The following is a 57,671-nucleotide window of genomic DNA, read 5'->3' on the forward strand; positions in this document are numbered from 1 at the left end:
GTTGGCATATTATTAAATTAGAAGATCGTCGTTTGAAACAACCGCCTGCATTTGATGATGTTAAAGAGATGTTGCGGACACAACTGATAAAAAAGCGCTATCAAGAACTGATTGTTGATTTGCGTAGCAAGATAGATGTGAAATACCCTGATCCTAATGTTACAAAAATCATGGAATCGCTTCATCAAAATGGGACGCTACTTCCCGATGAGACATCGGATGAAGAGGATACGGAATAGCTAGGAAAAATAACTAGATAGCCTCTTTAATAGATAATTTGCTAGGTTAGTTTTGTTCAAAAAACCTAGCAGTTTTCTATGAGAGCTTATTGATCTGCAATCATTTCATTTTTTTACAGAAAGCATATTGTGGTGTTGAAAATTTCTCCTTTGTCGCCTCAAAAGATCCAGGAGCTTTCTCCCTTATCTGGGGTACGGATAGCAACAGCTGAAGCTGGGATTAAATATAAAGATCGTACAGATCTTCTTTTCATCATATTCGATAAGCCAGTGAGTGTGGCCGGTGTTTTTACTCGTTCAAAATGTCTATCTGCCCCTGTAGAGCATTGTCGTGCATCACTTCCTCATGGGGTTGCGAGGGGTGTTGTCGTGAATTCTGGAAATGCAAATGCTTTTACAGGAAGCAAAGGAAAGCACACAACCAATGAAATCATCTGTGCAGCAGCGAATGCTTTAAAGGTTAGAGAAGATGAAATTTTTATAGCTTCTACGGGTGTTATTGGTGAGCCAATGGAAGCATCGGGTATTGTCAATCTTTTACCAAGTATGGCAGAGACAGCAGAAGAGGGAAATTGGTTGGAAGCTGCAAAAGCCATAATGACAACAGACACATTTCCAAAACTTGCGACGCGCACTTTTGACTGTGGGGGAGAGAGTGTTACCATTAATGGAATTGCAAAAGGTGCTGGTATGATCGCACCCGATATGGCGACAATGCTGTCGTTTGTGGTTAGTGACGCTACTATTTCTTCGGATGCACTCCAATCCATGTTATCAGAGGCAGTTGAAGGTTCTTTCAATTCAATTACTGTTGATAGCGATACCTCAACTTCAGATACGCTTATGTTGTTTGCGACAGGAAAAGAACATTTTCCATGTCTTACAAGTAAATCTGATCCGCGTTATGGAGTTTTTGTGAAACAATTGAGTGCGCTTCTGCATGAACTTGCACTACAAGTTGTTTGTGATGGCGAAGGTGCTCGTCATTTAATTGAAGTTAATGTGATGGGTGCTACAACAAACAATGCAGCTAAAACTATTGCTTTATCAATTGCAAATTCACCGCTCGTAAAAACAGCTATTGCCGGTGAAGATGCGAATTGGGGGCGGGTCGTTATGGCAGTTGGGAAGGCCGGTGTTGAAGTTGATCGTGATCTATTGACGATTTGGTTTGGTGAGCATCGTGTGGCTGTGAATGGCGTACGAGATCCTGAGTATTGTGAAGAGACAATAGCTACTTATATGCAAGGTAAACACATTACAATTTGTGTTGATATCGGTTTGGGTAAGAGCACGGCGACGGTTTGGTCTTGCGATTTAACAAAAGAGTACGTTATGATCAATAGCCATTACAGAAGTTAATGGGTGCACTCTCTATATTTAACTGTCTATTATTTTTTTTAAGAGAATGAGATATGTGAGTTTTTTTTTGAGGTAAGGGAATATACTAGAAAGAGACAGTTATCTTTATATTCTCATTGGAGAGTGATATGTGTATAAAAAGTTCCCTTTTTCTTGTTGTTGCATGTGCACTGTTAGATCAAAATAATTGTGTTTTGCTTACCAAGCGTCCTGAGGGAAAATCGCTGGCTGGTTTATGGGAGTTTCCTGGTGGAAAGGTTGAGCAAGGTGAAACTCCAGAAATTTCATTAATTCGTGAACTAGAAGAAGAGCTTGGTATATATGTTCAGGCAAATAATTTATTACCTTTAACGTTTGCGAGCCATAGCTATGCAACATTTCATCTCTTGATGCCGTTGTATCTTTGTTATCATTATGAGGGAGTTGCGCAAGGAAGAGAGGGGCAAAGTTTAGAATGGGTTTTTATTAATGATCTTGATAAATACCCTATGCCTGATGCTGATAAACCATTGATTCAGGTATTGAAAAAACATCTTCTTTAATGTGTTATAAGAAGGAAATATTGTTTAAATATAATTCAATATATTGATTTAAAATGATAATTTATAAATTTTATGTTGAATGGTAAAGTCCAGAGTCGTAAAAAAAATTTTCATTCCAAACTTGTTTATGTTGAATCAATCAAAATCATTTGCTTGCACGTTCCAAGCGGGGAAAGTCATGTGGATAAAATTATTTAAGAAAGAAATAAAATACGTGCTGAAAGAACACTACTCCAGTAGCCAAGGGTCATCGCAACATTAAGAATTGGCAAAGTGTATAATGATGCCTTTTCACACGTCTCATTGTGAAATGAGTTTGGGTGGACTGAGGGATATCAGGAGTATTTATTTCATGAGATATCGATAATAGGAAAAATTTTAAAAAATGCTTAAAAAAACGTTTTGTGTTTGTTGTTAGAGATTGTTTACATGACCAAAAGCTTAATTATTATTGCAATACATGATTATATAATAACATATTTTTTTATAAGGATAAATTCCCCTTTATTTTTCTTGATGTTATACGATTTCTCAATCAAAAAATGTTCAATAACGTACGAATAAAAAGAGTGGTATGTAATTTGAAAAACAATTTTAAAACAAATAAAACATATGGTTAATGAATTATTAAATATAAAAGAAAAACATGAAAAGAATACTTCTTAGGGAATTATATCATGGTACCTTATATAGTATGAGAGATAGAGATATAGTATGAGATGTAAAGAAAAAATCTACTTAAGTAATTATATAAATGAGAAATATACATAACATGAGAAAGATATTATTTTTGTATATTTAAAAACCATAAAACTGAATGGAAAAAGAAATGATAAAGCTGCGTAATAAGTTCTATTGTCATTTTTTTGAAAAGAAAAAGCTTATTTCTCTATTGGTTTGTAATAAAGGTATTTGAAACAGCGAAATATGATAATATCAAGAATTATGATTCAAGTTATGTAATACGATTTATGATTGACTATATGATATTTTAATGAGTGTTATTCAATAAGCCGGTTTATGAGTTTTCTCAGTATTTAAATATAGACGAATATTAATGAAGATTTTTAAATGAATTATGAACTTTAAGAAAAGATCAAAAAATGTTGCTTTTGATTAAGAGGGGCACGTTCTTTACGTAATACAGAACGGCATTGTGTTGCATATTCACGCGTTTGTTTAAAAGAGGTATCTCGCAACGCTCCAAAGCCTATTTCGTGCGGGCACTAGTGAATAGTATAATGTTAAAGCCCCCATGTAAATAATGTAAAATCTATAGAGCGCCACTATCTTTACGCTTATGAAGGAGTAAGCTGGTCCCAATGTTATTACGCTAGTTCTTGGCATTTGAGAGCATTCAGAAGGGATATTTTTTCTTTTCGTAATCATTTCCACTTATACATTAATTCCGTTTGTGATGAACAAGCAAGCGATTTTGATTGCTTCAACATAAAAACAGATTTGAAATAAGAGAATTTTACGATATTTAAAATTTTTGACACAGAATGAATGATGGATAATTATCTTTATAAATCAATTTATTATATAACAAAACATTCAATTAATTATTTTTTATAGGAGGCATGTATTAAGTTTCTTGCATTGGACGACGTTTTGCGATGGGATATTGATTTTTTTTAGCAATACGCGTAATTGCCTCTTCCAATGGCTCGATCATAACGTCCATGGAAAAACCATTTGCATGAATAATATTTTCATGATCAACCATAATAGCAACATGATTTTTCCAAAAAATTAAATCGCCTCGTTGAAGTTTATCAGTATCTGTAAGAGGACTGCCTATAGTTTCTTGCTGCATATCGGTGTCACGTAAAACTATTTGACCGGTCATCATCATAGAGAGCTGAATGAGTCCCGAACAATCAATTCCAAAACCGCTGACACCACCCCAAAGATAAGGTGTACGGATAAAGGTTTCTGCAACTGTGACATAATCTTCGTATACACGTCCAATAGGGCTGAGATGGCTCGTAATGATTGCTGTTCCATTTTCAAGAATAGAATACATTGTGTCACGGACTTCAATTTCATCAACAACACTGACTTTGCTTCCCATAGATAACGGAGATATTCTTGGTCCACGTAAGTCAGCGTGTAAATATTTAAATGTACGTGGTACTGAAACTACATGCGTTTGTTTTATAGTTGATGTACAAAGGGCTGTTGTATCAATATAACCAACATAACCATCTTTGAGTGATTGCCCCCACGACATCGTCTCCCCTTGTTCAAAAATGAGAAGTTCTTCTCCCAATAAGCATTCTGTTTGTCTTTCACTTTTTTTACTATTTTCTTTAAAAAGTCCAGCGACCGCTGTATTAACACGTCTTTTTTCACCTTGAACAAAGCGCTGGGCTGTAATTTCTGTTTCAAGACGTTGATCTGCTAGATCATCTCTGAATGCATAAAGCCTTGGGTCTTTAGAGATCATCTTTTTGCTTCCATTTTGTTACTTCTTACCTTTAAACAAACTCATGAAAACTCTATTGGTAAGGTTTTTATCCTCAAACAAAACTAAGAACACAGTTTAAAACGATCGCAATTATTCTTTAAGATGCAAAATTGTCTATCTTTGTGGGTATTGTGTGTCAAACTTCATTTTTAAATATATTATAAAGGGCACGAATAGTTTGTGCTGATCCACCAATAGGATATCCTGGTTTTTCTTTTGGAACCCATCCATAAAGGTCAAAATGCGCAAAATGTTCAGCTTTTTCAACAAAAGAATTAAGAAATAAAGCAGCCGTTATAGAGCCAGCAAAGCTATTTCCAGTGACATTGTTAAGATCAGCAATTGGTGATGATAACATCTCTTGGTAAGGTTTCCAAAGGGGCATTTGCCAAAGAGGATCAAAAACAGCGTGAGCAGATTCAGAGATTTGTTGTGCCCATATTGAATCATTACAATAAAATGCGGGAAGATCTGGTCCTAATGCTATACGCGCTGCCCCTGTTAAAGTAGCCATACAAAGCATGAATTGTGGACTTTCTTCATCACCATAGGCGAGCGCATCGGCAAGGACAAGTCGCCCTTCAGCATCTGTATTACCAATTTCAACACTTAAGCCTTTACGACTTTTGAGAATATCACCTGGTCGGTAAGCATTCGCAGAAATTGCATTTTCTACAGCTGGAATCAAAACACGTAGACGGAAAGGCAATTTCGCATCCATAATAAGTTTAGCCAATCCCAAAACGTTTGCTCCGCCCCCCATGTCTTTTTTCATAAGCAACATGTTATTGGCTGATTTAATATCGAGTCCTCCCGTATCAAAAGTTACCCCTTTGCCTACCAACGTTATTTTAGGATGATGTGCTTGCCCCCAGTGTAACTCAATCAGTCGCGGTGCAGTACTGCCTGCTCGTCCTACAGCATGAATCATCGGAAAGTTATGGGTTAAGAGATCATCTCCACAAATACTTTGGACATGAGCACCGTAGGTTTTTCCTAATTTTCGTGCTTCTTTTTCGAGAGTATCAGGGGTCATATCATTGGCTGGAATATTGATGAGATCACGGACGAAAAAGACAGCTTCATAAATTCGTTGGAGTTCATTAAGATCAACGGCCTCATTGACATGGATGGACAATGATTTGAAAGAAGAGTTTTGACGATAGCGATTAAATTGATAGCTACCGAATGCTAATCCAAGATAGGTATTTATTTCATCAGAGGTTGTACCTTCTAAATGCCATTGACCAGCAGGAAGTTTTTGAGCAAGCCGTCCTGTGATAAAGGGATCGTTCCCATTGCCAATTCCAAATAAAACTTTTTTTAAATGCCCCGTTTCGTGAGGAACAAAGAGTATTTGTCCTGCTTTACCAGTAAAGTCATTAACTTTTATCCATGCTGTTGTTGACGCATCAAGTGATAAGTTGGCAAGAGTTCTTTGGTTTACCAAGATGATAGGGCAACTGTTATCGATACGCGTTGAGGTAAAATGAATGTGATAGTGCTGCATAGTTATGAGATCCTTATAGTCTTCTAAGTGCGACATACTCGACCAAATGATTTTTTCCTTTTCGTAGAATGAGGTTGGATCGTGGTCGTGTTGGCAATATATTTTCTTGTAAATTTTTTAAATTAATTGTTTGCCAAAGATTCTCAGCGACTTTTGAAGCTTCTTCTTCACTCAACAATGCATAACGATGAAAATAGGATTCAGGATTTTTAAAAGCTGTTTTACGCAAACGTTTAAAGCGCTCTAAATACCAGTGACGAATGACTTCTGTTTCGGCATCGACATAGATTGAAAAATCAAAAAAATCTGATACGAAAGGAATAGCTTTTCCATCTTTAGGAAGATCACTGACCTGTAATACATTAATACCTTCAACAATTAAAATATCAGGACGGTCAATGGTAATTGTCTGATTTTCTAGAACATCATAAGTCATATGTGAGTAAAGCGGGGCACGGACATTTCCGATACCTGCTTTTATAGCCGAAAGAAAGCACAGCAATTTTTTAATGTCATAGGAATCAGGAAATCCTTTACGATTCATACGATTTTTTTGCTGTAAGATTGCATTAGGATAGAGAAAACCATCCGTTGTGATCAGATCAACTTTAAGACTAGATGTCCATCGTTTCAACAGTTCTTGAAGAATGCGAGCCGTGGTTGATTTTCCTACTGCTACAGAACCAGCAATTCCAATAATAAAGGGCGTTTTTCTACTCTCTTCTTGATGGAGAAACTGCTGACGTTTGTGAAAAAGTTCCTGTACTGCTTCAACATGGCATGATAACAGACGCGATAAAGAAAGATAAATGCGTTGGACTTCTTTAAGATCGATAGGATCATCAATAGAGCGCAAACGCTTAATTTCATCAAAAGTCAAAGTAAGAGGTGTGTCTGCACGAAACTCTGACCATTCTTGTGCAGTAAAAACACGATAGGGTGAATATCGGTCAGAAACGCATTTGACCAGATTATCTTCCTGATTAATTTTTTGTATAATCGTATCAATCATTTGTATTGGTCGAGAATTTTTTGCCGCAGCAATCGATTAAAAGTGGACAGATGAGCGGCTTGATTTTCAAATAAATTTTGTTTTGCATGCTCTCTTCTTTAAGATAATAGATCATTTTTCATTAACTTATAGTCCAGTCATTCCAGTTTGCACGAATTTGTGCTAATGAGCGCCCTTGCGCTAAAAAAGCCCATAAAAGTAGACGCGCTTTTACGGCTGATAAATAACCAGACATGAGAGCACCAGAAGCAATCATATCGATTTCTGAGCCTTTATAGCCATAAGTTATACGAGTTGTTGAGCCATTACAACAACGACTAGCAATAATGATTGGTATTTTTTGTGCATATTGTTGTACAAGGTCTGCTTCTTGAAAACTACAGTGTCCTGCACCAAAACCAGCAATAACAACTCCAGCATAATACCCACTTTCAAGGCATAGTTTCATTAATTGTGCATCAGATGATAAAGAGGAATAGAGGAGTGCAATTTGATGATCGTGGTTTTTGGGAAGATCAAACGTTGTCGAAAAAAGTTTTTGATTATTGAAATAAATAAGTTTTCCCTCTAAAATAGTTCCTAAAATACCTGCAAGACCTGATTGAAATGTTTCGACTTTGACGGTATGGCTTTTATAGAGCCAATAAGGTGAATGGATTGTATCATTTATAACAACAAGAACGCCTCTGTTACGACTTTGTGGGGCTGCTGCGACACGAGTGGCTGCTAAAATATTGGCGGGGCCGTCCGCACCTGCTTCATGAGGCATGCGCATAGCGCCAGTTATGATAAGTGGTTCAGCTTCCTTCCAATAAAGAGAAAGAAAAAAGGCTGTTTCTTCCAGAGTATCAGTTCCTTGTGTTAAAACAATACCTTCTGCACCGGCATTTATTTGTTGTTTTGCCCACTCGATTATTTCAAAAAGAATTTGAAACGATAAAGATCCACTTGGTATTTGCATTAATGTTTGTGCATGAATATCAGCAACGTTATTTAAATCAGGAACACTTTTTATGAGGTTATCTGAAGTTAAAGTCGGTTGCATGTGACCAAAATTATCAGCAGTCATTGCAATTGTTCCACCTAAAGTCCCTATGGCTATTTTTTTCATAATTTTCCTCTAAAAGGCACAAACTGTTTATATAAAGCTATTTAGCAGTAATTTACATTGACAACAATGATATCATTTTTCCATTTTAACAAATTGAGTTATGCTGAATCATTGTGTTTTGCTGTATATGTTCTTAAATAGGACAATAGTGATTGAGTTTTACATTGTATGAAAAGAAATCAATATTAAAAAGTAAAGTTAATATTAAGGAGTCTCCTTATGACAGAACATAAGCCAGACATAATGTATGGTACAACAATTATTACGGTACGAAAAGGTGGAAAAGTCGTGATGGCCGGTGATGGTCAGGTCTCTCTTGGGCAGACAATTATGAAAGGTAATGCACGTAAAGTGCGTCGTCTTGGAAAGAACGGAGTGGTTATTGCTGGTTTTGCAGGTGCTACAGCAGATGCTTTCACATTACTGGAAAGATTGGAAACAAAGCTTGAGCAATATCCTGATCAGCTTATGCGTGCATGTGTAGAACTTGCAAAAGATTGGCGAACAGACCGCTATTTGCGTCGTCTCGAAGCAATGATGCTCGTGGCTGATAAGAAAGTAACTTTGGCTCTTACAGGGCTTGGTGATGTTTTAGAACCAGAAGATGGGGTTATGGCAATTGGCTCTGGAGGAAACTTTGCTCTTTCAGCAGCGCGTGCACTCATGGACTTGGATTTGGATGCAGAAACTATTGCTCGTAAAGCTATGGCTATTGCTGCTAAAATTTGTGTTTACACCAATGATCATTTTACGATTGAAACATTGGATGCAGAATTATCTTCTTTAGAGAAAGCTATTTAAATGTGTGTTGTATTTTCCCCTCGTGAGACTGTTTCTGAACTTGATCGTTTTATTATTGGCCAAAATGATGCCAAACGCTCTGTAGCTATCGCATTGCGCAATCGGTGGCGTAGACAACAGCTTGATGAGCCGATGCGTGAAGAAGTTATGCCAAAAAATATTTTAATGATAGGGCCAACAGGTGTTGGTAAAACTGGTATTGCGCGTCGATTAGCAAAACTTTCTGGAGCACCCTTTGTTAAAGTAGAAGCGACTAAATTTACTGAAGTTGGTTATGTGGGACGTGATGTTGAGCAAATTATTCGAGATCTTGTTGAAATTTCGATTTCTCTTGTGCGTGAAAAGAAACGAGATGAAATAAAAGAAAAGGCTCACGTGAATGCTGAAGAGCGCGTTTTAGATGCCCTTGTTGGTAAAACAGCCAGCCCCGCTACCCGTGATAGTTTTCGCAAAAAATTGCGTGAAGGTGAATTAGATGAGAAAGAGATTGAAATTGAAGTAGCCGATAATAATAGCAATAGTGCTTCAACCTTTGATATTCCTGGTATGCCTGGAGCACAAATGGGTATTATGAATTTATCAGATATTTTGGGCAAAATGGGCAGTCGTACAAAAGTCCGTAAGACGACAGTAAGGGATGCTTTTAAGCCGCTTATTGATGATGAATCTGAAAAGCTCCTTGATCAAGATCAAATTATTCAAGAAGCACTTCGTGTTGCTGAAAATGACGGGATTGTTTTTATTGATGAGATTGATAAAATTGCAACTAGGGATGGTGGAGCCAGTGCTGCCGTTTCGCGTGAGGGCGTTCAACGTGATCTTTTGCCTTTGGTTGAAGGAACAACGGTTAGTACAAAATATGGGCAAATCAAAACAGATCATATTCTTTTTATTGCCTCAGGTGCATTTCATGTTTCTAAGCCATCTGATTTATTACCGGAACTTCAAGGACGTTTACCCATCCGTGTGGAGCTCAACCCTTTAACAAGAGAAGATTTACGGCGCATTCTAACGGAACCAGAAGCTAGTTTGATTAAACAATATATTGCTCTTATGGCAACAGAAGAGGTTCATTTGGAAATTACTGATGATGCAATTGATGCTTTAGCAGATATTGCTGTAGATTTAAATGCAAGGATTGAAAATATAGGGGCACGTCGTTTGCAAACAGTGATGGAGCGCGTTTTGGATGAAATTTCTTTCACGGCACCTGATAAAGCTGGAACATCGTTTACAATTGATGCCGCTTATGTGAGAAAATCTATTGGCGAGCTTGCTGCTGATATCGATCTTTCACGTTTTATTCTTTAGAGTTATCACTTGTTTTCTTTATCTGCGCGCTTCGATAATTTTGAAACCATGGGCTTCTTCATGTATCAACACTGTGCGGAAAATATTTTTTAATAATGTTTCATAAGGCAGGTGGCGGTTTGCAACAAAAAGCAGACTGCCGCCTGGTTTTAGGCACTTTGCAGCATTTATAATAAAATTTTTTCCTAATGAAATATCTGTCGTTTGTTGCGTGTGAAACGGTGGGTTTGAAATGATTGTGTCATACAGATTTGTGATAGGTTCATGCACAAGGTCGTGCCAATAAAAATGAATTGAAAAAGGAGCTGTTATGGATTTAAGGTGCTGTTTTGCTGCTCTCAAAGCGTTGTAGTCTGCTTCATAAAGGTCGAGAGCGGTGAGTTTTTCACTTCTTTCAAGCGCAACGTGAGAAAGATAGCCCCATCCAGCACCAAAATCAGCCGTTTTTCCAGAAATAACTTTGAGCATATAAGAAGCAAGTGCAGCAGATCCTGGATCAATACGTCCGTGTGAGAACATACCAGAAGTGGTTTGAAATTTACCAAAATTGAGCGGTGGTGAGCGCAATTGTGCAATGTTATGTCCCCCAATTTGTTGAGGAACTTGTAACCAAAATACAAGACCATGATTTTTAGACAGTTTGTTGGTGATGGGAACAATTGTTTTGACCCACTTCATCATTGAAGCAGCACCAGCAGTTTTATTCCCACTGATTACAATCCATCCATTGGGTTTAACGCATTCTAATAAATCAAGAAAACAATTTTGGTTAAAACCACGATATTTGCTCAAATGTAAAAATGCACCATCATAGCTGAAGGTTTTATCTATTTGAGGAGAGCAGTGAAATTGAGTATCGATAAATTTTAAAAAATCTGGTCGCCAAGGCGTAATAACTTTTAAATTCTGTGCCCATTCTGGAGCTGGGATTTCTGTTAAACCGAAACTTAACCAACATTGGTTTGGATCAGGATACGGGAGTTCATAATTTTCAAAAGGCAAAAATAATAACACATATGACTCTTTCAAAGAAAAATGCCACTCCAATGTTGGGATGGCATTTCATGATACGATAAGAGGAAAAACTTACTCTTCTTTTTTCTTACGGCGGCGCTTATTTTCAGGTTGTTTTTTTTCATCCACGCACTTTTCTTCATTCATCACTTTATCAGCGGTGATTTCCTTTCCGGTTTTTTGATCAACTACCTTCATTGATAACCGAACTTTTCCACGTTCATCAAAGCCCATTAATTTAACCCAAACTTTGTCACCTTCCTTCACAATATCGGTTGTTTTGGTGACGCGTTCTGATGCAAGCTGAGAGATATGAACGAGTCCATCACGAGAACCAAAGAAGTTTATAAATGCACCAAATTCTGCAGTTTTTACAACTGTTCCTTGGTAGATAGCACCAATTTCAGGCTCATCGACAATAGAATGGATCCAGCGTTTTGCTGCTTCAATGGTTTTAGCATCAGCAGAAGCAATTTTAATGGTACCATCATCTTCAATATTAATTTTTGCTCCAGTTTGTTCCACGATTTCCCGAATAACTTTACCACCAGAGCCGATAACATCACGGATTTTATCGACAGAAATATTCATAACTTCGATTCGTGGAGAAAATTCACTCAGCTCAGCACGTGCACTGGTTAAAGCTTTTGCCATCTCATTGAGGATATGGATTCGTCCACCTTTGGCTTGTTCAAGCGCGATTTTCATAATCTCTTCGGTAATACCATCAATTTTGATATCCATTTGTAAGGCAGTAATACCATTTTCTGTTCCTGCGACTTTAAAATCCATATCTCCAAGATGATCTTCATCCCCTAAAATATCAGACAGAACAACAAAGCGTTCTCCTTCTTTAATCAAGCCCATAGCAATACCAGCAACAGGGCGTGCTAGAGGAACGCCGGCATCCATGAGAGCAAGTGAGGTCCCACAAACCGTTGCCATAGAAGAAGATCCATTGGATTCAGTGATTTCTGAGACAGCACGAATAGTATAAGGAAAAGATTCTTTCGTTGGCAACATGGGGTGAATTGCTCGCCATGCCAATTTGCCATGTCCAATTTCACGACGACCAGGAGAACCAAGGCGTCCCGTTTCACCCACTGAAAATGGTGGGAAATTGTAATGGAGAAGGAATGTTTCCTTATACATTCCCGTTAAGGAATCAACATATTGTTCATCTTCACCAGTTCCTAGTGTTGCAACGACAATAGCTTGTGTTTCTCCGCGGGTAAAGAGTGCTGATCCATGTGTGCGGGGTAAAATACTTACTTCTGATTGGATAGGGCGCACGGTAGAAAGATTGCGTCCATCAATCCGCTTTTGGGTATCAAGAATATTCCCGCGAACAACTTTTGCTTGCAACTGTTTAAATACGGTTGCAATTTGATCTGCACTAAACTTACAGTCTTCTTCTGTTTCGGGCATAAATTTATTGAGGATTTCTGTCTTTAGTGCATCAATTGCAGCATAACGTTCTTGCTTATCAGTAATTGTGTAAGCCTTTCGTATATCCTGTTCTGCCATTTTCTGCATTGCTTCTTCAAGTTCAGAAAGATCTTCAGGAACAAAATCACGAGGATCTTTTGCAGCAACTTCAGCAAGCTTTATAATGGCATCAAGGACAGGTTGAAGGCCTTTGTGACCAAACATCACGGCACCCAACATGATATCTTCCGGTAATTCTTGCGCTTCTGATTCAACCATCAAAACAGCACTTTCTGTTCCAGCAACAACAAGATCAAGTTTTGATTCAGGCATTTCATCAATATGAGGATTGAGAACATATTGTCCATTACAATAGCCAACGCGGGCACCAGCTATAGGCCCCATGAAAGGAACACCTGACAGGGTCAATGCAGCAGAAGATGCAATCATCGCAAGGATATCGGGATTATTTTCGAGATCATGCTGTATAACGGAAACAATAACTTGTGTATCATTTTTATATCCCTCAACGAAAAGGGGACGAATTGGGCGATCAATCAAACGTGAAACTAAAGTTTCATTTTCACTTGGTCGACTTTCACGTTTTAAATAGCCCCCAGGTATTCTACCAACAGCATAGGATTTTTCTTGATAATTAACAGTGAGTGGAAAAAAATCCTGGTCTGGTTTTGGACTTTTGGCTGATACAACGGTTGCTAAGACAATAGTTTCTCCATAGGTAGCAATCACTGCACCATCAGCTTGACGTGCTATTTTCCCTGTTTCAAGGGTGAGAGGACGCCCAGCCCATTCAATTTCTATCTTGTGCGTTTTGAACATTTTTTATCCTTAATGACCAGTGTTTAAATCTTTGATTGCTCACATTCTGGTTTTGCGTAGCATATTTCCAAGCTCTGGGGTGGACAACATACTTTTTATCTTTGTTACGAGAAGAGAGAAGTAAACTGCCTTAAATGCGAAACGATGAGCAGTCCTATCCCATAATAACTTGTCAGTTTTTAAATTTTTTAATTAAAAGCAACACGTTGAAAAAATGGGTGGTTTTTTTAACACCACCATCATTTTTCTTTTAGCGACGCAAACCTAACTTCTTGATAAGTGTCTGATAACGATTTTGGTCAACTCCTTTAAGATAATCAAGAAGGCGCCGGCGTTGAGACACCATCTTCAAAAGACCACGACGAGAATGATTATCTTTTTTGTGAGATTTAAAGTGGTTTGTTAAATTAGAAATACGTTCAGAAAGTACAGCAATCTGCACTTCCGGTGATCCTGTATCACCAACTTTATTTGCGTATTCTGCGACAAGAGCTTGTTTACGTTCAGCTGTAATCGACATCGTATTATCCTTTCCAAAAACGAAGAAACATAAAGTCACCCATAGCCGAGATGTCGTTCAGCAAGGGTCTGTGAGGAAACAAGAAGAGTCGAAGACTCTTACCCATTTTCGTCCTTATATAGGAAAGAAGGTTAAAATACTAGTCCTTGACAGCATTTTGAAGTCTTTCTTTAAATAAAAGCTTTTGTTTTGAAAGATTGATTTAAATAGAGTTTTATGAGAAGTCTTTTAAAGAATTATGCATCCTTTTGATACAAAGATTATGAGCGTGTGTGTGGTAACAAAGATGATAAATACCGATTTGGAGGAAAAAGATGCAGAGCATTTCAACATTAAAACTTTTTCGTAATTCGGTATTTCGAAATTTATGGTTATCTACTCTTATTTCTAATTTAGGGGGGCTGATACAGGCTGTTGGAGCAGGGTGGTTAATGGCGTTGATTAGTTCTTCGCATTCCATGGTTGGGCTTGTTCAAAGTGCCACAACATTACCACTTGTTATGTTTTCTTTGATGGCAGGGGCATTAGCGGATAATTTTAATCGGCGTCAAATTATGTTGTGTGCGCAGATTATGATGATGGTCATATCCATGAGTTTATCTGTTTTAGCCTATATGGGATTTCTAACACCTTGGCTTTTGTTATGTTTTACGTTTTTGATTGGATGTGGCACAGCTTTTTATAATCCTTCTTGGCAAGCAACGATAGGAGATATTGTGAGCAGGGAAAATATTCCTGCTGCTGTTAGTTTGAATAGTGTAGGCTTTAATTTGATGCGGAGTGTTGGTCCTGCTATTGGCGGTGCCATCATTGCAACTTTGGGGGCATCTGCTGCTTTTTTGTTTAATGCTATAAGCTATATTCCTCTTATCGGTGCGTTATTTTTCTGGAAGTCGAATTATAAAAAAAACTCATTGCCACGAGAAAGGCTGTTAGGAGCTGTCTCAGATGGTTTGCGTTATGTTGCGATGTCACCTAATCTCCTGAGTATTATGGTTCGAGCGTTCCTTTTTGGTATAGGAGCTATTTCTATTTTAGCACTTTTGCCAATTGTTGCGCATAAAGTTCTTGGAGGAAGTGCCCTTCTTTATGGTACATTGCTGGGTTGTTTTGGGTTAGGAGCCATGACAGCAGGTATTATTAATGCAGTTGTACGGCATCATTTTCGTTCAGAAACAATTATTGCAAGTGCATTTATTGGTTTCGCCTTTTCTTGCTTTTTATTGGGAATCAGCCGTTCACTAATTATAAGCCATATTGCTTTATTTCCTGCAGGTTTATGTTGGGTTTTGGCATTATCATTGTTTAATACATCTGTACAACTCTCTACACCACGCTGGGTTGTTGCACGTTCTTTAGCACTTTATCAAACGGCGTCTTATGGGGGGATGGCTATTGGAAGTGCAATCTGGGGAGGCTTAGCTGATGGTTATTCTCCAACAATTGCTTTGAGTATTTGTTCTCTATTTTTGATTTTTGGTGCTCTTGCGGGGGTAAAATTTAGAATTCAAGAAATTCCTCAGATAGATTTAAATCCTCTTGATCATTTTAGAGAGCCGGAACTATTACTCGACCTCAAAGCAAGAAGTGGCCCGATCATGATAATGATTGATTATCAAATTCATGAAAATGATCTCGAAGAGTTTCTCAAAGTGATGACGCGTCGACGCCATATCCGGTTACGTGATGGTGCGCGTCAGTGGGTCCTTTTACGAGATCTTGAAAGACCTGAATATTGGACAGAGGCTTATCATATGCCAACATGGGTAGATTATTTACGCCATAATCATCGTCGTACAAAAGCGGATGCAGAAGTCAATAAGCGTTTGCGTCATTTAAATTGCGCTCCTAACGGCATAAGAGTGCACCGTATGATTGAACGCCAAACAATACCCCAAGCCAATGAAATGCTTTTAAAAGTCTCCTCTGATCATCTCCCTTAGGGTTAAAACAGTTTTTGTAAAATATTAAATATGGTTAATATTATTTCGATCGATTTGTTAGCATAATCATAACAAAAAATTGCTATTTTAATAGTTAATAAATTGATTTACAATAATTGTTTGTCGTTTTCCATGTTGAGTTATAGTCCTAAAAATCTTAAGCTTTTCTCGTTTCAAATCTATTTAGAGTAAATCAGTCCAAATCTTCGCTTGCACATTACAAATGAGGGTTAAAGTGTGAGTAAAAGACGATAGAATGAGAAATAAAAAGCCTCTTATGAATCCTTTTAAATGCAAGGATTGTTGCGACATTAAGAGGAAAAAGTGTGTGATGGTGTTAGCTTATAGCACTGACTTAAATTTTGATATGAATATGGTAAATATAGACAATGAAAAGTACCATATTTTCCTTAATTGATAGAGAAAAATATCTTTTCGCAAAAGGTAGGTGTGGAAAAGAATCGATTAAATTGTGAAAATCCGCTTCGGTTTAAATAAACCCTTGTCAAGGGTGCCAATGGCAAGAAGTTGTTCTTTATAGAGGACAAAAATCTCATCTTGGTCAAGAGGTACTTTGTGATGACTTAAGAGGATAGAATGACCCTTTATAATTCTCTGTGCTTGAGTTTCATTAAGGATATAGTGAGGGAGGCAATCCAATGCAGCGCTTGTTTCAATTAAGAGCTCATCGAGTGTTGTGAAGTTTTTTTCAAAAGAACGATTATTTTCATCTGTAGTGTTTTTATTTTGCGGAACGGCTGCTTTTAGTTCGTCCCATGTAATGAGATCTTCTTCATCAAAAGGTGCGACAGAAATACGCCTTAAATCAGCAATATGCCCATAGCAACCTAGATCACGTCCCATATCGCGCGCTAAAGAGCGCACATAAGTTCCTTTTCCGCAGGTTATTTCAAAGACAGAGTGCTCTTTGGTAGGCATTTCTAATAATTTGAAAGTTTCTATTTCCACTTCACGGGGCGGAATTTCAACAACTTCCCCTTCACGCGCTAAATCATAGGCACGATTTCCAGCAATTTTTATTGCTGAAAATTGCGGAGGCGTTTGCAAAATAATACCTGTATATTGAGGAAGAAGAGCAAGTATTTCTTCTTGTGTTGGACGTTTGAGAGAAGTTTTCGTTATTTCGCCCTCTAGATCATCTGTTGAACGCTCTTCTCCCCAAGCGATATGAAAACGGTAAGTTTTTTTGCCTTGCATCACGTAAGGGACGGTTTTGGTTGCTTCGCCCAATGCAATGGGAAGGAGACCAGAAGCAAGAGGATCAAGTGTTCCTGCATGCCCTGCCTTTTGTGCATGAAAGAGCCATTTGATTTGTGAGACAGCTTCTGTTGATTTCATTCCTTTTGGTTTATCAAATATGACCCAGCCAGAAACAGGACGCCCTTTTTTTTTGTGTTGCCGCGCCATATCTTTAATCCTCATCTTTATCACTATAGTGAAGATCGCGAGCAACTTCAGGCGAGCGAAGGAGGGCATCAATTTTTGAAAAATTATCAAAACTATTATCAAGTCGGAAACGCAGTTCAGGCATATATTTCATTTGTCGCAACGCATGACTGATTTCTCCACGGAGAAAACGACTATGTTTATTGAGGGTATCAACAACATCGGTATGAGAAGCATTTTTAAGAGTGCTGAGAGGTGATACAAAGCAAGTAGCAATTTTTAAATCTGGTGACATGCGTACTTCAGAGATAGAAATAACAATATCTTTCAAGATATCATCAAGCAAAATATCACGCTGTAATATATGCGCTATTGCATGACGTACTTGCTCTGCTACTCTAAGCTGCCGTTGTGATGGCCTTGCATTTTTCATCAAAGTTTTATCCTTGCTACAATATCTCTTTTTTTGACCATTTAGATAAGGAAAAAGAGATATTGTGTATAAAACCTAATAACTTTCTTCATTTTACAACAGAGTAAAGTTACTGGATTATTTTATAATGTACGATTAATATGTTCGATACGGAAGATCTCAATGATGTCTCCTGCGCGCATGTCTTCATAATTTTCAAAGGCTATTCCACATTCTTGACCACTTTGCACTTCATTGACTTCATCCTTAAAGCGCTTGAGTGTTTTCAGCTTTCCTTCGTGAATAACGATATTATCGCGGATGAGGCGAACACCGGCTCCTCGTTCTATTTTACCTTCTGTAACACGACATCCTGCAACTTTTCCAATTTTTGTAATGTTAAAGACTTCTAGAATTTCAGCATTACCAAGGAAAGTTTCACGCTGTTCTGGTGAGAGTAATCCAGACATGGCAGACTTGATATCGTCAACAAGATCATAAATGATGTTGTAATAACGAATTTCAATTCCTTGTGTTTTAGCAAAATCACGTGCTTGCTTATTGGCTCGAACATTAAAGCCAATTACAGCAGAGTTAGAAGCTTCCGCAAGAGAAATATCACTTTCGGTGATCCCTCCAGCACCAGAATGTACAATACGCGCACGAACCTCATCATTTCCGAGTTTTTCCAATGCTGAAGCGATTGCTTCAATTGATCCTTGCACATCCCCTTTTATAATAAGAGAAAATTCCTTAACACCAGTCGTTTGCAATTTTGTCATCATCTGCTCAAGAGAACCACGCGAACCAGTTTGCCGCGCAACAGCTTTATCACGTGCTAATCGCTGACGGTATTCAGAAATTTCACGTGCTTTTGCTTCATGTGTGACAACAGCAAAACGATCTCCGGCTTGTGGCGTTCCTTGCATGCCTAAAATTTCAATCGGTGTAGAGGGAACGGCTTCTTTGACATGGCGGCCATGGTCATCAATCAAAGCACGCACACGACCCCATTCATTTCCGGCAACTATAATATCAGAAGGGTGTAATGTACCTTTTTGAACAAGAACTGTTGCAACAGATCCACGTCCGCGATCCAATTTGGCTTCAATGATAACGCCCTCTGCAGTTCGTTGAGAATCTGCTTTCAGATCAAGCATTTCAGCCTGAAGAAGGATAGCTTCCAGAAGTTTATCAAGATTTTGACCGGTTTTAGCAGAAACTTCAACGTCCAAAGTTTCTCCGCCCATAGTTTCGACAAACACTTCATGTTGTAAAAGTTCTGTACGCACTTTTTGTGCATTCGCAGCTGGTTTATCAATTTTGTTGATCGCAACAATGATAGGTACACCAGCGGCTTTCGCATGATTGATTGATTCAATTGTTTGGGGCATAACACTATCATCAGCGGCTACAACGAGAACAGCAATATCGGTAACACGAGCTCCACGTGCACGCATAGCCGTAAATGCAGCATGTCCTGGTGTATCAATAAAGGTAATTTTTTGACCGTTTTGTTCTACTTGATAGGCACCAATATGCTGTGTAATACCTCCTGCTTCGCCAGAAACAACATTTGCTTTACGAATAGCATCCAAAAGAGAAGTTTTTCCGTGGTCAACATGGCCCATAATGGTTACAACAGGGGGGCGCTGCTGCATATTTTGAGGATTATCTGTTATATTAAAGATACCTTCCTCTACGTCAGATTCTAAAACACGTTTAACAGTATGGCCAAATTCAACAGCGATGAGTTCGGCAACATCTGCATCAATAACATCGCCAGGTTTCATCATTTGTCCTTGTTTCATCAAGAATTTAATCACATCAACAGAACGCTCAGTCATACGTTGTGCGAGCTCTTGAATGGTAATCGTTTCAGGAAGAACAACTTCGCGAGAAATTTTTTCTCTTGGTTCTTGATTTTGTGCACGCTTAAACTTTTCCTGTCTACGCCGCATTGCAGCCATTGAGCGTCCACGTGCGCTTCCTTCTTCATCCAGTGCACTATTCAGAGTTAGCTTTCCACGTCGCCGCTCATCAGCCCCTTTGACAATTTTTGGTACACGTATTTCTGATTTAGCAGGATTAGCACGTCGACTATGCCGTTCTTCCTCTTTATTTTCATCTATTTTGCGTTTTTCACCCACGATCGCGTTTTTAGGCGCAATAGGAATATCGGTCTGTTCAATGAGAGGGGGAACAGGTAGAGCCTGTACAGGCGATATTTCTTCTTCTTGTTGGAGATGTATTTCTTTTTCTTTAATTTCTTGCTGCAAAATTTCTTCACGCTCTTTAGCGCGTCTTGCTTCTTCTTCGGCTTGTTCTTGCGTTATTCTTTCTTGGATATGTGCTTCTTCTAATGCGCGAAGTCTCGCTTCCATTTCAGTCGATGAAAGATTGCTTTTGGTTACAGATTCTTGAGGCTTCTTTCCTTCAAAACGCGGTTTAGAGCGCTGGGGGGCCACATGCGGCTTTGTAATGGGCTGTGGGGTTTCAGCTTTTTCATCAGGTCGCGTAATTTTACGCCGTTTGGTTTCGACAACGACAGCCTTCGTACGGCCATGGCTAAAATTTTGCTTGACCGTGCTCGTTTCCAAGACAGACCGCTTGAGAGTTAGTGTCTTCTTGACTGTTGTTTTGTCGTTGTTATTTTCACTCATTGTATTTCCTTCACGGCTTGTGCCGTCATCTCACTAGGCTTACTATGCTTGTCGTCACGATAGCTGATCAATTTATATGTCGTTTTGAGAAATCCTTCAGCAGCTTTTGTGTCCAATAAAGCCGCGTGCATTACAGGATTAGAGCCAAAAGCCACTCGCATTTCATCACTTGTAAATAAAGATATGGTTTTTATAGTCCGATGTGTTTGTTGTTGTATTGAATGAATGGCCTGTGCAATTTTTCGTTTCCCATCTTCTGTTGTTTCTTTAGCATGAAGTACAAGAATAACTTTACCAGAGCGGATAGCAGCATCAACCTTTGTTGCTCCCATAACAATTGCTCCCGCTTTTCGTGCCATGGAAAGGCTTGAAAGAGCAGCTTTTAGTAAAAGCGTATCAACAACATGCACAAGATTTGGTGCAACCTCAACATCTGTTTTAAAATTTCTATGAAAAGCTTTCTGTTTGATTGCTTTCTCAATAACAGCATGATGGGCAGAAATCCAAACGCCACGCCCTGGTAAATTTGCTTTAAGATCAGGAACAATTTGGTTATTGGGACCAATAACAAAACGGATCAGCGTTTGTGCTGAAGCATTTTTTCTGGTCACAATGCAAGTCCGTTCATTCATTTAAAATGTATCCACATCCAAATCATCTGTTTTTTCATTTTCTGCAGAATTTTCATCTTCTACAGGATTTTCTGTAACAAGATCAGCTTGGTCTATCCAGCCTGCTTGTACACGTGCGGCTAAAACCATAGCTTCTGCATCCGCGCGTGTAATGTCAAAAGGGGTTAAAATACCAGAAAAATTCTGTGTTTGACCTTCTTTGCGTTCTCTCCAACCAGCTAAATCATCAACGGCATAGCCAGCAAAGTCTTCTATTGTTTTTACACCATCCTCACCCACAGCAACCAACATAGCACTTGTCATTCCAGGAAGTGTTCGCAATTCGTCAGAAACTCCGAGTTTTTTGCGTTTTTCATCAAGTTCTTTTTCTTGATGATCAAGATACTCGCGGGCACGACTTTGGATTTCAGCGGCAGTATCATGGTCAAAACCATCAATAGAAGCGATTTCTTCAAGATCAATATAGGCAATTTCTTCAATAGAAGAAAAACCCTCTGATGCCATAACCTGTCCGATCATTTCGTCAACCTCTAAGGCTTCCATAAACAATTTACTCCGTTCAGTAAATTCTTTTTGACGATTTTCAGATTCTTCCTTTTCCGTTAAAATATCAATGTTCCATCCTGTTAGTTGCGAAGCTAAGCGAACATTTTGTCCACGTCGTCCAATAGCAAGGCTAAGTTGATCATCTGGCACAATAACTTCAATCCGTTCAGCATCTTCATCAAGGATGATTTTAGAAACTTCAGCAGGTTGCAGTGCATTAACGACAAATGTTGCCGCATCAGGCGACCAAGGAATAATATCGATTTTTTCGCCTTGTAATTCAGCAACAACAGCTTGTACACGACTTCCTCGCATTCCAACGCATGCTCCAACAGGATCAATGGAACCATCGCGTGAAACAACGGCGATTTTAGCCCGTGAACCTGGATCACGAGCAACAGATTTTATTTCTATAATACCATCATAAATTTCTGGCACTTCCATAGTGAAAAGTTTTACCATAAATTGGGGATGTGTGCGTGAAAGGAAAATTTGCGGACCACGCGTTTCACGGTGTACATCATTAACAAAAGCACGAATACGATCCCCATAGCGGAATGATTCACGAGGAATTAATTCATCACGGCGTACAATAGCTTCACCGCGCCCGAGATCAACGATAACGTTACCATATTCCACACGCTTAACTGTACCAGAAATAATTTCACCAACTTTATTTTTGAATTCTTCATATTGCTGATCACGCTCTGCTTCACGTACTTTTTGTACAATAACCTGTTTAGCAGATTGTGCTGCGATACGTCCAAAATCCATAGGAGGTAAAAGGTCAGCAAAAAAATCACCAATTTTTGCTTCTGCTTGATGTTTAAGAGCATCAGACAAAGTTATTTCCGTTGTATAGTCTTCAACGACATCAACGATTTTAAGCAGGCGCTGTAATTTAATTTCACCTGTTTTAGAATTGATTTCAGCACGGATATTGGTTTCTTGACCATAACGAGAACGTGCTGCTTTTTGAATAGCATCAGCCATTGCAGAAATGACAATTTCACGGTCGATTGACTTTTCACGTGCAACAGCATCTGCAATTTGCAGAATCTCAAGCCTGTTAGCGCTTGTAGCCATCAATTTTCTCCTTCTTTGTGCCACACGATGGGTATTTCCCAGTGATATTATTTTTTGAAATTGAGCGTCTATATAGAGTCGTTAGCTTTCTCTTCAGCAATGAATTGTTGACTTAAATCTTTATTTTTTTTCAATGCATCGCGAATAAGCTCATCGGTAAGCACTAAATGCGCATTTATGATATCACAAAAGGAAATAGGGGTATACATGGCTTCTCCATAAGCAGCTTTATCAGTATTTAAAATAAATCCATCTTGCGTGATAGTTGTAAGTGTCCCGCGAAATTTTCGGCGCCCATCGATTGTTATTTTGGTTTCAATTTTTGCAAGATGTCCTTGCCAAAGAAAAAAATCAGATTTTCTTACCAATGGACGATCAATTCCAGGTGATGAGATTTCTAAATGATATTTGCGTTCAATAACATTTTGCACATCAAGGAGGGGAGAAACAGTGCGACTAACAGTTTCACAATCTTCTACGGTCATAGAACCATTGGCACGTTCAACCATAATTTGAAGTGTTAAACCATTTTGACCAAGAAGTTTCACACGAACCAAACGAAAACCTAAAGGTTTAAGTAGTGGTATGACAAGAGCAGCAACCTGTGCTTCGATACCATCTTCTTCAAACAGGCGTGGTTCGTCAAGATTGCTTATTTTTTCAGCTTCGTTCATACATTTTATCCAAGTTGTTTTCATCAGTTTTATGATATTAAAAAAGAGCGGGTCCAACGGCCCACCCTTCATCATAAGACCAAGAATTTAACTATTGATACTCTTAAATTCAAAATTTTTCAAGTTGTTTATGAGAAAAGCGCTTGATCATTTATTTCTTGATAAAGGTAAGATAGGCAGGCGTTCGTCCTTCGCGTAAAGCTTTTGCTTCATAGCGGGTTCCTTTCCATAGTGGATAAGGGAGCTTCCAGTCTTGAGGGCTTTCTGCTTTCCATTCAAAGTGATCATGTTGTGTACAATGGTACAAAGTCCAGTTTACATAACTGTCTATATCGCTAGCAAAGCGAAAAATTTTCCCTATTTTAAGAACACGAGCAAAACGGTTAAGATTTTTTGTGTTGATGAAACGTCGTTTCCAGTGTTTCTTTTTCGGCCAAGGATCAGGATAGAAGAGGTCTATTCCATCAAGCGAGTTATCAGGGAGCCAATCAAGGAGGCGTGTAGCATCATCATTATAGAGGCGAAGATGATTTTGATAGTTTTGATGCTGTTCAAGAGACAACAATATTTTTGCCATGCCATTGATAAAGGGCTCGACGCCGATAAAACCGGTTTTTGGAAAATATTCCATTTCATGAAGTAAATGTTCACCTCCACCAAAGCCGATTTCAAGTCGAATTTCTCTTACTTTGCTTGAAAATAAGGATTTCAGGTTTGAGGGAGGAGGGACATTTAAATCAATATTAAAATTGGGGAGAAACATTTTTATACGTGTAAGCTGACTGTTTCGAAGTTGTTTTCCTTGGCGGCGTCCAAAAAATGCTTCACTCTTGCGTGTATGATATTTAATCATGGGGTTTGGATCATTGTTTGAAGCGTTTTCACGAGATCAGTTTTTTCCCATGAAAACGAACCATCGTGTTTTGGTTTTCGCCCAAAATGACCATAGGCAGCTGTTTTTGCATAAATAGGTTTATTGAGGTCAAGATGTTTTCGAATGCCGGTAGGTGAAAGGTCCATTATTTTGCGAATGGCTGCTTCAATAACTTTTTCATCAACTTTTCCTGTTCCATGAAGATTAAGATAAATAGATAAAGGTTGTGCAATACCAATTGCATAAGAGAGTTGAATGGTGCATCGCTCTGCTAAACGAGCCGCAACAATATTTTTAGCCAGATAGCGTGCCGCATAGGCAGCAGAACGATCAACTTTTGTTGTATCTTTTCCTGAAAAAGCACCGCCTCCATGGGGTGCTGCGCCTCCATAAGTATCCACAATAATTTTGCGTCCTGTTAATCCGGCATCGCTTTGAGGACCACCAATGACAAATTTTCCTGTTGGGTTAATATACCAACTGCATTGAGCTGCAATGGGAATGTCATGTAAAGCTTGATGAATGTAAGGTTCAACCACTGTACGTACCTTGTTGGAATCCCAGCTTTCATCGAGGTGCTGCGTTGAAAGAACAATGGATGTGACCTCTATCGGTTTTCCATTTTTATAGCGTATGGTTATTTGGCTTTTAGCATCTGGTCCTAATTTTCCAGCTTCTCCCTCTCCTTTATGACGGGCTGCGGCAAGAAGTTTGAGAATTTTATGCGCATAATAAATTGGTGCAGGCATGAAGTCAGGTGTTTCACGGCAAGCATATCCAAACATGATGCCTTGATCACCTGCTCCTTCTTCACCATGCCGATCCGTAGCATTATCAACCCCTCTTGCTATGTCAGCTGATTGAGGGCGCAAAAGAACATCAATTTTAACAGTTTTCCAATGGAATCCTGCTTGTTCATAGCCAATGGTACGAATAGCACGGCGCGCTGCTATACGAAAACGCGTAGGATTAATGAGTGGAAAGCCAGTTTCATCATAGATAAATTCTTTATTTTTATCTTTTTTTAATAGCGTATCGGGAACACGCACTTCACCAGCGATAACAACACGGTTGACACTGACGAGAGTTTCACAGGCAACGCGTATTAACCATGGATCAGTACCAGTCTTTTCAGCTTCTTTATAGATCATATCAACGATTTCATCGGAAATACGATCACAAATTTTATCAGGATGTCCTTCCGATACTGATTCGCTCGTAAAAAGATAATCTTGATGCGGCATAGGAACTCCTTCAAAAAAGAAAATCAACGATTTAATTAATTGCTTACTAAAGTTGTTACGATTTGCTAATTCTACAGCAAATCGTCAATGAAAATTTATATGAATAAAAGAGAAAAGATATAATTTTAATTTATAGCTTATTTGTCAAATCTTCCTCAGAAAGTGCTTTTGCCAAATCAATAATTTTTCGACGCACTTTAGCATCAGATATATTTGTAAAAGCGCGCATGAGCTGAATCCCTTCGCTGCTAGAACAAAAGTCTATAAAATTGTGATCACTTTCAGCAAAACCCTCTACTTGTTGGGAGGTAATACCTTTATCAAAAAAGTAAGAAACAGGAACATCCATAATTTCTGCTATCGCTTGAAGACGACTGGCACCAATACGGTTTGTTCCTTTTTCATATTTTTGGATTTGCTGAAAAGTAATTCCTAATTTTTCACCGAGTTTCTCTTGAGTGAGTCCTAAAATATTACGACGTAAACGGATACGAGTTCCAACATAGATATCTATAGGGTCAGGTTTTTTTCTAGTTTCGGTCATAATGCAACTCTTTATTTCCAGCACTTTTCTTCTAAACCAACATCATATTTATGCGCAGCTGATTTATCATATAATTAAAATAATATGTAATATTTTTTCCCAATATTACTGGTAAACGCAACATAATACCGTACAAAGGGCACTTGAATCATCTAAGCTGTTTTGTAGAACCAAAACCAACACGACACAATAGCATAAGGATGAATAAGATAAAAGTAGAGAAAGTTCTGTATTCATTGCTTCCTATAGGTGTAATGGATGATGGAACTTGTGAATCAATAATGCCCACAGCATTTTGTTGAAGAGCTACAACGATTCGTCCATAAGAATCAATAACAGCTGATATTCCATTATTGGCTGCTCGTATGAGGGGGATTCCCAGTTCAACGGCACGAAGTTGTGCTTGTTGAAGATGTTGATAGGGTCCAGGTGTTACACCAAACCATGCATCATTTGTAATATTAATAATTGCTTGAGGCGAGGAGCCTTTAAAAGTCATTTCATGGGGAAATATTGCTTCATAACAAATCAAGGGTAGATAAGAAAATCCGTTTGGCATTGTAACAATTTTGCGCACACTTGCAGCACTATATCCACCAATATTATCGGCAAGGGTACGCAATCCAATTTTTTTCAATAAATTCTGAAAAGGAAGATATTCACCAAAAGGAACCAAATGAAGTTTATCGGAAGTATTTAAAATATTACCTTGAGCATTAATGACTGCAATTGTATTAAAATATTGTGTTTGGGAATGAGGTAGATCATTGCTGGCTCGTATTGCTCCGATAATAGCCCATTGTTTAGGTTTTAAAAGAGAGGCAATGCGCATTGTGATAGATGAGTTATCATAGAGAAGGTAAGGAACGGAAGCTTCGGGCCATACGATAAAATCGGGTTCTGAATTTTGGTCGATTGTTGGCATTGCACTTAGATTCATATGCGCTTCCAACATAGCTTCTCGTGTATTATCACGCAATTTTATATTTTGTTGGATGGAAGGTTGAACAATGCGCACCCAATAAGAACTTTTTTGATTTTCAGCTGTGTTTTCTATAGTATGAAGACGATAAAACCCAAAACCACTGTGAATGAATATAAGTGATAAACAAAGAGAAAGTGCCACTTTCTTTTTTTCATCTGTTAATAAAACAGTTGGCAAACTGTAGGCTAAGACAGCAAGAATATTCATTCCATAAAGTCCCACGATTGCATCAGATTGCATGAACATTGGGGTTGGCATGGCTGTATAGCCAAGAGCATTCCATGGAAATCCTGTGAATAAAAACGCACGCAACCACTCGGACAATCCTAATGCAAAGGCTAAAACAAAAAAGCGTGCTATTCCTTTTGTCCATAATAAACCGACAATGAAACCAGAAAAAAACCAATAAAGAGAAAGGTAGAATGGAGGAACTAAAATGGCTAATGGGACTGCCCAACCAAAAGAATCTGGATCTGTTAACAAAGCATTGCATAGCCACCAAAGTCCGCAAATAAAATAACTAAAACCAAAGGTTCCACAGCTTAAAGCATAGGTAAAAAAATGTTTTTTATTGTTTTTTTCGGCCCGTATTGAGTCAAGTAAAACAATAAAAAGAGGGAAAGTTAAAAAGCAAAGAGGTGTCAAATAAAAGGGTGGAAGTGCAAAAGAAGTAAAAGCACCACACAGAAATATCCATGCTTGGCGCTTCCAACCGGTAACAGAGGATAAAAAAACGATGAAATTGTTTAAAAACGCTGGACTATTCTTTAGGAATGGCATTGTTCTCAAGGTTCTCATTTTTTGGAATGCGAAAAATACGCAATCGCTTAATCCGGCGTTTATCAGCTTCTAAAATACGAAATCTATAACCAGGTACAGCTTCGACAATTTCACCTTTGGCAGGAATGCGATCAAGAATGGAGACGATCAAACCACCAATCGTATCAACATCATCACCATATTCCCCTACGATAAAATCAGGACCAAGAGCTTTCTCCACATCTTCTAGTTCAGTTCTTGCATCAACGAGCCATTTATTGTTTGGTTCACGTACGATAGCATTGTCGACATTATCATGTTCATCTTCGATATCACCAACGACCAATTCAACAATATCCTCCATTGAAACGAGACCATCTGTTCCCCCATGTTCATCAATAACTAAAGCCATTTGAGTTCGTGTAGTTTGCATTCGTGTTAATAATTTGCTTGCAAGCATGGAACTTGGAACAAAGAGAACAGTTCGGATCAGATCCAATTCACCGATTGGGGTATGTAAGTCTGTATGGTTTAATTGAAGCAAATCGGATTTCTGTTCGGTTTTTGTTGGGCTGATAATAAAGCGAGTCATATAGTTAAGAATATCGCGGATATGAATCATGCCGCGCGGATCATCTAAAGTTTCAGCATAAACAGGTATACGAGAATGACCAATTTTTGCGAAACATTTAAGGGTTTCTCCAAGTGAAGTGTTTATTTCCAGTGCTTCGATTTCAGAACGTGGTATCATAACATCATCCACGCGTGCTTCACGTAAGCGTAAAATATTATGCAACATAGTACGTTCTTCAGGTGAGAAGAGGGCAGTGTCTTTTTCATTGTCAGTCGTGAGTGCAACGGTAAGATCATCGCGCAGTGATGTAGATACACAATTACGACCCCGTAAGAATGAAAACAAATGATTCATCAGAGAATATTTTTCTGTATGATTCGTCTGTTGAGAGGTTTTTTTTTCATTATTAGAAGATGTTTGACTATTATTTTGTGCATTTGTTTTGTTTGTCATGGTTTTGAAATCTTCTAAACTTTCTTTTTATAATTAGGTGAATGAGAGGCTTTAAATGGTATGCTCGTAATATTGATTTTAAAAGTTAAATTTTATCATTTATAGACAATTCAGCGTAAGGATCTTTTATGGAAAGTTTTTGCAGAATTTCTCTTTCGAGCTTTTCCATTTGATATGCTTCATTATCAGTTTCATGGTCATAGCCAAGCAGATGCAAGATACCATGAACAATCATATGCGTTAAATGGTCTTGAAATGTTTTTCCTTGTTTTTCTGCTTCGAGAACAACAGTCTCTCGCGCAATAATAATATCACCGAGCATGGGACCAGGAGGATTTCCAGCTTTAAGTGGAAAAGCAGGAAAGGATAATACATTAGTAGATTTGTTTTTGTTGCGCCATTGTGCATTGATTTGTGCCATATGTTCATCATCCGTAAAAAGCAGGCTAATTTCGCTTACAACATTTGCCAATGAAACATGATGCATAGTTGTCATTAATGCTTTTTCAGTGATATTATAAAGCATTTTTTCATCATTCCACCCTGCGCTTTTAACCATTATATCAATAATAATCATGATGAATCAAATTCATTTTTTAATGCATCGCATGCGAATGATTTTTTTTTATTTTGTATTTCGGAATCACGATCATAAGCACGAACGATAGCAGCAACAAGTGGATGGCGTATAACATCTTTTTCACCAAAATGTACAATTGCAATATTTTCTACATTTGAAAGAATGCGAATTGCTTCAATGAGGCCTGATTTTTGCCCTGTAGGCAAATCAATTTGGCTCACGTCACCGGTAACAATCATACGTGTTCCTTCTCCAAGACGTGTGAGGAACATCTTCATTTGCATGGGCGTAGTATTTTGTGCCTCATCAAGAATAACAGCAGCATGGGCAAGTGTTCGTCCGCGCATAAAGGCAAGAGGAGCAATTTCTATGACACCAGAAGCTAAAATGCGTTCTATTTTTTCAGCGGGCATCATATCATAAAGAGCATCATAAAGTGGTCGTAAATATGGGTCGACTTTTTCTTTGAGATCACCGGGAAGAAAACCAAGATGTTCTCCAGCTTCAACAGCCGGACGTGAGAGAATAATTCGCTCAATGATACCACGTTCTAGAAGCATTGCAGCATGAGCAACAGCAAGATACGTTTTGCCTGTTCCTGCTGGTCCTACACCAAACACAAGTTCAGTATGCTCCATAGCGTGTATGTAAGCATCTTGTGTTGGAGTTCTTGCATGAATTATTTTTTTATGGGTAGTTAACCGTGCTGGTATACGTTTCGTTGCAGATTTGTGTGTTATCGTGTCTTCTTTCTGCTTCTTTGGTATATTTGCCATAGCAAGCGCTCCTCTTATATCTGATAAAGTGAGCTCTTGATGTGTTTTGGCACGTTCATAAAGTTGCTGCAATACATATTGCGCACGTTTTATAACAGAAATACTTCCACGGATTAAGACTTCATTACCACGCGGATGAATACTAAGTTCAAGTTTTTTTTCGATATAAGCGAGATTTTCGTCAAATTTACCAAAAACTGCTTTTGCATATTTATTATTTTCGAAAATCAAAACAACTTGGCTCGGATCTGAAGCGCTTGTTTGTTTCAAGGTATCAGCCTTTTCAAGGGACATATTTACTTTTTCTTTAATACGCTTTATTTTTTCGGTTGAAGCTTTCAGCCTATTCTCCATATCTACATAAATATTGCACTTTTTGTTAAGTAAATTCTATAAAAGACAGTTTTTTAGAACAGTGCACGTTTTAGATGTAATCATTTTCTTTTAAAATAAAAGAGTTTTCCAAAATATTTATTCTGAACAATGTTTTAGAGGTATGTTTATCTATTTGTCACTTCACCAACAAAACTGTTTGAGCTTGCATTTTTAATATGAATTTCTATTACGCTACCTGTAGAGGCTTCTGTATCTACGACAACAGGTAAAAGCCAAGGGGAACGTCCTACCATTTGCCCTGAGTGACGTCCAGGTTTTTCGATGAGAACGTTAGTTTTTTGACCAATTTTAGAACGCAAAAACGCCTTTTGTTGCTCAAGGAGAAGGACTTGTAAATGTTGAAGGCGGGCATTTTTTATAGATTCATCAACATGATTTTTCATTGTGGCTCCCACTGTTCCAGGACGGGGGGAATATTTAAAAGAATAAGCTGAACTGTACTGTACTTGTTGAATAAGTTTAATGGTTTCTTCAAAGTCCTCATCTGTTTCTCCTGGAAACCCTACAATGAAATCGCCTGAAAAGGCGATATCTGGCCGTGCGGTTCGAATTTTTTCGATAAGATGAAGATAATGAGAGCTTTTGTGTTGGCGGTTCATAGCTTTTAAGATGCGATCTGAACCTGATTGAACAGGAAGATGGAGGTAAGGCATTAACATATCAAGATCTCGATGCGCGGCAATAAGGCTATCATCCATATCACGTGGGTGGCTGGTTGTGTAACGCAAACGCTTTAAACCATCGAGTTTTGCAAGATGATAAAGAAGATCGCCAAGACGCCAAGTTTTGCCATCAGCACTTTGTCCATGCCAACCATTGACATTTTGTCCAAGCAGCGTAATTTCTTTGACACCCGCTTCGATGAGTTGAAGGGCTTCTTCAGTAATTTTCTCAACGGATCGTGATATTTCGGCACCGCGTGTATAGGGCACAACACAAAAAGTGCAGAATTTATCGCAACCTTCCTGTACTGTTAAAAATGCGCTAACACCTCGTTTTCTTACTGCATGTTTATTATGGGGCGGCAAATGAGCAAATTTATCTTCAACAGCATAGTCTGTTTCGATAATTTTTTTTCCTTGTTTGGCTTTCTCTAACAATTCTGGCAAGCGATGATACATTTGCGGACCAATAACAAGATCCACTGTTGGAGCACGGCGCAAGATTTCACTTCCTTCAGCTTGTGCAACACAACCCGTTACACCAACCATCAGGGGTTTATCAGGTGTGCGTTCTTGACGCATAACGCGCAAACGACCGAGATCAGAATAAAGTTTTTCTGCTGCTTTTTCACGAATATGACAGGTATTAACAAGAATAAGATCGGCATCATTGGGGATTTGTGTTGTCACATAGCCTTGCGAACTGAGACTATCAGTCATCCGTTGGCTATCATAAACATTCATTTGACATCCATAGGTTTTGATAAAAACTTTTTTCGGAGCAACAGGAGGCGTATTTTTAGGATTTACTTTATTCATGGTGCGTTTGTAAATGTTTTTTACACGAATCTCAATCTATTTACTTAAAAGTTTTTTGCATGATAATTGCATCACCACGACCATTTTTTGACGGGTAGTAGGCAAGACGTTCAGAAATTTTTTGAAATTCAAAGCGTTGATAAAGATTCAAAGCAGAAAGGTTTGTGGCTTCTACTTCCAAGAATAATTTTATAGCGCCTTTGTCGTGAAGATGGTGAACTGTTCTTTCGATAAGAAAGGTACCAATTCCTTGTTGACGATAATGAGGGTGAACAGCAATTGTGATGATTTCTGCTTCATCAAGGATGAGACGGCATAGGCAAAAGCCTAAAATTTGATCAGAGCGATCAATGAGAAAAACTTTGTATCCGAAGATAGAGTGATCTGTTAAGAAATTATCAAAAGCTTGTTTTCCCCAAGACGGGGTAAAACAATGTTGATGAATTTGATGAAGAGGAGCACTATCATTAACTTGTAGCGGAGCACTTCCAAAATTTTTTTTTGTCAATGAAAATTTGGGCATTATTTTTTTTGTGGTAAAGCAAAATTGGTTTGTTGTTTTGCATCAGCGCTGCGTAGATAGAGTGGGCGAGGCGAATTTTTGGATTGTTTGTTCGCAGCAAGATAAGCATAGTTTACAATATCAGCCGCTTCGCAGGGGATTTTTTCTAGGACAATTTTTTCGTTTATTTTATGGCTTTTAATATGTTCCACAACGACATCAGCAGCTGGGCCAGTCAGTCGGGTTTTTTTTGGCAAATCTTCGAGGATACTTTCAATTGTTTTTAATCCGGGCGCTCCCAAAGGTGTGAGATCATTATGAAAATTTTGATGGTAGAACATCTCTCTCCCAGCTTCAATGACAACAGTAATTGCTGATGCTGTATTTTTACTGTTTATTACTTGTGCTGCTAACGCTTCAAGAGCACTCACTCCAACAGCAGGTATTTCAAGTGCTAATGCCAAAGCGCGCGCTGTTGCAACACCGACACGTACACCAGTAAATGATCCAGGTCCAATATTGACAGCAATACGTTCAACTTGATCAAGTGTCATATTGGCTTGTGTCATTATTTGTGTAATCTGCCCAATAAGTTTTTCAGCATGTCCTTTGTTCATGCGCTCATTGATACGCGCAATAACAGATTTATGACGAATGAGCGCAACAGCACAATAAATTGAAGCAGTATCTATAGCAAGGATAAGCATAAAAATATTTTAGTTGAATAAAACAATAAACAAAAGTCCTGCTGTATTTTTAATCTTTTTATTATCGTATATTTCATTTGTAAGAAAGTTACCAGTGCTAATAAGTAACAATATCTTTTTATGGGATAGAACGAGATGTTGATTTAATCCCTATTTGTTTTCACTTTTTGGATGAGTACCTTGAATATTGTAAGATTTTCTTATTTCAAATCTACTTATGGTGAAACAATTAAAGTTATTAGCTTGTATATTACAAGCGGAATTAGGGTGTAAATAAAAACTGTTGAAGAAAAGAATAAAAACGCCTTTCACGAATCGTTTAAATATAAGGATTGTCACAAACATTTTGAGCTATCAAATAGTATGATGATGCCATTTTTATTCCATAGTAAGTAAAAGTAATTTAAAAGGGGGAAAGCCATGACTCCACATTTTTTCCCAATAAGAGCATATTCTATCAGTCTTTAATATAAAAACTTCAGCGTAATGAGAGCAGATGAAAAAAATGGCATTGTTTTGCATGAGTTATGTACTTTGATACTACGTCATTGCAAATCATTATGGACTGAAAAGCTAATTGAAAAAGTAATTTTGACAGTTTTCACTTAATATCACAGCTCTTTTTTTGTATAGAATAATGAGCAGTTTTTTAGAACTTTTGCTGCTTTTATAAAAAAACTGTTTTTAATATTAATGAGCCTTTGGATTGATTGCATGCTCCGTTGAAAATAATAATAAATGCATATTTCAAAATGTTATATGATTCAAATCATTCAATCCTATCATGATAAGGCTACAAGAGCCAAGAAGGAGTATGGAGGAAGTTGAAGCTAAAATAACGCACCATCCTGCTTTTTTTAATGAGCGGATATCAACACCTAATCCTAAGGCTGCCATTGAAATGACCGTGAACAGTTGAGCAATAAGTCTGATCGGGTTTATAGCCATTTCAGGAATAAGTCCGCTTGAACGAATAAGCATCATGATAATAAAACCGATAATAAACCATGGGACGAGAGTGTGTAGACGAAAATGTGTTTGTGCTGATCGACGATAGATGATGGATAGGATAAAAATAACAGGGCCCAACATTAAAACTCGCATCAATTTGACAATTGTTGCAATTTGAACGCTCACGAAAGATATTGGCGCTGTTGCTGCTAAGACCTGTGGTACAGCATAAACAACCATGCCGGCAAGTACACCGTACTGGTTAAATGATAAATTCAAAAGTGGTTGTAAAAAAGGGAGAAATAAAATAATAAGAACCCCTAAAAGAGCGGTAAAAGCAATTGCTGCCGCTACATCTTCATGTTTAGCATGAATGACAGGGGCAGTTGCAACGATAGCTGAATTGCCACAAATGGCATTACCACAAGCGACCAGCATTGCTAAATTTGTAGAAAGTCCAAAAAGTCTGCCTATAACAAAACTAAAGAGGATCGTTATAAATATAACGAATATGATGCTAGAAAGTAAATTCAAACCGGCTGAAAGCACTGCGTTAATGCTAATGCTTGCTCCTAGAAGTACGATAGCAATTTCAAGAAGTATTTTGGCACAAAAAGTTATACCTTTTTGAAAATATGTTGGCAAAGTAAAACAACTACGGGTAACAGATCCTAAGAGAATTGCTAAAACAAGATTTTCAAGCCATGCTTGCCCAAAAAGCTGCTTTTCCAAGACTTCTAAACCATACGCTAAAGCTGATATGAATAAACATACTAAAATACCAGGACCAAGGTCGTTTAAAAATGAGAGGTTTTTCTTTAGCATTTGAATATTCCCCCGTCATTAAAGAGCTAAAGGTGGAGAGGAAAAAGTTTTAAAGATTGGTTCGTGCTTGTACAGCTGCCGCTAAAGTTCCATCATCAAGATAATCAAGCTCGCCTCCTACAGGAACACCATGAGCAAGTCGCGTAATTTTAACTGAAAAATTGGAAAGCTGATCGGTGATATAGTGAGCAGTTGTTTGACCTTCGACAGTCGCATTGACGGCAAGAATAATTTCCGTAATAGGATTTTGTATAACACGTTGTATTAAGGTGGAAATGTTGAGTTCGTCAGGACCTATTCCATCTAAGGGGGAGAGTCGTCCACCCAATACATGGTAACGGGCGGCTAAAGTTTTTGCGCGCTCAAGAGCCCACAGATCAGCAATATCCTCAACAACGATGATTGTTGTATCATCGCGGCGCAAATCTGTACAAATTGAACAAGGATCAATGGTATCGACATTTCCACAAACAGAACAAATGCCGACTTTTTCTATAGCTGCTTGTATAGCTGCTCCTAAAGGCTCCAGCAATGTTTCCTTTTTTTTGATAAGATGAAGCGCAGCACGACGCGCTGAACGTGGACCAAGACCTGGTATCCGTGATAAAATCTGAATGAGACGTTCAATCTCAAGTCCTGCAATGTATTTAGACATATTTTTGTCCCACGGAAAAAATCCGTTTCATTAAAATGGAAGCTTGAAACCTGAAGGGAGCGGTAGCCCTGCCGTTATACTTTTGGTTTTTTCTTCTATTGCGATTTCGATTTTTGTTCTTGCTTCATTATAAGCTGCCATAATGAGATCTTCGAGAATTTCAGCTTCCTCAGGTTTGAGTAATGAAGGATCAATTTGAATTGCTGTTATAATATTTTTGCCATTTAAAGTGATATTGACGAGACCACCCCCTGCAGTGCCAGTAGCTTGCAGATTAGCTATTTCTTCCTGAATCTTCTGCATTTTTTCTTGCATTTCTTTGGCTTTTTTCATCATGCTCATCATTTCACGCATAGGAATAGGTATCCTTATTCATCATTGATATCATTTTTATTTTTAAAAATATCAGCATTTTTAAAGGTATTGGGGAGTAAATCAAGATCATTTTCTTCTTTATTGAGTCGAATATCGACAATTTTTGCTTCTGGGAAATGGTTGAGGATTTTCGCGATATCAGGATCTGTTTCTGCATTGGAAAAAAGAGTCTTTTGAATCGCTATACTTTCCTCCTGTAAGGTTGGGCCACCTCCTTCATTTACAAAAGTTATTGTCCAGCGTTTTTCAGTCCATTGAGATATCTTTTTTTCTATATCATGAGCAAGAAATTGTGGGGTATTTTCAGAAAGTCTTAAGGTAATATGCCCAGCTTCAAAAGAAACAGGATGAACAAATTCTCTAACAAGGAGTTTGAAAGGAGCGTCATTATGCTGTTCGGCTAATTGAACAATATCGTGCAAAGAATCAATCACTAGAGTTTTAGGTTGAGTAATCTTTTCAGAAAGATCAATAGATTGAGAAGTTTCAAGAGTTTCTGTTACTTCTTGGACGTTGATTTTGTCAGGGTTTTGATGTTTAACTAAATTTTCCGGTTGTAAGGAATGATCTAATTGGTTTTTCAAGGATGTTTTTAAATCTGATTGATCTGATAATGTATTTGAAACGTTCGAGGAAGCATGGGCTTCGACCATTGTTTCTTTTGTTATATTATTTGCATTTGTAAATTCTTGATGAGAAGAGTTTTTAACCAGTGTGAGAGGTTTTTTTTCTTGCGTAAGCTTTTTTAAAGCTTCACCAAGAGTTGGTAAGTCAGCCGTGTGAGCAAGACGAATTAAAAGCATTTCAGCGGCTTGAAGCGGACGTGTAGTTTGATTAACTTCCTGTAAACCTTTGAGTAACATTTGCCAGTTTCGGGATAAAACAGGAACGGAAAGTTTTTTTGAAAAATCTAAACTTCTTAAACGTTGTTCTTCAGTCAGTGAGAAATCTTCCACTATTTCTGGTGTAAAACGTAAACGTGTGACCAAATGATTAAAATCGGCTAGTTCTGTCAATATAGTAAGAGGATCAGCACCTGCCTCATATTGACTGCGTAATTCATGTAATGCATTGACAACATCGCCCTTCATGATATCTTCAAAAAGATCAATAATACGTGCTTGATCCGCTAATCCTAACATTGTACGCACCGCAATGGCATTAATATTGCCATTGCTATGGGCAATCGCTTGATCAAAAATGGATAATGCATCACGTGCAGATCCTTCTGCAGCACGGGCAATCATAGAAAGTGCTTGATCTTCTACTTCTACCTTTTCATATTTCGCAATTTGGCGCAAATGTGCACTCAAAGCTTTTGATTCAATACGCCGCAAATCAAAACGTTGGCAACGCGAAAGGATTGTAATAGGAACTTTGCGAATTTCTGTTGTGGCAAAAATAAATTTCACATGGGACGGTGGTTCTTCAAGAGTTTTCAATAAACCATTAAAGGCTTGTGTTGAGAGCATATGTACTTCATCGATAATATAAACCTTATAACGTGCAGAAACAGGACGATAGCGTATTTGTTCAATAATTTCACGAATATCATCAATGCCCGTATGAGAAGCGGCATCCATTTCTATAACATCAATATGGCGTCCTTCGATAATTTGTGTGCAATGTTCACCAAGAGAGTCCAATACGGTTGTTGGTTGGTCAATATCTTTTGTTTTATAATTAAGCGCACGTGCCAAAATACGTGCTGTTGTGGTTTTACCTACGCCACGAATCCCTGTTAACATCCACGCTTGTGCAATACGACCTTTTTCAAAGGCGTTGGTGAGAGTACGCACCATAGCTTCTTGACCAATGAGGTCAGAGAAGTTTTGGGGTCGATATTTACGAGCAAGAACACGATAGGCTGTTTCTACCGGTACATTTTCCATGAATATTTCCAACTTCGAAGTTCTGTATGCGTATATTTTGATAATACAAAAGCATAGATCAATACTGTAGACTCATATAAAAGGATTTTTTCTTAATCAAATTATTTATGGGACAATTTGTTAAAAAATAACCAAACGCCTTTATTTTCTGCATACAAATGCCGCTCTGAAGATTAAAAGTACCTCGTTAAAAGACAGCATAAAAAATAATTTCTTCAGCAAAATAGGAGGTTGGTACGATGACCCGTACCAGAACTCGTTGGGGCTGCTTCTTTCCAGACCTGACCCAGTTGGCGAGCAGTTCGTCCACCACCAACCTCCCAAGTTCATATTGTCGATTTGGAATGAAAAATCAAGCTCAGAAACGAAAAATATCCCAAGAACGACGAAGAATTTTTCTTTGCGTTTAATTTATTGGCATATAAACAACAAAGAGATTATGGATTTATCAGTTTTCATAGCAGTAGCTCTTCATATTTATTTGGTATGAAAATATTTTTTCGCTTAGGATAATCTGAATGTATAATTATTCTCATTCGCTGAAATATGTAAGAGTTTTAGGATAGATACGTCTGTTCTAAAACTACGAAATTGAATCATCAAAAATTTACAACAGTCAAAGAAGCAAATAAAGTAGATAGATCATGTAATTGGCTAACATTCGAAAGTTAGGGGGAAGAGTGCTATTTAAATAATTAGCAAATATTGCTTTAATGGTGTTGATCCTCTCACACAAAACAGAACATCCCAAACAGAATAACTTAATGTTGTCCATTCACATGCTTTTTAAAGAGCTATTTCTCAGTATTCTTAACTATATTTCAACCCCCGCTCGTAAATAGTATACATACTTCCCTTGAGGTATAAATCCATTGTGCACTACCCTCTTTATGCTTAATAAAAGTATAAATTTGAGCCCTCATACTATTAACAATTCCCAATGTTGCGATCCCTTGCACTTGAGAGGCTTTATAAGAAGCATTTTGATTCCTTTTTTGCGTGCTTGTTCTTTTAATTAAAAAACATTGATGTTCATCACAAGATGGATCAATATATGAATTTTCATCATTTGAGAAAAGATTTCATATATTTTTTAAGTGACTGTGCTCATACAAGAGAAGATGCAACATTCAACGCTATAGAAATAAGGGGGTTATTGGTTTTATAAGCATAAAAATGGTTCTTATTCGATATAAGCGACATTTTATAGTTTCAAATAATTATATTCTTTAACAAGGAGAGAAAAGCGAGATGAACTTTTACAAAAAGCTGAATGAGTATGATTTAAAATGCAGCGAGGAATACATCTATAGAGCAAACTTTGCTTTTCTGTTTATCTAAGTGATTTAGGTACGATGTGCTTTATAGTACTTAAAATAAAGCAGTTACGAAGATAGAAGTTATATTCTTATTAAAAAAATAGCTCTGATAGTAGAAAATACAGAACAATTCAAGTTTATCCTTTTAGTTTTTGCAAAAGTCTTTTAGTGTCTAATGTTCTGAGCAGCTTAAGGTTTTCCATATTAGTATAAAAATACCTCTTCAGCGATTAGTTTTAATAGCTTACCATGCCGTATTTTGAAAAAAATACCTGAAAAAAGAATAACTCTACTCAAATTTAGATGTTATAGAAATATTATTAATCATAATCTCCTGTGTCACAATTTGTTCCAACAACTTTTTTCTTCGTAATATTTTTAAAAATATAATGTCCTGACGAAGGAAAACTTATATGAAGAGATTTTATATTTTTTAGTGTAAAGATCTTCTTTTCTTTATCATGGGTTATTTTCTTTTCATCATCAACAACAATTCTCAATTTGTTTAGATCAGAAGGGGTAGAGTACGATAAAGTGAAGGATACTTTATTCGGTTTAAAGATACTACAAGAGTATTCAACTCCTTGATGGATAATATCGGATGGGATGATCACAACACTTTCATCCAGCGCAAAATTCCATTTTCTCTCACCAAAGCCAGCAAATGCAACACTAGAGTAGGCGAGAATATTTGCGGCTAATAATCCTTGCGCGAAGATTTTTTTCATTATCTTTTCCTTTTTTCTAAAGTGAGATGAATCATAAATCAGTTTTTATAAAAATGAAAGTTCAAACTTAATGCTAAAAGCAGGGCTAAATTGCATTTTCTAGCTTTAAACCATGTTCAGAATGATATCAGTCTAAGAGATTTGAATGCTCTATTATGTATAATAATTTGAATTGTTTTGAGAGCTAAATTTTCTTCTTCAGTGTTTATGAAGGGTGTTGAGTAGAAAAAACAAGCTCTTCCAAGATGCGTTGCATCATGAAATTTTTACGATGCTATTTGATATCAGCAAAAAATGATGGCAGCTTAATTGCTTTTATATATACGATGTTCGATCGTTTTGTGCTGGATAAGTACCGATAATACGCAGTTCTGCAGAAAAGAAAGATAATTCTTCTAAGGCAAGTTTCATCATCGGGTCTTCAGGATGACCTTCAATATCAACAAAGAATTGTGTTGCATTGAAATTTCCACCAATTTGATAGCTTTCTAATTTTGTCATATTGATACCATTCGTTGCAAATCCTCCCATAGCTTTATAGAGAGCAGCTGGGACATTGCGCACTCGAAAAAGAAGACTGGTGATGATTTTTTCGCCATTTTTAGGCTTGGGGACATGTCGTTTGGAGCGTGAAAGAATGACAAAGCGGGTAATATTATGAGGGTTATCTTCAACATCCCTTTCTAGAATATCAAGTCCATAAAGTTCTGCTGCGATCAGAGGAGCTAAGGCAGCCTGTGAACGTTTAGCATTTTTTTTAATAAACTTTGCAGCTCCAGCAGTGTCTGTAGAAACAACAGGTTTCCACCCGTTGTTTCGTATGATTTTTCGGCATTGTGCAAGGGCATGCGTATGGCTGTGGACGGTTTTAATTTCGTCATATGTAACGCCGGGCAAAACCATTAATTGAAAATGGATAGGTAAAAAATATTCATCAATAATATAAAGAGATGATTGCGGTAAAAGATGATGAATGTCTGCAACGCGTCCCGCAAGAGTATTTTCAATAGGGATCATAGCAAGATCAGCTTTCCCACTTTCCACTAAATTAAGGGCGTCTTCAAAAGTAGCAGAGGGAACAGCATCCATATTGGGGAACATATTGGAGCAAGCAATATGGGAATTAGCGCCGTATTCTCCTTGGAAAGAAATTTTATTGGTTTTTTTAAGTATTTTCATGCTAAAATCTTACGTACTCTATCGAGATCACGTTGTGTGTCTACGCCTAAGGGAATCGTATCAACTATCTCCACATCGATGCGCATATTATGTTCTAATGCACGTAATTGTTCAAGTTTTTCACGTTGCTCGAGTGTAGAGGGTTTGAATGATATAAATTTCTCAAGTGCTTCGCGCCGATAAGCGTATATTCCAATATGATGATAAAGAGGACCATCTCCATAAGGTGCTGTGGTGCGCGTAAAATAAAGAGCACGAAGGCGATTTTGAGAAAGAGGTGTACCAATGATTTTGACGACATTGGGATCTATTTTTTCATTTTCTTCAATGATTCGAGCACCCAAGGTTGCAATATCAGTAAAGCTATTTTCTAAAGGGCGTAGCGCATGAATGATTTCACGAGGCATTATTGTTGGTAAGTCACCTTGTATATTTAAAATGGTATTGTAACGTTGTCCAGGATCAATACGCATTAAAGCTTCATAAATACGATCAGATCCAGACTTATGGTCACCTTGTGTTATGATACATTCATGCCCATAATCTGCAACAGCTTTAGCAATATCATTATGATCTGTTGCAACGATCGTACGCCCTATTGCAGCTTTTTTGGCTTGTTCTGCGACATGAACAATCATCGGCTTTCCGCCAATTTCAGCGAGAGCTTTTTGAGGAAGACGGGTTGAGCCTATACGAGCAGGAATAAGAATAATTGGTTCAAGAGCCATTGTAAGATTCCAAATGTCATCTGTGATGCATTTATGATGTTGTGTGTTATAAAGAAAAAGCTTAAACTAAACATGGTAATGAAACCGTGAACATTTGAGTTTTTATGAATCGCCCGAGATTTATTTATTTTATTTGTGCTTGTTTATGTGTGTTGGCCATTATTGTGGGGATTTCCATTCTTAGCAATATAGTTTACGATCATCCTACATCAATCCAATATTATCATACAGTTGCCAAGAATGATACATTTCAAGAAAAACAAAAAGCATCTGATGTTTCCCTATCACTAAATAGCCGTCTTCAACAAGGCAATTTTGAAAATGGCCGTAAACTTTTTCGCCAATGTGCCATATGCCATACTTCTGGACGCAATGAAGCAGGGCGTGTTGGTCCAGTTCTTTGGGAGATTGTTAACCGCCCTTTGGCATCAGCAGCAGGTTTTGCTTATTCACGGGCATTGCGTTCTCATTCTGATCAAAAATGGGATTTTATCACTTTGGATCGTTATTTACATTCTCCACGTGAAGTTTTTCCTGGGACCATTATGTCTTTTCGTGGAATTAAAAATGACCAAGATCGTGCTGATCTTTTGCTTTATTTACGTAGTTTATCCGACCATCCTGTTCCTTTACCAATGGATAATAATAAAGCGAACGAGCCAAATTAACTTATACCATAGATGTTAATTTTAGAAAGAAGTCTGATTTTTTGTAATTTTAGTTTCACGGTTTTATAAAAAGAGCTCTTATTGATGTTTTGTTAGGGGGAACGCCTCTCACACAAAACAGAGCGTATTTAACGTTACATATTTACTCGCTTGTTTTAAAGAGATCTTTTATAAAAATGCACTCTTTACGCTGTCATCTGCAGATTGGTTTTCAAGATTCTTTTGCTTCACTTTTTCTACATATGCTTGTCTGTGAAATTATTGTTGAAGGATTATTAATTCATGAGCCGCAGCTTTCTGCTTCTGAATGCAATAATTATATAATTAAAGCTCTCCATGAGGTTTATCTTAATCTTTCTATACACATTAATACCCACGTATTTTTCTTATGAACAGAGATAATTGATTATTCTTATACGTGCAATAATCCTAAGCTGCGTTTTATGATGCTTGATGAATAGCTGTTTTCTCTTGAGGTTAGAGGTGTAGGGACAGATCATTGAACTTTTATAGTATCGATAACTAAAATATGATTTAGATTATTTATTTATAGGTTATGGTTTGAAGTAAAAACTTTCATGTGAAACAATTTTTATGTGTGAATAGTAAAATAGTTGAATAGAGTTCTGCTGATTATACGTTTATCTACTTCGAAATTTTTTTACACAAGAATACTGATGGCAGCTTATAGACGATGACATGAAATTATGCTGATAATCCATTATAGAGAATTATTTTTTCACAAAAGGTCTTCCATATTTGTGATAAATTTAATCGTTTCCATTGGTTACAGTGTTTCGATGACTTATGATAAAACAGCAGTATTTCAATACATATTGCGAGAGAGCTAAAAATTAGTGCGGAAGGAGACATAATCATGCTTCCCCAAGCTTTTTAATAACTATGGCGTTTTCCTTATAATTTGAGCGTTTATAAGTAATAATATTAAATTGCGCTAATAATCCATTGTAGAGAAGAATTTTTCCCACTAAGGGTTCACCAATATTTGTGATCATTTTAATAACTTCCATTGCTTGTAGGGTCCCAATAACGCCAGGTAAAGCACCGATGATTCCAGTTTCAGCGCATGTTGGGATAGTCCCGTGAGCCGGAGGCGTGGGAAATAAATCGCGATAGTGAGGATTATTGTCTTTATATGGCATAAGGACGGTTAATGAGCCATTAAAACGTTCTACAGCACCACTTATTAAAGGTTTTTTGCATTGTGCAGCGTGATCAGCAAGAAGATAGCGTGTCGTAAAATTATCACTTCCATCAACAATGATGTGGTAGGCATTGAGCAGTTTATCCACATTACTTTTATCTAAGCGTAGGGTGTGTTTTTCAACTATAACATGAGGATTTATTGCTTTTATAGTTGTTTCAGCACTGTCTGTTTTTCTTTTTTTTATTGCATTTGTTTTATGAATAACTTGGCGTTGTAAATTGGAAAGTGAAACGATGTCGTTATCGACAATTCCAAGGGTTCCAACACCTGCTGCAGCCAAATAGGTTAAGACAGGAGCACCAAGACCACCAGCGCCCACAACAAGAACACGTGCTTTTTTTAGTTTTTGTTGCCCTGCACCACCAATCTCAGGCAAAATGATGTGGCGTGCATAGCGTTCGATTTCTTTGTTGTTTAATTGTGTATCTGTTTCTTGTGTCATAAATTTTCTCTTGTCATAGTTCTTTTATTGTTTACTAAGTTTATGGTGCATAGACCAGTCTGCTTTTAGGATAGGGAGGATTTATTTATGAAAATTGCCATTCAGATGGATCATATTTCAACGGTTCGGATTCAAGGAGATACGACATTTGCACTCGCTTTAGCAGCACAAGAACGTGGACACTCTCTTTTCCATTATACACCAGATCGTTTATCTCTGTGTGATGGTTGTGTGATTGCACGACTAGAGCCATTGATTGTGCATGATAAAGAGGGAAGCCACTATCAATTAGAAAAGCTTGTTCGCACGGAATTGACAGATATGGATGTGGTTCTTTTACGCCAAGATCCACCTTTTGATCTCAATTATATCACGACGACTCATCTGTTAGAACGTATTCATCCTAAAACACTCGTTGTAAATGATCCGGCATGGGTACGCAACAGTCCAGAAAAAATTTTTGTTACTGAATTTTCTGATCTGATGCCAGAAACATTAATTACCAAAGATATTGAAGAAATAACAGCTTTTAGAGAGACATTTGGCGATATTATTGTTAAACCACTTTATGGAAATGGGGGCGCTGGTGTTTTTTATTTAAAACAAGATGATCGCAATTTAGCATCATTGTTGGAAATGTTTGCAGAAATTTATCACGAACCTTTTATTGTTCAGCGCTATTTAGAGGCAGTACGAAAAGGAGATAAAAGGATTATTTTGCTTGATGGTACACCCGTTGGAGCTATTAATCGAATTCCGGCAAAAACAGATGTGCGATCTAATATGCATGTTGGAGGTCGCGCGGAAAATATTGAGTTAACAAAACGTGATTATGAGATTTGTGAACGCATTGGTCCAGCCTTAAAGGAACGTGGTCTTCTTTTTGTGGGGATTGATGTGATCGGAGATTATATAACAGAAATTAATGTGACGTCTCCTACAGGAATTTGTGAAATTAAACGCTTCTGCGGTACAGATGTTGCTCATTTGTTTTGGGATGTTATTGAGTTCAAGCGTTCAAATTAATTTATTTGACAGAGGACAAAAACATGCTTTTAAAAAATGATCCATGTTGTTTTTTATATTTGTTATGTTGTAAATGTGAACTAGAATGACCGTATGATACAAATTAAGAGGCTTTGTCCTCAATTTTTAGGGAGTTTATAGATGAGCAGAGTATTATCAATTGGAGTGGGATTGATTTTTGCGCTACTGCTGTCAGCAAATGGAGGCAATGCGCGCGATCAAATACAGATTACTGGTTCATCTACAGTTTTACCTTATCAAAAGATTGTTGCTGAGACATTTGGAGAAATTTATCCCCATTTTAAGGTTCCTGTTATCGAATCGGGTGGAACAGGAGCTGGTATTAAGGAATTCTGCCGTGGTGTTGGGGAGAACACCGTTGATATTGTTAATGCTTCGCGAGCAATGAAGCCGAGTGAATTACAGTTTTGTTTTGATTCTGGTGTAAAAGATGTTGAGGAAATACGTATTGGGTATGATGGTATTGTTTTTGCAACAGATATTAAGGGTCCTGATTGGAAATTAAAGCCAGTAGATGTTTATAAAGCTCTTGCTGCTCGAATTATTATAGACGGAAAGTTGCAACCGAATAATGTTTTGAAATGGAGTGCAGTTAATAGTGCTCTTCCTGATTGGACGATAGCAGCGTATATTCCTGGAGAGAAGCATGGGACGCGTGAAGTTTTTGAGGAAAAATTACTTACTGTTGGGTGTAAAGAGAGTGGGGCAGTTGAGGTGATGAAGTCTTTAGGAATGGATGATAAGGAGATACACACTGCTTGTATTGCGGTACGTAAGGATGGAAAAGCGGTTGATATTGATGGTGATTATTCTGAAACATTTGCGCGTCTAACTTCTAATAAAACAGGGGTCGGTATTTTTGGTTTGTCTTTTTATCAAAATAATGCTGATAGGCTAAAGGTTGCCGATATTAACGGTTTTGCGCCAACAGTTGAGACGATTTCTAGTGGACAATATCCAGTTTCTCGTCCGCTTTTTTTCTATATTAAGAAAGCACATTTAGATATTGTTTCAGGTTTACGGGAGTATGTTGACTTTTTTCTTTCTGATCAAATGATTGGTCCAGAGGGCCCTTTGGCTGAATATGGTTTGATTGTTTCTCCTGAAAAGGAGCGTCAAGCACAGCGTTCTGATTTTTCTACTGGTCGAGGAATGACATTGAAATAATTTGCAGGGAATAATTGGTTGGATTTCTGGGATAGGAAATTTAGGTGCTATTTTTTATAAAAACTGAAAGATAAAATGCGCATTTCCTTCATTATTTCGTTATTATTGATTTTTGGATTTTGTGGCTTTTGTATTTCTTATATGCGAGCACGCATTCTTGAATACAAACAGCATAAGATGCATTCTCGTGCGTATTATTATGGCTGGTGGACATTTTTGATTACTGTTATTCCAGCTTTTATTTTTTTAATTGTTTGGGATTCTGGGAGTACAATTTATTTAGAATATAATGCCTCTCGAGAGCTTGGGGCGTATAGTGCGCATGTAACAGAGTCTGTAAATCATGATCTACTTTGGGAGACACTTCGAAGTCTCGTCAAAATGATTCATCGCTTTGAGGGGAATCTTTCTACCGCTTCTTATAAGGAAGTGCAGGCACAGTTATTCGCGAAGGGATTGATTTTACCTAGTGAAACATCGGATGATGTGTTCAAAATAGCACAGTCGTGGGTATTCTCTTCTGAAAAGCTTAAGTTTATAGGTTATGGTTTCCTTTTTGCTATTGCATCTTTTGGTTTTGTCTGTGGAATGATGCAAATTGCGCCTCATCAGCGTGCGCGCAATAAGGTTGAATCTTTTATTATTATTGGATTAATTTGTGCATCTATTGTTGCAGTCTTGACAACAATAGCCATTGCGCTTTCGATGTTTTTTCAGACAGTAAGCTTTTTTCAGTCTGTATCCTTTTCCAATTTCTTTTTAGGAACAGTTTGGGATCCGCGTTTTTCCGCGAGCGGCTCAAGCGATGAAGTAGGACAATTTGGTTTAATACCGCTTCTTGCGGGTACGCTTTATATTGCATTTGTCGCCATGCTTTTTGCTGTACCTATAGGGCTATTTTCAGCTCTTTATATGGCTGAGTATGCTTCTGCGCGATTGCGAGCAATTGTAAAACCATTGTTGGAAGTTCTTGCTGGCATCCCAACCATTGTTTATGGTTTTTTTGCTTTGAAGGTTGTAGGACCATTTTTACGTGATCTCTCTGTTTCTCTCTCAGATGGGGTTGGATTTATTATGGCACAAAGTGTTTTGACCGCTGGAGTTGTGATGGGAATTATGTTGATACCTTTTGTTTCCTCTTTATCGGATGATGTTATTACGGCTGTTCCACGCATTTTACGTGAAGGTTCTTATGGTTTAGGTGCAACGCAATCTGAAACAATTAAAAAAGTTGTTATACCAGCAGCGCTTCCAGGGATTATGGGGGCCATTTTGTTAACGGCATCGCGTGCAATTGGAGAAACAATGATTGTGGTTTTGGCGGCAGGTGTTGCAGCAAACTTAACACTCAATCCTTTCGAAGCGATGACTACGATGACTGTTAAGATTGTTAATCAATTGACCGGTGATTTTGAGTTTAATTCTCCACAAACTCTGGTGGCTTTTGCCTTAGGGATGACGCTCTTTGTTATGACACTTTTGATGAATATTCTGGCTCTTTATATTGTGCGTAAATATCGGGAACAATATGAATGAATGAAGATTTTTCCCCTCGTCGCAATATTAGCCTCAAGCGTCGGTATTGGGCTGAACGTCGTTTTCGTGCCTATGGTTTGATTGCCATTTTTATTGGTTTGTTTTTTTTATTTACACTTTTATGGTCTATCATTAGTCAGGGTTATACAGCTTTTTTTCAAAGTGAAATGACATTGTCGATTTATTTGGATGAAAAGATCATTGATCCAAGTGGTCAACATAAAACAAAACCACGAGTGCTCATGACGGCGAATTATCCACTTCTTGTACGCAATGCTTTAGCAAAGAAACTTAATATAGATCAAAATGATCGAGCCTCTCTTCGAGAAGTTAACCGTATGTTTTCAAATGGTGTCCGCGTTCAGCTGCGTGAAATGGTAACAAAGAATCCACAATTGATTGGCACAATGCGAAAAGTTAAAGTTTTGGCATCTGCGGATATTGATTCTGCTTATAAGGGACAGATTGATCTGCGTGTAGCAGAAAAAAACCGTAAAGTTTCTAATAGACAAGTAGAATGGATAAAGCGTTTAGCGCATGATGGTACGCTTTATAAAACATTTAATATTGGTTTTTTTACATTTGGCGCTTCAAGTCGTCCTGAGACTGCGGGATTAGGTGTTGCGATCATTGGTTCTCTTTATATGATAGGCATTGTTTTATTAGTTTCACTTCCGATAGGCATAGCAACGGCTCTTTATTTGGAAGAATATGCACGCAAAAATAAATTTACAGATTTTATAGAGGTTAATATCAATAATCTTGCAGCTGTTCCTTCAATTGTGTTTGGTCTTTTAGGACTCTCTTTTTTTGTTAATTTTTTAGGATTACCACGTTCAGCCTCTTTTGTTGGTGGTCTTGTTTTAGCGCTCATGACTCTCCCCACGATTATTATTGCAACACGTTCCGCTCTGCGTGCTGTTCCTCTCTCTATTCGTGCAGCAGCTTTAGGACTGGGAGCATCAAAAACACAAATGATTTTTCATCATGTTGTTCCTTTAGCAGCGCCTGGTATTTTGACAGGCACAATTATTGGAGTCGCACAGGCTTTGGGTGAAACAGCGCCTTTGCTTTTGATTGGAATGGTTGCTTTTGTTGTCAATATTCCTACGACCCCCATGGATCCAGCAACGGCTTTGCCTGTTCAAATTTTTATGTGGGCGGGTGAAGCAGAGCGCGCTTTTGTTGAAAAGACGTCAGGTGCTATTATTGTATTAATGATTTTTCTTGCAACCATGAATATTTCTGCGGTTTTTTTACGTCGACGATTTGAACGCCGCCAGTAATTTTAATAAAATAACAGCTTTGATAAGATTTTTGTAAGGTGAATTTTTGTAATGAAGATTAAAATGCGAGGTCAGGATGTGAAGGTTTCTTATGGGGACAAAGAAGCACTCCACGGTATTACACTTGATATTCCTGAACATCAAGTAACAGCTTTGATTGGTCCATCAGGATGTGGAAAGTCGACTTTTTTGCGTTGTTTTAACCGTATGAATGATACGATTGAAGGCGCTAAAACAACCGGTCTTATTACCCTAGATGGGGAGAATATTTATGACCAGAGGATTGATGTTGTAGAATTGCGCGCCCGTGTTGGAATGGTTTTTCAAAAGCCCAGTCCTTTTCCAAAATCTATATTTGAGAATATTGCGTATGGTCCACGCATTCATGGTTTAGTTAAAACGCGCTCTGAATTGCATGATATAGTTGAAAAGAGTTTGAGGCAGGCAGGTTTGTTTGAAGAAGTAAAAGACCGTCTTCACGATCTTGGAACAAGTTTATCAGGGGGGCAACAACAGCGTTTATGTATTGCACGTGCTATTGCGGTTAGTCCTGAAGTTATTTTGATGGATGAGCCCTGCTCGGCTCTTGATCCCATTGCGACGGCACGGATTGAAGAGCTTATCGATGCGTTACGGCAAAATTATACAATTGTTATCGTAACGCATTCCATGCAACAGGCCGCACGTGTTTCTCAATATACGGCTATGTTTCATTTAGGGCATTTGGTAGAAGTTGGTGCGACTGAAATGATCTTCACCTCACCAAAAGAGCAACGGACGCAAGATTATATTACGGGGCGTTTTGGATAGGTGAATTGAGGAGTGTAAGATATGTCTATGAATCATACTGTCCGTTCTTATGATGCAGAACTAAAATATTTAAAAGCAAGGATTACAGAAATGGGGAGGCATGCAGAAAGGATGATTGAACATTCTGTCGCATCGGTTGTGTGTAGTGATCTTCAACTTGCAACGACAGTGATTGCCGATGATGTGTTTTTAGATGAAGCAGAACGTGACATTGATGAAAAAGCGGTTGCTATTATTTGCAAACGCCAACCGATGGCTGTTGATTTGCGTGAAATTATTGGAGCCATTCGTATTTCTTCTGATCTTGAGCGGATTGGGGATATGGCCAAAAACATTGCTAAAAGGACTGTTGCACTTTCAGAAATACGTCAATCTGCTTCTATTTATCATGGGCTTGAAACAATTACAGCTTTAGCACTCAATCAATTAAAAGAAGTCTTAAATGCTTATACGAGTCGCCTATTAGAGCGTGTTGACGCTGTGCGTGAGCGTGATAAGAAGATTGATGCTTTGTATACTTCTCTTTTTCGTGAACTTTTGACATATATGATGAAAGATATGCACAATATTACGGTTTGTACGCACTTGCTGTTTTGTTTAAAGAATATTGAACGAATTGGTGATCATGTTACTAATATTGCTGAAATGCTACATTATATCATAACGGGTTACCATATGTCTTCTGATCGTCCTCGCGATGACCTTACTTATAAGGTTGGGGTAGGTGAGAAGAAAATAGGTTAAAATTTTTCTTATATGTATAAAATAAGTTTGTAGATATATGAGTATTTTCTTACAGTGCAGCTATAGAAAGAATAAGATAGCCATATTATCGAAAAGTACAAAGAAACAACAAAGAGTTTTTTAGAAAAGCATGGCAGATTGCTAACTCTTGGTTTGACATATTTGTATATTGGATGGTATCATCACTCGTATTGTGGTCGGAGGGGAGTTTTCTAGGGGAATTTCCTTTCAGATCATTTTGTTAAAATTTTATATTAAAGGGGATATCTGTATTATTTTTTTCAATATCGATGCAAAGAGTTTTGGTATCCAAATTTTTTCGTATGTAGAAGAAGTAGATAGTGTTGCTTTATTGTAATTGAAACGTGTGGGTTATTATGGCCTATATTGGACCATGAAGAATAACAATATTGATCTGTGAATTAAGAGTTTTTTATTTTTTATTTTGCATAGATACTTTTTTATTACCTCCTGTATTAAAATTTTACTGAGTGGTAACAATTGGCTATGTACTTTATTGAGAGATACATTTAAAGCTCATTTCAAAATTTGAATAGCTCAGAGATTGTAGGAATGTGTTGCATAAGATGAAAAAAAATCGTTGGAATGTTTTTGTTACCTGTTGTGTAGCGCCGTTAGTTGTTGTGGGGTGTGCTTCAAATCGTTTAGATACTGGAAAAGTAAATAATAATAAGACAAAAACAGTTACGTATCCATTGACAGAGCGTCAATGTCTTATGCGAGCGATGTATTTTGAATCAAATCGCACAAGCCGTGAAGGAATGATTGCCGTTGGGACGGTTGTTATGAATCGTGTTAATTCAACCGCCTATCCTAAGACGATTTGTGGTGTTGTTGGTCAACATAAGCAGTTTGCTCCTGGTGTTTTAACGCGTCCTATGACGGAGAAAGCATCTGTTGCTCGTGTAAGAGAGGCAGCTGATGCTGTTTTACGGGGTGAACGAGATAAGAAAGTTAAACACGCTAAGTTTTTTCATACCGCTGGTTTGTCTTTTCCGTATAAAAACATGCATTATGTTCAGGTTGCAGGGGGAAATGCTTTTTATGAAAAACGATCACGTGATGGGGAACTCCAAGTTCCTACAAATAATCGCCCTTATGATGTTGCTTATGCTTTTGCTCAAGAACGTTCTGGTCATGCGCCAAGCTTTATAGATGAAGGCACACAAAGTAGGGGAGCAAAGGTAGAGAAAAGTGCATCTCCTTCGACAGAAGTAGCACAGTCCAAAACGGCACATCCTGCGCATTTTGCTATGGTACGGCTTGATAAAGTTCCTATTCCTGCCTATGCACCTCAACATCTAGCTAGAAAAGAAGAAAATAAAACGATTATGGCTTTGCCTTCATCAGATCAGTTAAATGCAATTGTTGCGATGTTAGAAAAACGACACAGAAATTGGTAAGTTTTTTACGACCAGAGAAGGGTTATACCCCCATCATTGCGGTTTATGAATTAAGTGAACCTTTAGCGATAATGACATGCATAGATATACGTCAGAGAAAGTGAATTCAAAGGATCTAAAAAACAATTTATAATATGACGACGTAAAGAGCACATTTTATTTAAAGAAGGGTATTGGTAATGTACTTTGATATTCATGAGACAATTTCGCCTGAAATGCTTAATCGTCTTGCAGAAATTACAGTAAAAGTGGGGTTGAATTTACAAGAGGGGCAGGATCTTGTTTTGACTGCTCCAGTTTCAGCATTACCTTTTGTTCGGCGTATTGCATATCATGCTTATAAGGTTGGTGCTGGTGTCATTACACCAATTTTTAGTGATGATATGTTATCGCTTACACGTTTTGAAAATGCCCATACAGCTAGTTTTGATTGTGCCCCTTCTTGGCTTTATGAGGGAATGGCGAAGGCTTTTGAAAATGGGGCAGCGCGTTTAGCAATTGTTGGTGATAATCCTTTGCTCCTTTCCAATCAAGATTTTGATAAGGTTGCGCGTTTGAATAAGGCGACTTCACTAGCTTACCAGCCTGCTCTCAAAAAAATATCGAATTTTTCTATAAATTGGTCAATTGTTGCTTATCCAACAGCAGGATGGGCTGAGGCAATGTTTCCTTCTTTACCACTTAATGAGGCGATTAAAAAATTAGCCGATGCAATTTTTTCTGCTTCACGTGTTACAGAAGAAGATCCAGTACATGCGTGGGTTGTCCATAACGAGAATTTAAAGAAACGATCATCTTGGCTTAATGAGCAGCGTTTTTCTGCCTTACACTTTACAGGACCAGGGACTGATTTAACTGTTGGTTTGGCAGATGATCATGAATGGCATGGTGGTGCATCCGTTGCTCAAAATGGTGTTATTTGCAATCCGAATATTCCGACAGAAGAAGTTTTCACGACTCCTCATGCTCATAAGGTTGAAGGTTTTGTTCGTTCGACGAAACCACTTTCCTATCAAGGAACACTGGTTGATAATATTGAAGTACGTTTTGAAGCAGGGCGTATTGTTGAGTCTCGTGCATCAACGGGTCAGGAAGTTTTGCAACAGGTTTTGCAAAGTGATGAGGGTGCAAGCCGATTGGGCGAAGTTGCTCTTGTGCCCCATTCTTCACCAATTTCTAAGAGTGACCTCCTTTTTTATAATACCTTATTTGATGAAAATGCTGCATGTCATATTGCTTTAGGGCAATGTTATTCCAAATGCTTTTTAGATGGGGCATCTTTGACGTCAGAAGAGATTGCAGCACGTGGTGGTAATAAAAGTGTCATTCATATTGACTGGATGATTGGTTCTGGCGAAATTGATATAGATGGCATTACCCAAGATGGTGTAAGAGTTCCTGTGTTTCGTAAGGGTGAATGGGCTTAATCCTGTTATGCCGCATTTGAGGTGGGGTGTAAGCCTCATTGATACGTTAAGTATTTTAGAATGTCTGGTGAATATTCAAGGTAGGGCTTGGCTATAAAGTCTTTAGTTAAGTGAATCACATGAGTAGGAAGCCAAGGAAAATCTACTCATCAAAAATTTGTTTCTTATAGAGCAGATGTAGAGGAAACCTTCGTTCTTTGAGGGGGAAAAGAAGTCAATTTATTGGTGATACAATTGAAAAGTGTATAATTATTAAAGAAGAGAGATGCCGGAACTTCCTGAAGTAGAGACAGTTCGTCGTGGACTAGAGTCTGTTGTAACTGATGCAAAGATAGTATCTGTCAGACTTAATCGTAGAGATTTGCGCTTTCCTTTTCCTGAGGCTTTTTCTGAGCGCCTTATTGGCAGAACAATTATAGAACTTGGTCGGCGTGCGAAATATTTATTATTTCATCTTTCTCAGGATGAAACGATTTTAAGCCATTTAGGAATGTCTGGTTCATGGCGTATAGAGAATGATCTTTTAAGAACAGTTTTTTCAACGACAAGTAAATTGGTTAAGCATGATCATTTTGCCATGGATATTCAAACAAGGGATGGTGAAGTTTATCATCTTATTTATAATGATGTGCGTCGCTTTGGATTTATGCTTTTAGTTAATACGGACAAGCTTTATGAACATCCACTTTTAAATAAGCTAGGGCTTGAACCTATGAGTAATTCGTTTTCTGGTCGTTATTTACAAAAGGCTTTTGTTAATAAAAAAATGTCTCTCAAGAGCGTTTTACTTGATCAGTCTATTGTTGCAGGTCTTGGGAATATTTATGTTTGTGAAGCACTTTGGCGGAGTCGTTTGTCTCCACAACGTAGTGCATTTACATTGGCATCAAAAACGGCACGTGCATGTGAATTTGCAGATTCTTTAGCACAAAATATACGCAATGTGATTTCTGAAGCCATTTTGTCTGGTGGCTCTTCTTTACGTGATTATATGCATATAGATGGTTCACTTGGTTATTTTCAACATGCTTTTTCAGTGTATGGACGAGAAGGCAAGCAATGTTTAGAATGTGGAACGCCTATTGTGCGTATTTTACAGGCTGGACGTTCAAGTTTTTACTGCTCACAATGCCAAAAATGAATAAGGTGTCTTGCAAAATCTTACAAGAGGCTTAAAGTCATCGTATCTATAATATAATTACACAAGGCTTGAAAGGTTTTTTTATGCTGAATAAAGTACTAACACATCTTGATGGAAATATAGAAAAGAGCCTTGAACGCCTTTTTTCTCTTTTACGTTTTCAATCGATTTCTACAGACTCGGCTTACAAGGATGCATGTCGTAAAGCAGCTGATTGGTTAGTAGAGGATTTAAAAAGCATTGGTTTTGAGGCTTCACGCCGTGATACACCGGGGCATCCAATGGTTGTTGGGCATCATCCAGGACCTTCTGATGATTGTTTGCATGTGTTGTTTTACGGACATTATGATGTTCAACCTGTTGATCCATTGAGTTTGTGGGAGGATGATCCATTTACACCTTCTTTAAAAGAGAGAGATGGAGAGAAAGTTATTTGTGCTCGTGGAGCTTCAGATGACAAAGGTCAGTTGATGACTTTTATTGAAGCATGTCGTGCATTTAAGAAAGAAACAGGGAATCTTCCTGTTAAAGTTACTATTTTATGTGAAGGTGAGGAAGAATGTGCTTCTCCTTCCCTTATTCCTTTTTTAAAAGAGAATAAAGATGAACTTAAGGCAGATTATGCATTGGTTTGTGATACGTCGATGTGGGATGCGGATACACCATCTATTGCTCTTTCTCTTCGGGGAATTATGGCAGAAGAGATTATTATTACAGCAGCGAATCGTGATTTGCATTCTGGTTATTTTGGAGGAGTAGCAGCTAATCCCATTCATATTTTAACGAAAATCTTAGCAGGACTTCATGATGAAGATAATAAGGTAACACTTCCTGGTTTTTATGATGGCGTAGAAGAAACACCTCCAAAGATTTTGCAGTCATGGAATGAACTTAATTGTACTGCTGGAAATTTTCTTGGTCCTATAGGGCTTTCCATTCCTGTTGGTGAAAAAGGGCGGAGCATTTTGGAACTTGTATGGGCACGTCCTACCATGGAAATTAATGGTATTAGCGGCGGCTATGAAGGGGAGGGGATGAAAACAGTTATTGCTTCTCAAGCGAGTGCAAAAGTATCTTGTCGTTTGGTGCATAAGCAAGATCCAGAGAAAATACGCCAAGCGTTGCGTGATTATGTACGTAGCTCAATTCCGGCTGATTGTAAGGTTGAATTTAAGAATCACGGTTCTTCTCCTGCACTTCAGATTTCTGATGATTCATCTTTTATCAAGGAGGCGAAGGATGCCTTATCACAAGAGTGGGAAGTGCCTGCTGTCTTGACAGCCATGGGGGGCTCGATCCCAATTGTAGCAGATTTTCGGTCAATTCTTGGTATGGAAACTCTTTTGGTTGGTTTTGGACTGGCTGATGACCGTATTCATTCGCCTAACGAAAAGTATAATTTAAAATCATTTCATAAAGGGCAGCGGTCTTGGGCGCGTATTCTTGCAGCTTTCGCAAATAGGAGGGTAAATGGCTGAGATTCGTGTTCATCAAGGTGATTTACCAAACTTAGATAATTATCAAATTGATACTGTTGCGATTGATACTGAGACTTTAGGATTACAACCCCATCGTGATCGTTTATGCGTTGTTCAGCTTTCTTCTGGAGATGGTACTGCCGATATTATACAAATTGCTAAAGGACAAAAGAGTGCACCAAATTTGATGAAATTGCTTGAGGATAATGCAGTCACCAAGATATTCCATTTTGGACGTTTTGATCTTGCTATTTTAGCGCATACATTTGGTGTTATGCCAGAGCCTATTTTTTGTACAAAGATTGCTTCGAAACTTACGCGTACTTATACGGATCGTCATGGCTTGAAAGAAATTTGTAATGAATTGCTGAATGTGAATATTTCTAAACAGCAACAATCTTCGGATTGGGCGGCAGAAACGTTATCACAGGCACAAATTGAATATGCTGCGTCGGATGTGTTATATTTGCATCGTTTAAAGGTTATATTTGAAGAACGTTTAAGACGTGAAGAGCGAGAAAATGTTGCCAAGGCATGTTTTCAATTTTTGCCTATGAGAGCTAGGCTTGATCTTTTAGGATGGGCGGAAGTTGATATTTTTGCGCATAGCTAACTTTAAAATTGGCTTTTAAATGGCATTAATTATTGATATGAGAGGACAAAATGCTTGTACATTATGGGCATTTATCCTCTCATCTTTTCTGATAATAGTTATAATAAATTCTTAAGTGCTATTTCATTTGAAGTTTAGGTAATCAAAGCACTTTTACTAATTCATATTTTTTATTTTTGTAACAGCTTTTATTTGAAAAAAAGCAATTTTGAGGAGAGTTTGGAAACATATGGTAGGTTGGAAGACTTAAATCTCTGAAACCGGTACACAGCCTAATTGGGGGAGAATATGAAGGCGTAAATATAAAAACCAAATCTCATCTTTACCATCATTTTTAATTCTGCTTTACGACTTTCAAAAGTATCTAAAGCGGTGTCTGTTCAATAATAGAGATTACGCATTGCCTCACGCTTTTGTTTCTCACGTTTTTAATGGATTTACGTTTTTCATGTAAAACAGAACGCTCTAAACGGAATATATTTGTGTTGCTAATGTCATGTGCTTTTTTTAGAAGAAATCGGCACCCAAGCCCATGTCACGGCGGCGCTTATGAGTGGTATAAAGATAAAGTCCCAAAATATGATATAAAATTCGTTGAGCACTTCCA

At 37.8% G+C, this 57,671-nt stretch carries 49 protein-coding genes, 1 other RNA gene and 1 pseudogene (2 of these 51 cut by a window edge); 18 read left to right on the forward strand and 33 right to left on the reverse strand.

What is annotated here, in order from left to right; all coding sequences use genetic code 11:
- The 3 genes from ACFINF_RS02405 to mutT form a co-directional block, all read left to right on the forward strand.
- Positions 1–239, forward strand: partial view of a peptidylprolyl isomerase gene (locus tag ACFINF_RS02405; RefSeq protein ID WP_375619517.1) — the 3' end only. 715 nt of this gene lie to the left of the window's left edge; the window shows 239 of its 954 coding nt (coding positions 716–954); the start codon falls outside the window, past its left edge; it ends in the stop codon at positions 237–239.
- A gap of 129 nt (positions 240–368) precedes the next feature.
- Entirely contained in the window at positions 369–1,601 is a 1,233-nt protein-coding gene (gene argJ / locus ACFINF_RS02410; RefSeq protein ID WP_375619518.1) for a bifunctional glutamate N-acetyltransferase/amino-acid acetyltransferase ArgJ, read from the forward strand.
- A gap of 128 nt (positions 1,602–1,729) precedes the next feature.
- Complete coding sequence (gene mutT, locus ACFINF_RS02415; protein WP_375619519.1) at positions 1,730–2,143, forward strand: 8-oxo-dGTP diphosphatase MutT; 414 nt, start codon at positions 1,730–1,732, stop codon at positions 2,141–2,143.
- A 1,588-nt stretch (positions 2,144–3,731) separates the two neighbouring features.
- Here mutT and ACFINF_RS02420 read toward each other — a convergent pair.
- The 4 genes from ACFINF_RS02420 to ACFINF_RS02435 form a co-directional block, all read right to left on the reverse strand.
- Positions 3,732–4,595 (reverse strand): NlpC/P60 family protein, encoded by an 864-nt coding sequence (locus ACFINF_RS02420; RefSeq protein WP_375619520.1) that lies wholly within the window; start codon positions 4,593–4,595, stop codon positions 3,732–3,734.
- A gap of 157 nt (positions 4,596–4,752) precedes the next feature.
- The gene (locus ACFINF_RS02425; protein WP_375619521.1) at positions 4,753–6,126 is read right to left on the reverse strand and encodes a M17 family metallopeptidase; all 1,374 of its coding nucleotides are present in this window, start codon (positions 6,124–6,126) and stop codon (positions 4,753–4,755) included.
- Positions 6,127–6,139: 13 nt separating this feature from the next.
- Positions 6,140–7,138 (reverse strand): type I pantothenate kinase, encoded by a 999-nt coding sequence (coaA, locus tag ACFINF_RS02430; RefSeq protein ID WP_375619522.1) that lies wholly within the window; start codon positions 7,136–7,138, stop codon positions 6,140–6,142.
- 121 nt (positions 7,139–7,259) lie between these two features.
- Entirely contained in the window at positions 7,260–8,249 is a 990-nt protein-coding gene (locus ACFINF_RS02435; RefSeq protein ID WP_375619523.1) for an asparaginase, read from the reverse strand.
- Between the two features lie 219 nt (positions 8,250–8,468).
- Here ACFINF_RS02435 and hslV point away from each other — a divergent pair, with 219 nt between their 5' ends.
- Positions 8,469–9,050, forward strand: coding sequence for an ATP-dependent protease subunit HslV (hslV, locus tag ACFINF_RS02440; RefSeq protein ID WP_012754621.1), 582 nt, complete (start codon positions 8,469–8,471; stop codon positions 9,048–9,050).
- Positions 9,051–10,361 carry an ATP-dependent protease ATPase subunit HslU gene (gene hslU / locus ACFINF_RS02445; protein ID WP_375619524.1) on the forward strand — a complete coding sequence of 437 codons (1,311 nt, stop codon included), beginning with the start codon at positions 9,051–9,053 and terminating at the stop codon, positions 10,359–10,361.
- Between the two features lie 18 nt (positions 10,362–10,379).
- Here the strand turns inward: hslU and ACFINF_RS02450 are convergent, their stop codons facing one another.
- From ACFINF_RS02450 to rpsO, 3 genes are all read right to left on the reverse strand, one after another.
- On the reverse strand, positions 10,380–11,375 hold the full coding sequence (locus ACFINF_RS02450; RefSeq protein ID WP_375619525.1) for a class I SAM-dependent methyltransferase: 996 nt from the start codon (positions 11,373–11,375) through the stop codon (positions 10,380–10,382).
- A 72-nt stretch (positions 11,376–11,447) separates the two neighbouring features.
- Positions 11,448–13,643 (reverse strand): polyribonucleotide nucleotidyltransferase, encoded by a 2,196-nt coding sequence (gene pnp, locus ACFINF_RS02455; protein ID WP_375619526.1) that lies wholly within the window; start codon positions 13,641–13,643, stop codon positions 11,448–11,450.
- Between the two features lie 250 nt (positions 13,644–13,893).
- Positions 13,894–14,163: a 30S ribosomal protein S15 gene (gene rpsO / locus ACFINF_RS02460; protein WP_005774142.1), complete on the reverse strand. Its 270-nt coding sequence runs from the start codon at positions 14,161–14,163 to the stop codon at positions 13,894–13,896.
- Positions 14,164–14,477: 314 nt separating this feature from the next.
- Between rpsO and ACFINF_RS02465 the strand changes: the two genes are divergently transcribed.
- A complete protein-coding gene (locus tag ACFINF_RS02465) occupies positions 14,478–16,106 on the forward strand; it encodes an MFS transporter (protein ID WP_375619527.1) in 1,629 nt (542 codons plus the stop codon).
- Between the two features lie 465 nt (positions 16,107–16,571).
- Here ACFINF_RS02465 and truB read toward each other — a convergent pair whose 3' ends face one another.
- The 24 genes from truB to ACFINF_RS02585 all read right to left on the reverse strand — a co-directional run bounded on the left by truB (position 16,572) and on the right by ACFINF_RS02585 (position 42,053).
- A complete protein-coding gene (truB, locus tag ACFINF_RS02470) occupies positions 16,572–17,534 on the reverse strand; it encodes a tRNA pseudouridine(55) synthase TruB (protein WP_375619528.1) in 963 nt (320 codons plus the stop codon).
- A 4-nt stretch (positions 17,535–17,538) separates the two neighbouring features.
- On the reverse strand, positions 17,539–17,946 hold the full coding sequence (gene rbfA / locus ACFINF_RS02475) for a 30S ribosome-binding factor RbfA (RefSeq protein WP_375619529.1): 408 nt from the start codon (positions 17,944–17,946) through the stop codon (positions 17,539–17,541).
- Between the two features lie 122 nt (positions 17,947–18,068).
- Positions 18,069–20,588, reverse strand: coding sequence for a translation initiation factor IF-2 (infB, locus tag ACFINF_RS02480; protein ID WP_375619530.1), 2,520 nt, complete (start codon positions 20,586–20,588; stop codon positions 18,069–18,071).
- Positions 20,585–21,220, reverse strand: a complete 636-nt coding sequence (locus ACFINF_RS02485) for an RNA-binding protein (RefSeq protein WP_375619531.1) — start codon at positions 21,218–21,220, stop codon at positions 20,585–20,587. The genes infB and ACFINF_RS02485 overlap by 4 nt, the downstream gene beginning before the upstream one ends.
- Positions 21,221–22,852, reverse strand: a complete 1,632-nt coding sequence (gene nusA / locus ACFINF_RS02490; protein WP_375619532.1) for a transcription termination factor NusA — start codon at positions 22,850–22,852, stop codon at positions 21,221–21,223.
- 68 nt (positions 22,853–22,920) lie between these two features.
- Positions 22,921–23,550: a ribosome maturation factor RimP gene (rimP, locus tag ACFINF_RS02495; RefSeq protein ID WP_375619586.1), complete on the reverse strand. Its 630-nt coding sequence runs from the start codon at positions 23,548–23,550 to the stop codon at positions 22,921–22,923.
- Between the two features lie 127 nt (positions 23,551–23,677).
- The gene (locus ACFINF_RS02500) at positions 23,678–24,379 is read right to left on the reverse strand and encodes a tRNA (guanine(46)-N(7))-methyltransferase TrmB (RefSeq protein WP_375619533.1); all 702 of its coding nucleotides are present in this window, start codon (positions 24,377–24,379) and stop codon (positions 23,678–23,680) included.
- Positions 24,376–25,644 carry a methionine adenosyltransferase gene (metK, locus tag ACFINF_RS02505; protein ID WP_375619534.1) on the reverse strand — a complete coding sequence of 423 codons (1,269 nt, stop codon included), beginning with the start codon at positions 25,642–25,644 and terminating at the stop codon, positions 24,376–24,378. The genes ACFINF_RS02500 and metK overlap by 4 nt, the downstream gene beginning before the upstream one ends.
- A 130-nt stretch (positions 25,645–25,774) precedes the next feature.
- Entirely contained in the window at positions 25,775–26,188 is a 414-nt protein-coding gene (locus ACFINF_RS02510) for a helix-turn-helix domain-containing protein (protein WP_012754634.1), read from the reverse strand.
- A 148-nt stretch (positions 26,189–26,336) separates the two neighbouring features.
- Positions 26,337–27,971: an apolipoprotein N-acyltransferase gene (gene lnt, locus ACFINF_RS02515; protein ID WP_375619535.1), complete on the reverse strand. Its 1,635-nt coding sequence runs from the start codon at positions 27,969–27,971 to the stop codon at positions 26,337–26,339.
- Positions 27,934–28,959, reverse strand: coding sequence for a hemolysin family protein (locus tag ACFINF_RS02520; RefSeq protein ID WP_375619536.1), 1,026 nt, complete (start codon positions 28,957–28,959; stop codon positions 27,934–27,936). The genes lnt and ACFINF_RS02520 overlap by 38 nt, the downstream gene beginning before the upstream one ends.
- 85 nt (positions 28,960–29,044) lie before the next feature.
- Positions 29,045–29,536 carry an rRNA maturation RNase YbeY gene (gene ybeY, locus ACFINF_RS02525; RefSeq protein ID WP_375619537.1) on the reverse strand — a complete coding sequence of 164 codons (492 nt, stop codon included), beginning with the start codon at positions 29,534–29,536 and terminating at the stop codon, positions 29,045–29,047.
- Positions 29,533–30,657 carry a PhoH family protein gene (locus ACFINF_RS02530; RefSeq protein WP_375619587.1) on the reverse strand — a complete coding sequence of 375 codons (1,125 nt, stop codon included), beginning with the start codon at positions 30,655–30,657 and terminating at the stop codon, positions 29,533–29,535. The genes ybeY and ACFINF_RS02530 overlap by 4 nt, the downstream gene beginning before the upstream one ends.
- A gap of 158 nt (positions 30,658–30,815) precedes the next feature.
- Complete coding sequence (gene miaB / locus ACFINF_RS02535; RefSeq protein ID WP_375619538.1) at positions 30,816–32,192, reverse strand: tRNA (N6-isopentenyl adenosine(37)-C2)-methylthiotransferase MiaB; 1,377 nt, start codon at positions 32,190–32,192, stop codon at positions 30,816–30,818.
- Between the two features lie 40 nt (positions 32,193–32,232).
- On the reverse strand, positions 32,233–32,715 hold the full coding sequence (gene rimI / locus ACFINF_RS02540; RefSeq protein WP_375619539.1) for a ribosomal protein S18-alanine N-acetyltransferase: 483 nt from the start codon (positions 32,713–32,715) through the stop codon (positions 32,233–32,235).
- Complete coding sequence (gene tsaB / locus ACFINF_RS02545; RefSeq protein ID WP_375619540.1) at positions 32,715–33,401, reverse strand: tRNA (adenosine(37)-N6)-threonylcarbamoyltransferase complex dimerization subunit type 1 TsaB; 687 nt, start codon at positions 33,399–33,401, stop codon at positions 32,715–32,717. The genes rimI and tsaB overlap by 1 nt, the downstream gene beginning before the upstream one ends.
- A 747-nt stretch (positions 33,402–34,148) precedes the next feature.
- Positions 34,149–35,177, reverse strand: coding sequence for a YeiH family protein (locus ACFINF_RS02550; RefSeq protein WP_375619541.1), 1,029 nt, complete (start codon positions 35,175–35,177; stop codon positions 34,149–34,151).
- A 49-nt stretch (positions 35,178–35,226) separates the two neighbouring features.
- On the reverse strand, positions 35,227–35,832 hold the full coding sequence (gene recR / locus ACFINF_RS02555; RefSeq protein ID WP_375619542.1) for a recombination mediator RecR: 606 nt from the start codon (positions 35,830–35,832) through the stop codon (positions 35,227–35,229).
- A 30-nt stretch (positions 35,833–35,862) separates the two neighbouring features.
- Complete coding sequence (locus ACFINF_RS02560) at positions 35,863–36,186, reverse strand: YbaB/EbfC family nucleoid-associated protein (protein WP_375619543.1); 324 nt, start codon at positions 36,184–36,186, stop codon at positions 35,863–35,865.
- Between the two features lie 14 nt (positions 36,187–36,200).
- On the reverse strand, positions 36,201–38,099 hold the full coding sequence (locus tag ACFINF_RS02565; protein WP_375619544.1) for a DNA polymerase III subunit gamma/tau: 1,899 nt from the start codon (positions 38,097–38,099) through the stop codon (positions 36,201–36,203).
- A 223-nt stretch (positions 38,100–38,322) separates the two neighbouring features.
- Positions 38,323–38,420: signal recognition particle sRNA small type (ffs, locus tag ACFINF_RS02570), an RNA gene on the reverse strand.
- A 1,318-nt stretch (positions 38,421–39,738) separates the two neighbouring features.
- Positions 39,739–40,146: a hypothetical protein gene (locus ACFINF_RS02575; protein WP_375619545.1), complete on the reverse strand. Its 408-nt coding sequence runs from the start codon at positions 40,144–40,146 to the stop codon at positions 39,739–39,741.
- Between the two features lie 315 nt (positions 40,147–40,461).
- Positions 40,462–41,325, reverse strand: a complete 864-nt coding sequence (locus ACFINF_RS02580; protein WP_273787808.1) for a prephenate dehydratase — start codon at positions 41,323–41,325, stop codon at positions 40,462–40,464.
- Complete coding sequence (locus ACFINF_RS02585) at positions 41,322–42,053, reverse strand: 3-deoxy-manno-octulosonate cytidylyltransferase (RefSeq protein WP_375619546.1); 732 nt, start codon at positions 42,051–42,053, stop codon at positions 41,322–41,324. Before ACFINF_RS02585 ends, ACFINF_RS02580 begins: the two co-directional genes overlap by 4 nt.
- Before the next feature lie 104 nt (positions 42,054–42,157).
- Between ACFINF_RS02585 and ACFINF_RS02590 the strand changes: the two genes are divergently transcribed.
- On the forward strand, positions 42,158–42,721 hold the full coding sequence (locus tag ACFINF_RS02590) for a c-type cytochrome (RefSeq protein ID WP_375619547.1): 564 nt from the start codon (positions 42,158–42,160) through the stop codon (positions 42,719–42,721).
- Positions 42,722–43,596: 875 nt separating this feature from the next.
- On the opposite strand, the gene ACFINF_RS02595 is transcribed toward ACFINF_RS02590, so the two are convergent.
- Positions 43,597–44,391 (reverse strand): molybdopterin-synthase adenylyltransferase MoeB, encoded by a 795-nt coding sequence (locus tag ACFINF_RS02595; RefSeq protein WP_375619548.1) that lies wholly within the window; start codon positions 44,389–44,391, stop codon positions 43,597–43,599.
- Positions 44,392–44,478: 87 nt separating this feature from the next.
- On the opposite strand from ACFINF_RS02595, the gene gshB reads away from it, so the two are divergent.
- From gshB to ACFINF_RS02650, 11 genes are all read left to right on the forward strand, one after another.
- Positions 44,479–45,417, forward strand: a complete 939-nt coding sequence (gshB, locus tag ACFINF_RS02600) for a glutathione synthase (protein ID WP_375619549.1) — start codon at positions 44,479–44,481, stop codon at positions 45,415–45,417.
- 141 nt (positions 45,418–45,558) lie between these two features.
- Positions 45,559–46,605, forward strand: coding sequence for a PstS family phosphate ABC transporter substrate-binding protein (locus ACFINF_RS02605; RefSeq protein ID WP_375619550.1), 1,047 nt, complete (start codon positions 45,559–45,561; stop codon positions 46,603–46,605).
- Positions 46,606–46,680: 75 nt separating this feature from the next.
- A complete protein-coding gene (gene pstC, locus ACFINF_RS02610) occupies positions 46,681–48,141 on the forward strand; it encodes a phosphate ABC transporter permease subunit PstC (protein WP_375619551.1) in 1,461 nt (486 codons plus the stop codon).
- Positions 48,138–49,427, forward strand: coding sequence for a phosphate ABC transporter permease PstA (pstA, locus tag ACFINF_RS02615; RefSeq protein WP_375619552.1), 1,290 nt, complete (start codon positions 48,138–48,140; stop codon positions 49,425–49,427). Before pstC ends, pstA begins: the two co-directional genes overlap by 4 nt.
- Before the next feature lie 51 nt (positions 49,428–49,478).
- Complete coding sequence (pstB, locus tag ACFINF_RS02620) at positions 49,479–50,237, forward strand: phosphate ABC transporter ATP-binding protein PstB (RefSeq protein WP_375619553.1); 759 nt, start codon at positions 49,479–49,481, stop codon at positions 50,235–50,237.
- A gap of 21 nt (positions 50,238–50,258) precedes the next feature.
- Positions 50,259–50,981 (forward strand): phosphate signaling complex protein PhoU, encoded by a 723-nt coding sequence (gene phoU, locus ACFINF_RS02625; protein ID WP_375619554.1) that lies wholly within the window; start codon positions 50,259–50,261, stop codon positions 50,979–50,981.
- Between the two features lie 587 nt (positions 50,982–51,568).
- A complete protein-coding gene (locus ACFINF_RS02630; RefSeq protein WP_375619555.1) occupies positions 51,569–52,405 on the forward strand; it encodes a cell wall hydrolase in 837 nt (278 codons plus the stop codon).
- Positions 52,406–52,584: 179 nt separating this feature from the next.
- Positions 52,585–53,832 (forward strand): aminopeptidase, encoded by a 1,248-nt coding sequence (locus ACFINF_RS02635; protein ID WP_375619556.1) that lies wholly within the window; start codon positions 52,585–52,587, stop codon positions 53,830–53,832.
- A gap of 265 nt (positions 53,833–54,097) precedes the next feature.
- Complete coding sequence (gene mutM / locus ACFINF_RS02640) at positions 54,098–54,973, forward strand: bifunctional DNA-formamidopyrimidine glycosylase/DNA-(apurinic or apyrimidinic site) lyase (RefSeq protein WP_375619557.1); 876 nt, start codon at positions 54,098–54,100, stop codon at positions 54,971–54,973.
- Between the two features lie 83 nt (positions 54,974–55,056).
- Positions 55,057–56,451, forward strand: a complete 1,395-nt coding sequence (locus ACFINF_RS02645) for a M20/M25/M40 family metallo-hydrolase (protein ID WP_375619558.1) — start codon at positions 55,057–55,059, stop codon at positions 56,449–56,451.
- Positions 56,444–57,064, forward strand: a complete 621-nt coding sequence (locus ACFINF_RS02650) for a ribonuclease H-like domain-containing protein (RefSeq protein WP_375619559.1) — start codon at positions 56,444–56,446, stop codon at positions 57,062–57,064. The genes ACFINF_RS02645 and ACFINF_RS02650 overlap by 8 nt, the downstream gene beginning before the upstream one ends.
- Positions 57,065–57,313: 249 nt before the next feature.
- Here the strand turns inward: ACFINF_RS02650 and ACFINF_RS02655 are convergent.
- A pseudogene (locus ACFINF_RS02655) lies at positions 57,314–57,671 on the reverse strand (integrase) (its annotated part continues 98 nt past the right edge of the window); the annotation flags it as partial.

The sequence above is a fragment of the Bartonella sp. TS25HLJMH genome (assembly GCF_042193505.1).
In the GTDB taxonomy this organism is placed as follows: domain Bacteria; phylum Pseudomonadota; class Alphaproteobacteria; order Rhizobiales; family Rhizobiaceae; genus Bartonella; species Bartonella grahamii.

Excerpts from the sequence above, each read along its gene's own strand:
- mutT (WP_375619519.1), top strand. The coding sequence starts at position 1,730 with ATGTGTATAAAAAGTTCCCTTTTTCTTGTTGTTGCATGTGCACTGTTA.
- ACFINF_RS02420 (WP_375619520.1), bottom strand. The coding sequence starts at position 4,595 with ATGATCTCTAAAGACCCAAGGCTTTATGCATTCAGAGATGATCTAGCA.
- ACFINF_RS02425 (WP_375619521.1), bottom strand. The coding sequence starts at position 6,126 with ATGCAGCACTATCACATTCATTTTACCTCAACGCGTATCGATAACAGT.
- coaA (WP_375619522.1), bottom strand. The coding sequence starts at position 7,138 with ATGATTGATACGATTATACAAAAAATTAATCAGGAAGATAATCTGGTC.
- ACFINF_RS02435 (WP_375619523.1), bottom strand. The coding sequence starts at position 8,249 with ATGAAAAAAATAGCCATAGGGACTTTAGGTGGAACAATTGCAATGACT.
- hslV (WP_012754621.1), top strand. The coding sequence starts at position 8,469 with ATGACAGAACATAAGCCAGACATAATGTATGGTACAACAATTATTACG.
- hslU (WP_375619524.1), top strand. The coding sequence starts at position 9,051 with ATGTGTGTTGTATTTTCCCCTCGTGAGACTGTTTCTGAACTTGATCGT.
- pnp (WP_375619526.1), bottom strand. The coding sequence starts at position 13,643 with ATGTTCAAAACGCACAAGATAGAAATTGAATGGGCTGGGCGTCCTCTC.
- rpsO (WP_005774142.1), bottom strand. The coding sequence starts at position 14,163 with ATGTCGATTACAGCTGAACGTAAACAAGCTCTTGTCGCAGAATACGCA.
- ACFINF_RS02465 (WP_375619527.1), top strand. The coding sequence starts at position 14,478 with ATGCAGAGCATTTCAACATTAAAACTTTTTCGTAATTCGGTATTTCGA.
- truB (WP_375619528.1), bottom strand. The coding sequence starts at position 17,534 with ATGGCGCGGCAACACAAAAAAAAAGGGCGTCCTGTTTCTGGCTGGGTC.
- rbfA (WP_375619529.1), bottom strand. The coding sequence starts at position 17,946 with ATGAAAAATGCAAGGCCATCACAACGGCAGCTTAGAGTAGCAGAGCAA.
- infB (WP_375619530.1), bottom strand. The coding sequence starts at position 20,588 with ATGAGTGAAAATAACAACGACAAAACAACAGTCAAGAAGACACTAACT.
- ACFINF_RS02485 (WP_375619531.1), bottom strand. The coding sequence starts at position 21,220 with ATGAATGAACGGACTTGCATTGTGACCAGAAAAAATGCTTCAGCACAA.
- nusA (WP_375619532.1), bottom strand. The coding sequence starts at position 22,852 with ATGGCTACAAGCGCTAACAGGCTTGAGATTCTGCAAATTGCAGATGCT.
- rimP (WP_375619586.1), bottom strand. The coding sequence starts at position 23,550 with ATGAAAACAACTTGGATAAAATGTATGAACGAAGCTGAAAAAATAAGC.
- ACFINF_RS02500 (WP_375619533.1), bottom strand. The coding sequence starts at position 24,379 with ATGATTAAATATCATACACGCAAGAGTGAAGCATTTTTTGGACGCCGC.
- metK (WP_375619534.1), bottom strand. The coding sequence starts at position 25,644 with ATGCCGCATCAAGATTATCTTTTTACGAGCGAATCAGTATCGGAAGGA.
- ACFINF_RS02510 (WP_012754634.1), bottom strand. The coding sequence starts at position 26,188 with ATGACCGAAACTAGAAAAAAACCTGACCCTATAGATATCTATGTTGGA.
- lnt (WP_375619535.1), bottom strand. The coding sequence starts at position 27,971 with ATGAGAACCTTGAGAACAATGCCATTCCTAAAGAATAGTCCAGCGTTT.
- ACFINF_RS02520 (WP_375619536.1), bottom strand. The coding sequence starts at position 28,959 with ATGACAAACAAAACAAATGCACAAAATAATAGTCAAACATCTTCTAAT.
- ybeY (WP_375619537.1), bottom strand. The coding sequence starts at position 29,536 with ATGATTATTATTGATATAATGGTTAAAAGCGCAGGGTGGAATGATGAA.
- miaB (WP_375619538.1), bottom strand. The coding sequence starts at position 32,192 with ATGAATAAAGTAAATCCTAAAAATACGCCTCCTGTTGCTCCGAAAAAA.
- rimI (WP_375619539.1), bottom strand. The coding sequence starts at position 32,715 with ATGCCCAAATTTTCATTGACAAAAAAAAATTTTGGAAGTGCTCCGCTA.
- tsaB (WP_375619540.1), bottom strand. The coding sequence starts at position 33,401 with ATGCTTATCCTTGCTATAGATACTGCTTCAATTTATTGTGCTGTTGCG.
- ACFINF_RS02550 (WP_375619541.1), bottom strand. The coding sequence starts at position 35,177 with ATGCTAAAGAAAAACCTCTCATTTTTAAACGACCTTGGTCCTGGTATT.
- recR (WP_375619542.1), bottom strand. The coding sequence starts at position 35,832 with ATGTCTAAATACATTGCAGGACTTGAGATTGAACGTCTCATTCAGATT.
- ACFINF_RS02560 (WP_375619543.1), bottom strand. The coding sequence starts at position 36,186 with ATGCGTGAAATGATGAGCATGATGAAAAAAGCCAAAGAAATGCAAGAA.
- ACFINF_RS02565 (WP_375619544.1), bottom strand. The coding sequence starts at position 38,099 with ATGGAAAATGTACCGGTAGAAACAGCCTATCGTGTTCTTGCTCGTAAA.
- ACFINF_RS02575 (WP_375619545.1), bottom strand. The coding sequence starts at position 40,146 with ATGAAAAAAATCTTCGCGCAAGGATTATTAGCCGCAAATATTCTCGCC.
- ACFINF_RS02580 (WP_273787808.1), bottom strand. The coding sequence starts at position 41,325 with ATGAAAATACTTAAAAAAACCAATAAAATTTCTTTCCAAGGAGAATAC.
- ACFINF_RS02585 (WP_375619546.1), bottom strand. The coding sequence starts at position 42,053 with ATGGCTCTTGAACCAATTATTCTTATTCCTGCTCGTATAGGCTCAACC.
- ACFINF_RS02590 (WP_375619547.1), top strand. The coding sequence starts at position 42,158 with ATGAATCGCCCGAGATTTATTTATTTTATTTGTGCTTGTTTATGTGTG.
- ACFINF_RS02595 (WP_375619548.1), bottom strand. The coding sequence starts at position 44,391 with ATGACACAAGAAACAGATACACAATTAAACAACAAAGAAATCGAACGC.
- gshB (WP_375619549.1), top strand. The coding sequence starts at position 44,479 with ATGAAAATTGCCATTCAGATGGATCATATTTCAACGGTTCGGATTCAA.
- ACFINF_RS02605 (WP_375619550.1), top strand. The coding sequence starts at position 45,559 with ATGAGCAGAGTATTATCAATTGGAGTGGGATTGATTTTTGCGCTACTG.
- pstC (WP_375619551.1), top strand. The coding sequence starts at position 46,681 with ATGCGCATTTCCTTCATTATTTCGTTATTATTGATTTTTGGATTTTGT.
- pstA (WP_375619552.1), top strand. The coding sequence starts at position 48,138 with ATGAATGAAGATTTTTCCCCTCGTCGCAATATTAGCCTCAAGCGTCGG.
- pstB (WP_375619553.1), top strand. The coding sequence starts at position 49,479 with ATGAAGATTAAAATGCGAGGTCAGGATGTGAAGGTTTCTTATGGGGAC.
- phoU (WP_375619554.1), top strand. The coding sequence starts at position 50,259 with ATGTCTATGAATCATACTGTCCGTTCTTATGATGCAGAACTAAAATAT.
- ACFINF_RS02630 (WP_375619555.1), top strand. The coding sequence starts at position 51,569 with ATGAAAAAAAATCGTTGGAATGTTTTTGTTACCTGTTGTGTAGCGCCG.
- ACFINF_RS02635 (WP_375619556.1), top strand. The coding sequence starts at position 52,585 with ATGTACTTTGATATTCATGAGACAATTTCGCCTGAAATGCTTAATCGT.
- mutM (WP_375619557.1), top strand. The coding sequence starts at position 54,098 with ATGCCGGAACTTCCTGAAGTAGAGACAGTTCGTCGTGGACTAGAGTCT.
- ACFINF_RS02645 (WP_375619558.1), top strand. The coding sequence starts at position 55,057 with ATGCTGAATAAAGTACTAACACATCTTGATGGAAATATAGAAAAGAGC.
- ACFINF_RS02650 (WP_375619559.1), top strand. The coding sequence starts at position 56,444 with ATGGCTGAGATTCGTGTTCATCAAGGTGATTTACCAAACTTAGATAAT.